Genomic DNA, 57,129 nt, shown 5'->3' with positions numbered 1-57,129 from the left:
GCGCCCGGACGGCGCGGTTTCCGCCGACGGCCAGATCCTCGCGACCTACGTGCACGGGCTGTTCGACGCGCCCGACGCGTGCGCGGCGCTGCTCGCGTGGGCCGGGCTCGACGGCGCGGACCGCATCGACTATCCGGCGCTGCGCGAGGCATCGCTGGAACGGCTGGCCGACACATTCGCCGAACATCTCGACCTCGACACGCTGTACGCCGAGTTTCGTTGAAGCGGCGCCGTGCCGCCCTCGCTTTTTCCGCCGGATCGCATACAACACAGGAGGGCGGATGTCCGTCTGGAGGAGTGCGACGATGAAGGCTCGATGGTGGTGGAGCGTGCTGCTCGCGGCGCTGCTGGGCGCATCGGCGGTTGCGCACGCGTGCGATTCATATGCACCGGGCGGCAGCCAGTCCGGTTCCGGCGATGCCACGCAAGGCAAAAGCGGTTACTGACGCAGGTATCGGGGCATGATCGGTCATGCCCTTTTTTTGGTCTTATTCGTTCCTGGTGGGAATCAGTTAAAGCGGATTGGCGTGTTTATCGGCCGAATCGCTTCGAATAGAGTGGGGTCCATTCTCATCCACTCACGAAGGAATCCGCCATGAACCCCAATCGCCTGAACGATTTCGCCGCGACGCTGCTGCGCGTCGCGCTCGGCGTGCTGTACCTCGCGCACGTCGCGCAGAAGGTGTTCGTCTTCACGCTACCCGGCGCCGCGCAGTTCTTTGCGTCGATCGGCCTGCCGGGCTGGCTCGCGTACCTGACGACGTTCGTCGAACTGGCCGGCGGCCTTGCGCTGCTTGCGGGCTTCCGCGTGCGCGTCGCCGCGCTCGCGCTGCTGCCGTTCATGCTCGGCGCAACGGCGGCGCATCTGCCGAACGGCTGGAGCTTCTCGTCGCCGAACGGCGGCTGGGAATATCCGGCGTTCTGGGCCGTCACGCTTGCCGTGCAGGCACTGCTGGGCGGCGGCGCGTTCGCGATCGGTGCACGGGAGGCCGCGGTTCAGCGCGCATGACGGGCGCATGAGCGGCACACCGTTCGGCGCAACCCGTTCCGGTGATCCCCCGTTTGCCGATATCATCGCTCCCTGTATCCGCAATCGAGCGGCGCCAGCCATGCGGCCGGCGCCGCGTGGCTTTTTCGGGGGAATTCATGACGGTGATCGTGGTGGCGAATCCGAAGGGCGGCGTGGGGAAGAGCACGTTGTCCACCAATCTTGCCGGCTATTTCGCGGCGCAGGGCGCATGGGTCGCGCTCGCCGACCTGGACCGGCAGCAGTCCGCGCACGCGTGGCTCGACCTGCGGCCGGCCGGCTTGCCGGCAATCGAGGCGTGGGATCTCGATCCGGACGCGCCGTCGAAGCCGCCGCGCGGCCTCGAATATGCGGTGATCGATACGCCGGCCGGCCTGCACGGCAACCGGCTCGGCGTCGCGCTGCAACTGGCCGACAAGGTGATCGTGCCGCTGCAGCCGTCGATGTTCGATATTCTCGCGACCCAGCAGTTTCTGGAGCGCCTCGCCGGCGAGAAGGCCATGCGCAAGGGCAACGTCGAGGTCGGGATCGTCGGGATGCGGGTCGATGCGCGCACGCGCTCGTCCGACCAGCTGCACCGCTTCGTGGAAGGGCTCGGCCTGCCGGTGCTCGGTTACGTGCGCGACACGCAGAACTACGTGCAGATCGCCGCGCACGGGCTCACGCTGTGGGACGTCGCCAAGAGCCGGGTCGACAAGGATCTCGAACAGTGGCGGCCGATCGTCGAATGGGCCGAGCGCCGCGTGCCGAAGGCCGAGAAGACGGAGAAGGTCGCCAAGGCGTCCTGATCGCGCGGCCGTCGGGCCGATGCACGACACAATGAGAAAGGGCCGGATCCCGTGCCGCACGGGATCCGGCCCTTCGACCGCAAGCGGCGCGGTCGCGCCCGCGCGCCACGGCACGCGGGCGGCCGCTCAGGTTACGTCCAGTTCTGCGTCGGCACGTGATCGCGGTGGCCCTTGATCTTGTTGCCGTCGTCGATGAACACGAGCTTCGGTTTCCAGCCGGCCTGCAGTTCGGCTTCGTCGACCATCGCGAATGCCGCGATGATCACGAGGTCGCCGAGCTGCGCACGGCGCGCGGCCGAGCCGTTCAGCGAGACCATCCCGCTGCCGCGCTCGCCCTTGATCGCGTACGTCGAGAAGCGCTCGCCGTTGTTGATGTTCCAGATGTCGATCCGTTCGTTTTCGACGATGTTCGACGCTTCGAGCAGGTCTTCGTCGATCGCGCACGAGCCTTCGTAGTGCAGCTCGCAGTGCGTGACGGCCGCGCGGTGGATCTTCGATTTGAGCATGTGGCGCTGCATGGTGTCTCCGTGATGCGTCGTGAGAGGCGCGGGCGGGCGGCCCGTCAGATTTCCAGGTTGTCGATGAGGCGCGTCGCGCCGAGCTTCGCGGCCGCGAGCACGACGAGCGGCTCGCCGGCTTCGAGTTCGGCGGCGCTCGGCGCGATCAGGTTTGCGCGGCGGCGGATCGACAGGTAGTCGGGCGCCCAGCCGCGCTCTGCCAGGTGCGTGCGCGCCACTTGCTCGAGCTTGCCGAGGTCGCGTTCGCCGCCGAGCACGCTGTCGCGCACGCGCTGCAGCGTCTTCGCGAGCTCGGGCGCTTCCTTGCGCTCGTCGGCCGTCAGGTAGCGGTTGCGCGACGACAGCGCGAGGCCGTCGTCGTCGCGCACGGTCTCGGCCGCGACGATGTCGACCGGCAGCGCGAGCTGCTGGCACATGCGGCGCACGATCATCAGCTGCTGGTAATCTTTCTTGCCGAACACGGCGACGCGCGGCTGCACGCAGGACATCAGCTTCGTGACGACCGTGCACACGCCGGCGAAGAAGCCGGGGCGGAACTCGCCCTCGAGAATCCCGCCGAGGTCGTCCGGCGGCAGCACGCGGTATTCCTGCGGTTCCGGGTACATGTCGCGCTCGGTCGGCGCGAACAGCACGTAGACGTTTTCCTTCTGCAGCTTCTCGATATCGTCCTGCAGCGTGCGCGGATACTTGTCGAAATCCTCGTTCGGGCCGAACTGCAGCCGGTTGACGAAGATGCTCGCCACGACCGGGTCGCCGTGCTGGCGCGCGAGGCGCATCAGCGACAGGTGCCCTTCGTGCAGGTTGCCCATCGTCGGCACGAACGCCGTGCGGTTCTGTCCGCGCAACTGGTCGCGCAGTTCATGGATCGAGCTGATGACTTTCATGATCGGGTAGCGGGTTCCTCGCGCATGCGCGCGTTGGCGCCGCAGCGGCGGCGTCGGGGTCGAAGCGGAGAACGCCGGCGCGCGGGCGGCGCATCGGGCGTCGGCGGATTGTAGAGGATTTGGCCGCCAAACGCATCGAAAAGAGAACGATCGTTCACTTTTTAATCGGGCGTGCCGGAAACGAACCACGACCCGGGGGCGTGGCCACCCGCCGCGGCGAAGCGGCGAGCGTCGGGACGAATCGGGAGAACGGGAAGGGCGGGCGCGGGCCCTACGCGGGCAGGTACGCGAGGCGCACGTAGATCGGCGCGAACGGCTCGGGCTGCGTGATCTCGACGAGCGATTCGCGCGCGAGCTCGAGCATCGCGATGAAATTCACGACGACGACCGGTACGCCGCGCGACGTGTCGAAGAGGTCGGCGAACTCCATGAAGCGCGCGTTCTGCAGCCGGCGCAGGATCAGGCTCATGTGTTCGCGCACCGACAGTTCCTCGCGGGAGATCTTGTGGTGCTGGACGAGCTTCGCGCGCTTGAGCACATCGGCCCACGCGGCGCGCAGGTCGTCCGAATTCACGTCGGGGAAGCGCGGCGTGATGCTTTGCTCGATGTAGACGTCGGCGCGCAGGAAGTCGCGGCCGAGCTGCGGCAACCGGTCGATACGCTGGGCAGCGAGCTTCATCTGCTCGTATTCGAGCAGGCGGCGCACGAGTTCGGCGCGCGGATCTTCCGCTTCCTCGCCGGTGTCGGCTTTCTTGACCGGCAGCAGCATCCGCGACTTGATCTCGATCAGCATCGCGGCCATCAGCAGGTATTCGGCTGCCAGCTCGAGGTTCGACGTGCGGATCTGGTCGACATAGCCCAGATATTGCGCGGTGACCTGCGCCATCGGGATGTCGAGTACGTTGAAGTTCTGCTTGCGGATCAGGTACAGCAGCAGGTCGAGCGGGCCTTCGAACGTCTCGAGGAAAATCTCGAGCGCATCGGGCGGGATGTAGAGATCCTGCGGCAGCTTGAAGAGCGGCTCGCCGTACAGGCGAGCGAACGCCGCGACACCGTCGACCGTGTCGGGCGTCGAATCGGCGCCCGCGGGCGCGGCGATCGCGTCGTCCTGCCGGGCGGCGCTGGCCTCGTCGGCGGCGCTCACGTCGTCAGAAGTTCTGGTAGTAGACGTACGACGTTTGCTTCACGCGCGATTCCTGCTGGTCGTCGCGCTCTTCGAGGTCGATCGGCTGCTTGTCCCACAGCAGCGAACGGCCTTTGCGCTGCTCTTCCTCGAGCGTCGGCTTCTGTTGCTTGAGCTGGTTCAGGAACTGCGTGACGTCGGACTGGTACGGCATGGCTGGATTTTCCGTTTCGGGCGGCGCACGATGCGCCGGATTCGCGATGGCGGGATTTTACCGCATCGCGGGAACGGCCGGCGCCAATCGCGCGTCGAATCCGCGGGCGCGCACCTGCGGCGACGCGGCCCGGGCCCGTGCGCGCGCCGTTGCGCGCAAGCGTCACAGCCTCGCGCGTGCGGGCATCGCCGCTGCCCTGTGGTCAAATACAGGGTTTCCACGAAACCGTGACAACCGAGGGCGAGGTCATATTTGGCGGGGCAGTCGAACCAGCAAGCACACACGGCGCATGACGCAGGCCCGCGCGCGGCACGCAATTTCGCCGGCACCGCGGCCCGCGCCGCACGGGCGGCCCTCGCGGGTTGCGTCGCCGCGTTCTTCGCGCTGCCGGCCCTCGCGAAGTACGACGTCGACATCGACGCGCCGCGCTCGGTCCGCAAGCTGCTCAAGTCGCACCTCGATATTGCGCGCTTCGCGAAGCGCGACGACATCAGCGAAGACCAGTTCGACTTCCTCGTGACCGCCACGCCGCAGCAGGTGCGCGACCTGACCGCGACGGCCGGTTATTTCTCGCCGGTCGTGCGCACCGACGTGCGCACGCGCAACGGCAAGCGCGACGTGCGCATCGCGGTCGATCCGGGGCCGCAGACCGTCGTGTCGACGGTCGACCTGACGTTCAAGGGCCCCGTCGACACCGAAGATCCGAAGCAGGAGGCCGCGACCCGTTTCGCGTTCTCGATGAAACCGGGCGACCCGTTCACGCAGTCCGACTGGGACGGCGCGAAGGGCGCGGCGCTCAGGCAACTGCAGTCGCGCCGTTATCTCGGCGCGAAGATCGTGTCGTCCGAGGCGCGCATCGACCCGCGCACGCAGCGCGCGACGCTCGCGGTCACGTTCGACAGCGGGCCGACGTTTACGATCGGCAAGGTCGATGTCGACGGCGTGCGTCGTTATCCGGAGAAGATCGTCACGAACGTCAATCCGCTGTCGGAAGGCGAGATCTACGACGTACAGCGGATCACTGAATTGCAGCGGCAGTTGCAGAACACGCCGTACTACGCGAGCGTCGCGATCGACGTCGGCGACGATACGACGAAGCCCGAGCGCACGCCCGTGCACGTGAAGGTTAGCGAGTTCCCGTACAACAACATCCGCGGCGGTGTCGGTTTCGCAACCGATACCGGGCCGCACGTGCAGGGCTCCTATACGTATCTCGACACGTTCGGCGCGGCGTGGCCGCTGACCGTGTCGGGCCGGCTCGACCAGATCCAGCAGTACGGGCAGGTCCAGCTGTCGATGCCGCCGGGCGAGAAAGGCTGGACCAACAGCGTGCTCGCGTCCTATACGAATACCAACGTGTCGGACACGCGCATCTACAGTGCACGGGGCGGCGTGCAGCGCACGCGCACCGGCCAGTTCATCGACTATTCGTATTCGCTGATGTACTACCAGGACCGGCTCGACCAGAACGGCGCGGGGCCGACCACGAGCCGCGCGCTTGTGCCGCAATGGGCCTGGACGCGCCGCAATGTCGACGATCCGCTGTTTCCGCGCTCGGGCAACCTGATCCACGCGGAGGCCGGCTTCGCGGTCAAGGGCGTGGCGACCGACCAGACCTTCATCCGCGGTTACGCGCGCGGCCAGCAATACCTGCCGGTCGGCAAGCGCGACCTGTTCGTGTTCCGCGCGGAGCTCGGCGGCGTGTTCACGAGCGGCAGCTCGACCGGCGTGCCGGCGTCGCTGCTGTTCCGCGCGGGCGGCTCGAACTCGGTGCGCGGTTACGGTTACCAGAGCATCGGCAACAGCGTCGACGGCTCCGTTTTGCCAACCAAGTACCTGATGACGGGCACCGCCGAATACCAGCACTGGTTCAACCGCGACTGGGGTGCCGCGACGTTCTTCGACATCGGCACCGCGACCGACGCGTGGGGCGAGAAGGTGTTTTATCCGGGCGTCGGTATCGGTGCGCGCTGGCGCAGCCCGGTCGGCCCGATCAACGTCGACGTCGCGTACGGGTTGCGCAACCACAGCGTGCGCCCGTACCTGACGCTCGGCATTGCTTTCTGAACGTACCGCTTCATCCAAGACGAACCGCATGACGAAGGACCCGAACGACACGCCGCCGCCTCACGACCCGGACTCGCCCGACGGCACGCCCGACGCGCCGCCGCGCGCGCCGCGCCGCGGACGCGCGATGCGCGTCGTCGCGTGGACGCTCGCGACGGTCGTGCTGCTCGTCGTGCTGGCGGTGGGGCTGATACTGGCCGCGGCGACGACCGAGCGCGGCACGCGGCTCTCGTGGCAGGCGGCCGTGCGCGTGCTCGGCGGGCAGCTTGCCGGCACGCTCGAGGGCGGTTCGCTCGCGACCGGCGTGCGGCTGCGCGACTTCGCGTGGACAAGCCCCGGCGGTGCAGGCACGGAAGTGCGCATCGACCGGATCGCGGGCCGCTGGGCGCTGACCCGCGCGCCGTGGCGGCTGTCCATCGCCTATCTTCGCGCGGGCACGATCGACGTGCGGATCGCGCCGGGGCCGTCGACGCCGAGCACGACGCCGCAGGACCTGAGCCTGCCGCTGCAATTGCGGATCGACGACCTGCGCGTCGATCGCCTTGCGATCCACGACGGCGGTTCGACGACGCAGCTCGACCATATCGCACTGAACGGCCGCAGCGACGGCCGTCGCCATGAACTCGCGCTCGACAGCATCGATACGCCGTACGGCGCACTGACCGCGCGCGCGAAGCTCGACGGCGTGAAGCCGTTCGCGCTGACGGGCGAAGCCACCTACGCGGGCAAGCTGTCCGACGAGCCGGTCGACGCGCGGGCGCGCGTGTCGGGCTCGCTCGAGGCGCTGGTCGCTGACGTCGACGCAAGCGGGATGAAACTGAACGGGCGCGCGCACGTCGAGGCCGCGCCATTCGACGCGGTGCCGCTCACGCGCGCGTCGCTCGCGTTCGATCACGTGAATCCGCAGGCGCTCGCACCCGGCGCACCGGCCGCCGATCTCGCGGTGCGCGCGGAACTCGCACCCGTGACCGCGCCGGCCGGCGCCGCACCGGCGAAGGGTTTCGCGGTGGCGGGCCCCGTGTCGATCGTCAACGCGAAGCCCGGCACGCTCGGCGACCACCTGCTGCCGGTGATCGACGCGCACGCGAACGTGCATCTCGACGCGCACGCGCAGCGGATCGACGATCTCGCGCTGAAGCTGATCCGCGACGGCAGCGTGACGGGCAACGGCACGCTGACGGGCGGCAAGGGCCGCTTCGACCTGAAGGTCGCGAACCTCGACCTGAACGCATTCGTCGCCGAGCTGCGGCCGATGCGCCTGGGCGGCCCGCTCGGCGTGACGCTCGCAGGCGACGTGACGACCGTCGATTTCAACCTGAACGACCCGAAGCTCGCGCTCGGCGCGCGCGCGAAGGTCGCGCTGACATCGCAGCAGACGGTGCTGACCGACGCGCGCGTGACTGTGGCCAAGGGCCGTATCGACCTGACGGGCGTGTTCCGCCACGACGCGCATTCGAGCTACGACGCGAAGGCGACGCTGACGGCGTTCGATCCGCTGCTGCTCGCCGCGATGAGTGCGCCGAAGGCCGGCGGCAAGGCGGCCGCCAACGCAGCGGCGCCGGCCAGGCGCGGCGAGACGCGCGTGTCGGGCACGCTGACCGCGTCGGGCGCGTTTGCGCCGCAGGTGTCGACGAAGGCGACCTTCAAGCTCGGCGACAGCCTGTACGACGGCGTGCCGCTGACCGGTGCCGGCGTGGTGCAGCTCGCCGGCTCGCGGATCCTGCCGAGCAATGCGAACCTGTCGATCGCAGGTAACCACGTCGATTTGCGCGGCAGCTTCGGCGCGCCCGGCGACCGGCTGCGCTTCGTCGTCGACGCGCCGCAGCTCGACCGGCTCGGCTTCGGCGTCGAGGGGTTGGTGCAGGCGCAGGGCGACCTGACGGGCAGCTTCGCGCATCCGAACGTGACGGCCACCTACAAGGCCGAGCACGTCGTCGTCGGATCGAACCGGATCGGCGCCGCGCACGGCCGTGCGGACATCCGCGACGGCGCGCACGGCGCACTCGTGTTCACGGCCGACGCGACCGACATCGCGCTCGGCTCGCTGAAGCTGAAATCGCTGCGCGCGAATCTCGACGGCACGCGCGCGAAGCACACGCTCGACGCATCGGCGCTCGGGACGGCCGGCGGCCGCGTGATCGACGTGACGCTCGCGGCGAACGGCGGCGTGGTCGAGAACCGCGACGGAATGCGCTGGGACGGCACCGTCACGCGCCTCGCGAACCGCGGCACGCCGGCCGTCGCACTGCAGGCGCCGCTCACCGTGTCGGCCGGCGCCGGCCGCGTGACGCTCGGCGCGACGCGGCTCACGCTCGAAGGCGCGGCGATCGACCTGAAGTCGTTCGTGTTCGATCACGGCCAGATGCGCTCGGCGGGTTCGGTGAGCGGCGCGTCGGTCGCACGCTTCCTCGAGGTCCGCCAGGAGCTGACGGGCCAGCGGCCGCCGCTGCGCACCGACGTCGTGCTCGACGCCGACTGGGATTTCTCGCTCGGCGCGAACGCGACGGGCTACGTGCAGGTGAAGCGCCGCGGCGGCGACGTGACGATCGAGAGCGGGCGCGGGATCGCGTCGCTCGGCCTGACCGACCTGTCCGCGCGCGCGAGCTTCGCGCCCGGCAACCGGCTCAACGTGACGGCGCTCGCGAAGGCGAACCGGATCGGCACGCTCGACGCGAACGTCGCGGTGCCGTTTGCGCTGCAGGACGGCATGTTCGGGGTCGTCAACGAGGGTGCGCTGTCGGGCCGCATCGACGCCGACATCCCGTCGCTGAAAGCGACCGGCAACCTGTTCGGGCCGAGCTACCTGCTCGGCGGGCGCGCGGCGCTGAAGCTGACGGTCGCCGGCACGCCGGCGAAGCCGAACCTGTCGGGGATGCTGACGGGCGATGATCTGTCCGCGACGCTCGTCGACCAGGGCGTGCAACTGAAGGACGGCATCGTGCGCGTGAAGCTCGCGGAAAACCTCGTCGAATTCCAGCAGGTCGAGTTCCACGGCGGCGACGGCACGCTGCGTGCGCTCGGCCGCGTGCGCCTCGACGGCGAGGCGCCCGACCTGACCGCGAGCATCGTCGCGGACAAGCTCGAACTGTTCGCGGCGCCGGACCGCAAGCTGTCGCTGTCGGGCAAGGCGACGGTCGCGAACGACGGGCCGCGCGGCGCGCTGTCGATCGACGGCAAGTTCGTCGTCGACCGTGCGCTGTTCGACCTGCCCGAGGAATCGGCGCCGCATCTGTCCGACGACGTCGTGATCGTGCAGCCGGACGGCACGGTACGCGGCGAGACGCCGACGGGCACCGCGGTCGCGAAGCCGCAGCCGGCCGCGGATAAACCGGCGCCGTCGCTCGCGCCGCGCGCGAACATCGACATCGGCCTCGGCAACAACTTCCGCTTCAAGGGCCACGGTGCGGATCTCGGGCTGCGCGGCACGATCACCGTGATGAGCGCGCCGGGCGTGCCGCTGCGCGCGGTCGGCAACGTGCGCGTGACCGAAGGGTCGACGTACACGTCGTTCGGCCGCAAGCTCGCGATCGAGAACGGCTTCTTCACGTTCAACGGGCCCGTGTCGAACCCGGGCGTCAACATCCTCGCGATGCGCCGCAACCAGGAGGTCGAGGCAGGCGTGCAGGTGACGGGCACGATCCAGTCGTCGACGGTCAAGCTCGTGTCGGAGCCGAACGTCACCGACAACGAAAAGCTGTCGTGGCTGCTGTTCGGGCACGGCACCGACCAGGGCAACAACGTCGGTCAGCAGGGGGCGATGACGGCGGCGCTCGGGCTGCTTGGCAGCGTGACCGGCAAGCGCGTCGCGCAGACCATCGGCCTCGACGAATTCTCGATCGGCCGCAGCGACGTCGGCCTGACCGATCCGCAGGTCGTGCAGGTGTCGAAGGCGATCAACGAGCGCTTCGTGCTCGGCTACGAGCAGGGGCTGCAGTCGGCGGCCAACGCGTTCAAGGCGACGATCAACCTGACGCGCTTCTGGTCGGTGTCCGCGTACGGCGGCACGTTCCAGGGCGTCGACCTGAACTACACGCGGCGCTTCGACCGCTGGTTCAGTCAACGGTGACCGGGGGCGCGTCGCGCCGCGCACGGTTGAAAAAAAGGCCCCGCACGCATTGTGCGGGGCCTTTTTCGTGCAGGCCGCGTGCTCGGCTCGGCTTACTTCACGCGCATGCCGGGCTTCGCGCCGCTGTGCGGCTCGAGGATGTAGAGGCCCGGTTCCGCCTTCTCGTCGGTTGCCGACGCCGCGAGCACCATCCCTTCGGACAGGCCGAACTTCATCTTGCGCGGCGCGAGGTTCGCGACCATCACCGTCAGCTTGCCGACGAGCTGCTCGGGCTGGTACGCGGACTTGATGCCCGAGAACACGTTGCGGGTCTTTTCCTCGCCGATGTCGAGCGTGAGCTGCAGCAGCTTGTCCGAGCCTTCGACGGCCTGGCACGCGACGATCTTCGCGATGCGCAGGTCGATCTTCGCGAAATCGTCGATCGAGATGGGCGCATCGTCGGCACCGTTCACGACGGCCGGCTTCACGTTCGCCTTGGCGTTCTTCGCATCCTTCGCGGTGTTCGCACCCGCGGCGGCCGCGCCGGTCGTCTCGGCCTGCAGCGAATCGCGGTTCGCGGCGAGCAGCGCGTCGAGCTGCTTCGGGTCGACGCGCGTCATCAGGTGCTGGTACGCCTTGATCGGCTGTTCCGACGACAGCGGCTTGGCGGCATCGGCCCACGTGAGCGGCGCGACGCCGAAGAACGCCTCGACGGATTCGGCGACGCGCGGCATCACCGGCTTCAGCGCAAGCGACAGCAGGCGGAACGCCTCGAGGCTCACGCTGCAGGTTTCATGAAGCGCGACCGCGTTGGCCGGATCCTTCGCGAGCTCCCACGGCTTCGCGCCGTCGACGTATGCGTTCACGTCGTCCGCGAGTTCCATCGTGTGGCGCAGCGCGCGGCTGTATTCGCGCGCTTCGTAGTTCGCGGCGATCGCGGGAATCGCATCGCGCAGCTTCGCGACGAGCGGATGGTTCATCGCGCTGTCCTGCACGCGGCCGTCGAAGCGCTTGATCAGGAAGCCGGCCGCGCGGCTCGCGATGTTCACGTACTTGCCGACGAGGTCGCTGTTCACGCGCGCCTGGAAGTCGTCGAGGTTCAGGTCGATGTCTTCCATCGTCGCATTCAGCTTCGCGGCGAAGTAGTAGCGCAGCCATTCGGGGTTCAGGCCCGTGTCGATGTAGCTTTGCGCGGTGATGAACGTGCCGCGCGACTTCGACATCTTCGCGCCGTCGACCGTCAGGAAGCCGTGCGCGAACACGTTGGTCGGCGTGCGGTGGCCCGAGAACTCGAGCATCGCCGGCCAGAACAGCGTGTGGAAGTACATGATGTCCTTGCCGATGAAATGGTACTGCTCGGCCTTCGTGCCCGGGCGGATCCACGCGTCGAAGTCGATGCCGTTGCGGTCGCACAGGTTCTTGAAGCTCGCGTAGTAGCCGACCGGCGCGTCGAGCCACACGTAGAAATACTTGCCGGGCGCGCCCGGGATCTCGAAGCCGAAGTACGGCGCGTCACGCGAGATGTCCCAGTCGGCGAGCTTGGCCTCGCCGGCGTCGCCGAGCCATTCGCGCATCTTGTTGGTCGCTTCGGGCTGCGCGAGGCCGCTCACCCATTCGCGCAGGAACGTCTCGCAGCGCGGGTCGGACAGGCGGAAGAAGTAGTGCTTCGACGTCTTGCGCACCGGCGTCGCGCCCGACACGACCGAATACGGGTTCAGCAATTCGGTCGGCAGGTAGGTCGAACCGCACACCTCGCAGTTGTCGCCGTACTGGTCCTTCGCGTGGCACTTCGGGCACTCGCCCTTGATGAAGCGATCCGGCAGGAACATTTCCTTGACGGGGTCGTACGCCTGCTCGATCTCGCGCTCGGCGATCAGGCCGGCTTCCCGCAGCGCGAGGTAGATCTGCTCGCTCAGCACGCGGTTCTCGTCCGAGTCGGTCGTGTAGAAGTTGTCGAACGACACGCCGAAGCTGTCGAAGTCGCGCTTGTGCTCGGTCCAGACGCGGTCGATCAACTGCTTCGGGCTCAGGCCTTCCTTCTCCGCGCGCAGCATGATCGGCGTGCCGTGCGTGTCGTCGGCGCCGATGTAGTAGACCTCATGGCCATGCATTCGCAGCGTCCGCACCCAGATGTCGGTCTGGATGTACTCGACCAGGTGGCCGATGTGGATCTGCCCGTTGGCATAGGGCAGTGCGGACGTAACGAGGATCTGGCGGTCGCCTTGCGGCGCCGCAGCCTGCACGGAAGTGAGGTCGGATGCGGACATAGGGTCTGTAGAGGAACGGCGGAAATACGACGGGAAACTGCGATTCTAGCAGGGGCGCGGGGCGGGGAGGCGGGCCGGCGCCGCAGAGCGGGCGTCGGAACGGGCAGGGCCGCGCAAACGGCGTGCCCGGTGGTGCTGCTGCGCTGCAGCACGAATTCTGCGGGCAAAAAAAACCGGGGCGGATACAGCCCCGGAGCAACAACGACAAGAGGAGAATGGTGACGCGCCGGCAACTGCCAGCCGCGTACCGTAAATACTGACCACGGCCCGCGAAGGAAGTTCGAAAATTTTTTCGATTTGTTACCGGCCCCGACGGAAGCCTTGTCCGGCGGGGTTGCGCGGGCGGCTCGCCCGCGCCTTCCCCTCGTCGTGCGCTTACTGCGCCTGCGCTGCGCGCAGGTAGATTTCGACGCGGCGGTTCTGTGCGCGGCCGGCTTCGGTCGCGTTGTCCGCGATCGGGTTCGACGGGCCCATGCCTTGCGCCGACAGGCGACCGCTGTTGACGCCGCGCTGCGCGAGCGCGTTCACGACGCTTTGCGCGCGGTTCTGCGACAGCGTCTGGTTCAGCTGCGCCGAGCCCGTGCTGTCCGTGTAGCCGACGACCGATGCCGTCACTTGCGGGTTCTGGTTCAGCGTCGTCGCCAGGTCGTTCAGCAGCGGCGTGAATGCCGGCGTGATCGCGTACTGGTTCGTCGCGAACGTCACCGAGCTCGGCACGTTCAGCTTCAGCGAGCCGTCCGGCTGCTCGGTCACCTGCGTGCCCGTCTGTGCTGCCGACGGGGCAAGCTTGTTCCTGATCGCCTGCCAGTTGTAACCCGTCACGCCGCCAACCAGTGCGCCGACGCCCGCGCCGATCGCCGCTCCCTTGCCGCCGCCGGCCAGTGCGCCGATGCCTGCGCCCAGCGCCGCACCCGTGCCGGTACCGACGGCCGTGTTGGTGCCTTGCGGCGATGCGCAGCCGGCCAGCACTGCACCAGCCAGGGCGAAGACGGACAGGCGAGTCGCGATTTTCATGTTCATCTTGGATTCCTCTCTTGGTTGAACGAGTCGACAACGACGACAACAACAGTTTTACGGCTCCCAGCGCGGGCCGTCCGAAAAAAGGAAGGCCGGCCTGCGCGCGCGGCAGCCGCCGAGGTGGCCGCATGCCCAGTCCGTCAGCGTGGCTGTTCGGACAGTGCGACGCGTCAGCCTCTACAATATAGGCGGTTACGGGTCGATTTGGCCCCATAGCATGCCGCACGCGAAGAGTGCGCCGGGTCGCGCGTTCGCGCAATGGCATGCAACAGATTCTTTCACTTTTTCCGATTTTCGCAGCGTAATTTGATATTTTTTGACGTTTGCGCGCGAGAAAAACGTTTTCACGGAGTTTCGATGAGCATTGACCGGGCACAAGTCGACGCCGCGCTGGCGGCTGTCGTCGACCCCAATACCGGCCGTCCGTATGCGGCGAGCAAGGGCGTGCGCAACGTCGCGATCGACGGCGATGTCGTGACGCTCGACGTGGTGCTCGGCTATCCCGCGCGCAGCCAGCACGACGACGTGCGCGCACGCGTCGCGGCGGCGCTCCAGGCCGTGCCGGGCGTGCGCGACGCGCGCGTCGCCGTGTCGCAGGAGATCGTCGCGCACACGGTGCAGCGCGGCGTGAAGCTGCTGCCGAACGTGAAGAACATCGTCGCGGTCGCATCGGGCAAGGGCGGTGTCGGCAAGAGCACGACGGCGGTGAACCTCGCGCTCGCGCTCGCCGCGGAAGGCGCGTCGGTCGGCATTCTCGACGCCGACATCTACGGCCCGTCGCTGCCGACGATGCTCGGCATCCACGGCCAGCGCCCCGAGTCGCCCGACAACCAGTCGATGAACCCGCTCGTCGGCCACGGGCTGCAGGCGAACTCGATCGGTTTCCTGATCGAGGAAGACAACCCGATGGTGTGGCGCGGCCCGATGGCGACCTCCGCGCTCGAGCAGCTGCTGCGCCAGACCAACTGGCGCGAGCTCGACTACCTGATCGTCGACATGCCGCCCGGCACCGGCGACATCCAGCTGACGCTCGCGCAGCGCGTGCCCGTCACGGGCGCGGTGATCGTCACGACGCCGCAGGACATCGCGCTGCTCGACGCGAAGAAAGGCCTGAAGATGTTCGAGAAGGTCGGGATTCCGATCCTCGGCATCGTCGAGAACATGAGCATCCACATCTGCTCGAACTGCGGCCACGAGGAGCACATCTTCGGCGCCGGCGGGGCCGAGCGGATGGCGAAGGACTACGATGTGACCGTGCTCGGCAGCCTGCCGCTCGACATCGCGATCCGCGAGCGGGCCGACAGCGGCACGCCGACGGTCGCGGCCGATCCGGACGGCGCGCTGGCGCGTCGCTACCGCGACATCGCGCGCGGGGTCGCGCTGGCGATTGCCGAGCGCGCGCGCGACATGACGTCGAAGTTCCCGACGATCGTTGTTCAAAATACGTAAAACCCTTGCGGGGCGGGGCCTCAGGCTGTTTACGGCGCCGCGAGGCGCGGTATCATGGCGACTTTTCCCGGGTCCCTTTACCCGCCCGGCGCGACCGTCGTGTCAAACGACCGTCAGCCGGCATGAGGATCGAATGAAACAACGACATCACGGCGTACGCGCCGGCCGCGCGCGGCGCGCGCTGCTGGCCGCCGCCGCGCTGGGCCTGCTGGCCGGCTGTACCTCCTTTTCCTCGTCGCACGAAAAACGGGCCGACGCACAACTGCAGCCGTCGGTCGGCTCGCAGGCGCGCGGCGCGGTGACGTTCGTCGAGCGTCCGGACGGCGTCCAGGTCACCTACAACCTGGTCGGCCTGCCGCCGAACAGCGATCATGCGCTGCAGGTGCACGAGCGCGGCGACTGCAACGCGGGCGACGGCTCGAGCGCCGGCCAGGTGTTCGCACCGGCCGCCGACCGCCTGCGCGCGGGCGCTCGCGTTGCCGGCGATCTCGGCAACATCCATGCGGATGCGAACGGCGTCGCGGCCGGCTTCATCGTCGCTCCCGATCTGGCCCTTGACGGTGTGCGCTCGGCGATGAACCGCGCGGCGCTGGTGCACCGCGAACCGAGCGATCCCGCGTTCCCGCACCATGGCGCGGGCCCTGCGCTGGCCTGCGGCGTGATCCGTTGACGGCCGCCGCGTGCGCGGGCCGATGATCGCGTAAAATGTGCGCCTTTCCCGGCCGCCGCCTCGCGCGAGCGGCCCTCCCTGATTGTCACGCAGCGTTTCCTGGCGCCCCGATATGAGTATCAAGTCCGACAAATGGATTCGGCGCATGGCCGAAGAGCACAATATGATCGAGCCATTCATGCCCGATCAGGTTCGCGAGTCCGCGGACGGCCGCCGGATCGTCAGCTACGGCACGTCGAGCTACGGCTACGACATCCGCTGCGCAGACGAATTCAAGATCTTCACGAACATCAACTCGACGATCGTCGATCCGAAGAACTTCGACGAGGGTTCGTTTGTCGATTTCAAGGGCGACGTGTGCATCATCCCGCCGAACTCGTTCGCGCTGGCCCGCACCGTTGAATATTTCCGCATCCCGCGCACCGTGCTGACGGTCTGCCTCGGCAAGTCGACCTATGCGCGCTGCGGGATCATCGTCAACGTGACGCCGTTCGAGCCCGAGTGGGAAGGCTACGTCACGCTGGAATTCTCGAACACCACGCCGCTGCCCGCGAAGATCTACGCGAACGAAGGCGTCGCGCAGGTGCTCTTCTTCGAGAGCGACGAAGTGTGCGACGTGTCGTACGCCGATCGCGGCGGCAAGTATCAGGGGCAGCGCGGTGTCACGCTGCCGAAAACCTGATCTGGTTGCATAACGTCTCACCAGTTTTCGGGTGACCGCTGCGCGTGACGCGCCGCGGTCGTTCTTTTTGGAGAATCGCCCATGAAGTTTCGTTTCCCCGTCGTCATCATCGACGAAGATTTCCGCTCCGAGAACATCTCGGGCTCCGGCATCCGGGCGTTGGCCGAAGCGATCGAGAAAGAGGGCGTCGAAGTCCTCGGCCTCACGAGCTACGGCGATCTGACGTCGTTCGCGCAGCAGTCGAGCCGCGCGTCGTGCTTCATCCTGTCGATCGACGACGACGAACTCATGCTCGGCGAAACCGGCCAGGACGGCGAGCTGCCCGAGCTCGCGACCGCGATCATCGAGCTGCGCGCGTTCGTCACCGAAGTGCGCCGCCGCAACGCGGACATCCCGATCTTCCTGTACGGCGAGACGCGTACGTCGCGGCATCTGCCGAACGACATCCTGCGCGAGCTGCACGGCTTCATCCACATGTTCGAGGACACGCCGGAGTTCGTCGCGCGCCACATCATCCGCGAGGCGAAGGTCTATCTGGACTCGCTCGCGCCGCCGTTCTTCAAGGAACTCGTCAAGTACGCGGACGAAGGCTCGTACTCGTGGCACTGCCCGGGCCACTCGGGCGGCGTCGCGTTCCTGAAGAACCCGCTCGGCCAGATGTTCCACCAGTTCTTCGGCGAGAACATGCTGCGCGCGGACGTCTGCAACGCAGTGGACGAACTCGGCCAGCTGCTCGATCACACGGGCCCGGTCGCGGCGTCCGAGCGCAATGCGGCGCGCATCTTCAGCGCGGATCACCTGTTCTTCGTGACCAACGGCACGTCGACGTCGAACAAGATCGTCTGGCATGCGACGGTCGCGCCGGGCGACATCGTGCTGGTCGACCGCAACTGCCACAAGTCGATCCTGCACGCGATCACGATGACGGGCGCGATCCCGGTGTTCCTGACGCCGACGCGCAACCACTTCGGCATCATCGGGCCGATCCCGCGCGACGAATTCAAGCCGGAGAACATCCGCAAGAAGATCGAGGCGAACCCGTTCGCGCGCGAGGCGCTGCGCGAGAACCCGGACATGAAGCCGCGGATCCTGACGATCACGCAGAGCACGTACGACGGCGTGGTCTACAACGTCGAGATGATCAAGGATCTCCTCGGCGACCTGCTCGACACACTGCACTTCGACGAAGCGTGGCTGCCGCACGCGACGTTCCACGATTTCTACCGCGACATGCACGCCATCGGCGACGGCCGCCCGCGCACCGGCGCGCTGGTGTTCGCGACGCACTCGACGCACAAGTTGCTCGCGGGCATCTCGCAGGCGTCGCAGATCGTCGTGCAGGATTCGGAGAACCGCACGTTCGACAAGCACCGCTTCAACGAGGCGTATCTGATGCACACGTCGACGAGCCCGCAGTACGCGATCATCGCGTCGTGCGACGTCGCGGCCGCGATGATGGAGCCGCCGGGCGGCACCGCGCTCGTCGAGGAATCGATCGCGGAAGCGATCGACTTCCGCCGCGCGATGCGCAAGGTGGACGCCGAGTACGGCGACGACTGGTTCTTCAGCGTGTGGGGCCCGGACAACCTGTCGGAAGAAGGCATCGGTTCGCGCGAAGACTGGATGCTGAAGCCGAACGACCACTGGCACGGCTTCGGCCCGCTCGCGGAAGGCTTCAACATGCTCGACCCGATCAAGGCGACGATCATCACGCCGGGGCTCGACGTCGACGGCGAGTTCGGCGAGACGGGCATTCCGGCCGCGATCGTCACGAAGTACCTGGCCGAGCACGGGATCATCGTCGAGAAGACCGGCCTGTACTCGTTCTTCATCATGTTCACGATCGGCATCACGAAGGGCCGCTGGAACTCGATGGTGACCGAGCTGCAGCAGTTCAAGGACGACTACGACAACAACCAGCCGCTGTGGCGCGTGCTGCCGGAATTCGTCGCGCAGCATCCGCGCTACGAGCGCGTCGGCCTGCGCGACCTGTGCGCGCAGATTCACGACGTGTACCGCGCGAACGACATCGCGCGCCTGACGACCGAGATGTACCTGTCGGACATGGAACCGGCGATGAAGCCGTCGGACGCGTTCGCGAAGCTCGCGCACCGCAAGATCGACCGCGTGCCGCTCGACGAGCTCGAAGGTCGCGTGACGAGCATCCTGCTCACGCCGTACCCGCCGGGCATTCCGCTGCTGATCCCGGGCGAGCGCTTCAACAAGACGATCGTGAACTACCTGCGGTTCGCGCGCGACTTCAACGAGCGTTTCCCGGGTTTCCACACCGACATCCACGGCCTCGTCGCGGAAGAGGTGAACGGCCGCGTCGAGTACTTCGTCGACTGCGTGCGCGACTGATGGCGACGCACGGACGATTCCAGGCGATGCGCGCGGCGCTGGCCGCGCTCGTCGTCTGGGCGGCAGGGTCGGCAGGGCTGGCGGGGTTCGGCGTCGCACACGCGGAAGTCGCGGCGGCCGACCCGATCGACGTCGCGATGCGGCAATGCCTCGCGCGGCGCGACCGGTCGTCGACGGCCGGCCAGATCCAGTGCATGGGCGAAGCGCAGCAGCAGTGGCAGGCGGTGATGGACGGCGCGTACCAGCGCCTGTTGAAGGATGCGCCGGCCGACGCGAAGCGCGGCTGGCAGGATAGCCAGCGCCGCTGGGCCACGTGGCGCAAGGATGAAGTCCATCTGCTGACGGCCGTGTACGACACGACGCGCGGCACCGCGTACGCGATGTCGAGCGCCGACATGCAGTTGCAGCCCGTGCGCGATCGCGCGCTGGCGCTGCGCGGCGCGGCCGACCGTTATGCGCCGCCGCCCGCCGCCGTGCCGGTAGCGGCCACGAGCGACACGCAGGGCGGCGCGAGCGCGGCCCAGGGCGCAACCGCGTCGAACGGCAAGCCGGCGGCGAATGCGCCGCGCGATCCGGCCGTGCGCCGCGTGCGGCCGTGCGAACAGGATGCCGCGTGCGAGCACGCGCTGTTCGACCTGAACCGCTATTACCAGAAGCTGCGCCGCAAGATGCCTGCGCATTCGGCCGCGACGCTGGTGCGCGCGCAGCGCGCGTGGGTCGCGTTCCGCGATGCGACGGCGCCGCTCGTCGGCGAGGACGGGCGCGTCGACCTGATCGGTGCGCGGATCGCGACGATGAAGCGGTTGTCGGAGACGGCAGGCAACAAGTAGAAGCCGTCGCGACGCCGGTCGTTCGACGGCAAAACGAAACGGGCACCCGAGGGTGCCCGTTTGCATTGGGCGGCGTGCAACGCGCCGCGTTTCGCGCGCGCGTGCCTACGCGGGCCGTTGCGGGTCGTATTGGCCGAACCACGACGGCACGAGCGCGACCGCATCGTCGAGCGATGCGAGCACGTGCAGGCTCAGCGCGACGATTTCGGGCGTCGGCGCCTTCAGGTCGGGCACGGTGACGACCGACGCGCCGGCGCCGGCGGCCGATTGCGCGCCGAAGTCGCTGTCCTCGAACGCGACGCACGCGTGCGCCGGCACGCCGAGGCGTTCGGCCGCGAGCCGGTAGACGGCCGGATCGGGCTTGCCGCGCGCGACTTCGTCGCCGCCCGCGATCGCGCGGAAGAACGGCAGCACGCCGACCGCGTCGAGCCGCGCGCGGATCACGTCGCGCGCGGACGACGACGCGACCGCGCACGGAATGCCGGCCTGCGCGAGCGCGTCGAGCAGCGCGAACGCGCCGGGCTTCAACGGGAATTTCGGATGGGGCTCGGGCGACGCGAGCTGTTCGCGTACGCGGATGCGCACGGCGTCGAACGTAGCGGGGTTGCCGATCAGCCGCGCCAGGATGACCTGGCCTTCGGCGAACGAGCGGCCGACGATCTGCAGGTAGTCGGTGGCCGTCAGCGCGACACCGTGTGCATTCGACACGTCGATCCACGTGTTCATGATGGTCCGCTCGGAATCGACGAGCAGGCCGTCCATGTCGAAGAGCGCGGCGGAAAAGGTCATCGGCGGCATCCGGGAAGCGGGGCAGGCAACGGGTGGCGCAACGGCCGCCCGAATGAAAAACGGACGCCGAAGGCGTCCGTCCGGAACAGCGGGCTTACTGGCCGAGCGCGGCGCGGGCAGCCTTGACCGCCGCGCGCACCTGATCGGGTGCGGTGCCGCCCGGATGGTTGCGGCTGGCGACCGAACCCTCGAGCGTCAGATAGCCGAACACGTCGTCGCCGATCAGGTGCGCGACGTTCGGCAGATCCTGCTTCATCTCGTCGAGCGTCAGGTCGGCGAGATCGATGCCGCGGTCGTCGCAGATCTTCACCGCGTGCGCGACGGCTTCGTGCGCATCGCGGAACGGCAGGCCGCGCTTCACGAGGTAGTCGGCGAGGTCGGTGGCGGTCGAGAAGCCCTGCAGCGCGGCTGCGCGCATCGCGTCCGGCTTCACGGTGATGCCGGCGACCATTTCGGCGAAGATCCGCAGCGTGTCGGCGACGGTGTCGACCGTGTCGAACAGCGGCTCCTTGTCTTCCTGGTTGTCCTTGTTGTACGCGAGCGGCTGGCCCTTCATCAGCGTCAGCAGCGCCATCAGGTGGCCGTTCACGCGCCCCGTCTTGCCGCGCGCGAGTTCCGGCACGTCCGGGTTCTTCTTCTGCGGCATGATCGAGCTGCCGGTGCAGAAGCGGTCGGCGATGTCGATGAAGCCGACGCGCGGGCTCATCCACAGCACGAGCTCTTCGGAGAAACGCGACACGTGCGTCATCACGAGCGCGGAGGCTGCCGTGAATTCGATCGCGAAGTCGCGGTCGGACACGGCGTCGAGCGAGTTCGCGCAGATGCCGTCGAAGCCGAGCGTCTTCGCAACCGCGTGGCGGTCGATCGGGTAGCTCGTGCCCGCGAGTGCGGCCGCGCCGAGCGGCAGGCGGTTCACGCGCGTGCGGCAGTCGCGCATGCGCTCCGCGTCGCGCGAGAACATCTCGACGTACGCGAGCAGGTGGTGGCCGAACGTGACGGGCTGCGCGACCTGCAGGTGCGTGAAGCCCGGCATGATCGTGTCGGCATTCTGTTCCGCGAGGTCGAGCAGCGCGCCGCGCAGGTCGTTCAGCAGGCCGCCGATGCGGTCGATTTCGCCGCGCAGCCACAGGCGGATGTCGGTCGCGACCTGGTCGTTGCGCGACCGGCCGGTGTGCAGGCGCTTGCCGGCATCGCCGATCAGCGCGGTCAGGCGCGCCTCGATGTTCAGGTGGACGTCCTCGAGATCGAGCTGCCATTCGAATTCGCCGCGCTCGATCTCGCCCTTGATCTGCGCCATCCCGCGTTCGATCGCGGCCAGGTCGTCGGCGCTGATGATCTTCTGCGCGGCGAGCATGTTCGCGTGCGCGAGCGAGCCGGCGATGTCGACGAGCGCGAGGCGCTTGTCGAAAAACACCGACGACGTGTAGCGCTTGACCAGCTCCGACATCGGTTCCGAGAAGCGGGCCGACCAGGCCTCGCCCTTTTTGTGCAGTTGGGACGTCATGGCGATTCTTCGAAGGGGAGTTGGGCGGCGTGCGCCGCCGAGGGAATCCCGCGATTCTAACATTCGCGGGCCCGGCGGCCGGCGCGGGCTAGCGGGGCGTGCAGGTCAGCGGGCCGATGCGCGGCAGCGTGCCGTCGTCCGGCCGCCGGTACGCGAATTCGACGCCGCAGCGGCGTCCGCCGCCGGAAATCTCCAGATGATTGTCCTCGACGAGGCCGTCGACGAACGTGAGGCCATCGTAGCCGACGATCGTGCGCTGGCCGCTTTCGACGTGCACGACGTCGAGGCCGGGCGGCAGCGGCGCGCCGTCCGGCGTGCGCAGCGCGATCGACGCCGCGCGGTAGCGCGTGACCGGGAAGCGCGCGAGCACGCCCGAGCGGGCCTGCGGCACGACGTCGAGCGTCGTGTCCGCGAGGCGCGCATCGGCCGGCAGCGTCGTGCCGTCGATCGCGACGCGATTGTGCTGGTACGCGCTCAGATCGGGCACCAGCAGGTAGCCCGTGCGGTCGGTCTCGCCGATCGGCCGGTTCTGGTGCAGCACCGGCACGCGCCCGGCATCGGTCGACACGAGCGCGAAGCCGTCGTCGATGCGGCGCGATGTCAGCAATTGGCCGTTCATCAGCACGAGCGCGCCGGTCATGTCGATCGACGCATCGCGCTGCCCGCCGAACGACTGCCCGAGCAGCGTGACCTGGCCCGCGCGGCCCAGGTATTGCAGCTGCCCCTGGCCGTAGCGCAGCGGGCCGTTCTCGCCGGCCTGCACGTTCCAGCCGAAGCCTCCGTCGTAGTCGGGCGCGCGCGACGCGCTGACCGCGCCAGTCGACTCGCCGTTCTGCCGGCCGACGCTCGCCGCGACCGACGTGTTGTCGCCGAGGCCGACGCTCAGGCTGACGAAGAAGCCGCGCGCGTTGTGCTGCCGGAAATCCTGGAAGGCGCTGACGGTCATCGACGCGCGCATCCCGAAGTTGACCGACCACGCTGCCGAGCCGATCCGCGACGCAGGCGCGCCCGGGTATTTGAGGCCGAGATAGCTGAACGACAGCGTCTGCGCGCGGAGGAGCGGGAACGACACCGTCACGCGGTCGCTGATGGTCGCGACCGGCGTGCCTTCGCGCGCGCCGAAGTCGCCGTAGCCGCCGAACGCGCGCAGCGTCTGCGCGTCGACCGAGAAGCGCGGCGTCACGTACTGGTAGCCGAGGCCGGCCTGCGCGCCGGAGAAGCGCCCGACGCTGACGGCCAGCGACGCGTTCGCGACGCCCCCGCCGCCGATCCGCGCGAGCACGCCCGCGCCGGCGTCGTACACGCCGCTCGTCGCCTCGGCGTGCGCCTCGGTCGTCAGCCGCTCGGTGACGCCGTAGCGCACCGATCCGCTCGCGGCCGGCGTGCGCGCATAGTCGAACGCATCCTGGCCGTATGCGCGGCGCAGGAAGCCCGCCTCCACCGAATAGCTGGCGAGGCCAGGTGCGAGCAGGCGCGTATCGACGTAGAGCGGGATCGACGTGGCGATCGTGCGGCCGAGCGCGTCGCGCGTGATCACCGTCGCGTTGCCGGCGCCGGTGATGCCCGGCACGCTGTTGATCACGAACGGGCCGCCCGGCACGTCGCCGCTGAACTGGCGCACGTTGTTCACGTACAGGTCGACCGCCGACGGCACGACCGCGCTGCCCGACAGCGCCGGCACCGGGAAGGTCACGAGATCGGGGCGCAGGCCGAAGTTGCTGCGCCACTGCACGCCGCCGATGCGCAACGAGCGGGTCCACGACAGCGACGACGAGATGGTGTCGCCGAATTGGGTCGTCGTGAGCGTGCGCGGGTCGGACATCGTCCACGACGTGTCGTAGCGCATGTAGCGCTGCCCGTCGCGACGGAAGTAGCCGATGCCGGTGTTGCTGAACACGCCGGCCGGATCGACGTAGCGCGCCTCGGTCCACACCGCGAGCGGCGCATGCGCGGCGGTCTGCGCGTATGCGTCGTAGTTCAGCACGATGCCCCGGCTGGACGTCGCGGGCGGCGTGGCGGCGAGCCCGCGCGCGTCGAACGTGTGCGGAATGCGCAGCGCGTCGGGCACCTGCAGGTCGATCGTCTGGCGGCCCGGATCGTAGTCGTAGCGCAGGCCGGCGAGCGCGTCGAGCGCGACCGGCGTGTTCGACAGCGGCTGCGCGCGGCCGCCGCTTGCGATGCCGAGGTCGTTCAGGTCGGCCGACGCCGCGAACAGGTGCCCGTCGGCCTGCCGGAAGCGCGCGATCCGGTGGGTCGGCTCGCCGTTGATCGACACGTCGAGGTACAGCGTGCCGGGCTCCGGGGCGGCGGAGGGCGGCAGATCGGGCGCCGGCTGCGCGCCTGTGGTGCCCGCGCGCAGTGCCAGCGTAATGACGGCGAGCCACGCGTGTCGCCGGGCAGGCGCCGTTCGATTGGCATGTCGCGTCGTCGGCACGCGCAACGGGGCGGGAGCGGGACTGGCGCCGGGTTCAGCGCGGCGTCAGCCGGGCCTCGACGGGTTGCGTGTTCACCGTCGCGCGGATTTTCACGAACGGCGACGGGCGCGCATCGAGCTTGAGCGGCCAGCGGCGCACGCTGCCGGCCAGCGCGTAGCCGAGCAGCCCGCGCGCGACTTCGTGCGCGTTGCCGTGCGCATCGACGAGCTGCACCGCGGAGAGCTGCGCGCGCCGGCCGCCGAGATTCGCGACCGACAAGCGCAGGCCCTGCGGGTCGGCTTCGACGCGCCAGTCGAGCCGCGGCGGGGCGGGCGGCGCGGCGGGCTCGACGAACACGGGCACCGAATAGCGCACGCGGATCGTGATGCCGTTCTGCGCCGGTGTGCCGGGCGCGGGCAGCTCGTCGATCAGTACGCGATAGCTTTCCTCCGTGGCCGGTGTCGTGCGCGTGGTGCGCACGAGGCGGATCAACTGCTCGGCGTTCGCGCCGATCTGCAGTAACGGCGGCGACGCGGCGAGCGAATCGGTCGGCGTCAGCACGTCCTCGCCGTTCTCCTGCGTCCAGCGGAACGTGCGCACCTGGCCGTAGATCGGCTGCACGCCCGAATTGCTGAGCGTGACGCCCGCGGCCGGGACCGACGGCGGCAGCTCGAGCGTGACCGGCGAAATCTGCAGCGTCGCGGCCGGCGCGGTTGCAGCCGACGCGGCGCACAGCGCGGCGACGAAACAGGGGCGGATCGCCACGACGCGTCAGAAGTAGACGGTCGCGGTGACGGTGGCCTGGTAGGTGTCCGGTTTCGGGGTGGCTTGCGTCTGCACCTGACCGTACACGTTGATCGTCTGGGCGGAGCCGTTGCCGGTGCCGCCAACCGTGTCGGTGCCCTGCGTGTTGCCCCAGATCGTCGTGTGGCCGTTGTCCTGGAACAGCTGGAAGCCGAGCGTCGTGCCCGTGTTGCCGCTGGTCGTGCCGGCCATCAGCCGCGCGCTGACCGTCGAGCCGGAGACGCCGCCCGCGTCGAGCCCGACGTTGTAGGGTGTCGAGTTGCTGCAGGTGATGGAGAGCGTGGTCTGCTGGTTGATCGCGGCCGTCAGCACGCCGGAGCTGCCGAACGCGAGCGCGTTGGCGCTGACCGCGCAGTTCGCCTGAATGGTCAGCGTGACGTTGAATTGCGCGGTGGCCGTGCCGTTGGAATAGACGGCGGCGGCGACAGGGCGCCAGGCCGGGGTGAGTGCGATGGCCGCCGCGATGGCGGTGGACAGCCCGTGACGCGTGATGGCGTTCATTGTGATGGTCTCCAGCCGTTCAGGGAGTGTCGCCCCGGCCCGCGGTGCCCGAACCGCGTGATGCGCCGCCGTGTCGACGGAACCGCATAATCGTCTGACTAGACTACTCTACGCATTTGGTTGCATGCAATGGTAGAAATGCTGATTGGTTCGCATTGTCTGCACATTGTGCGGGCAGGTGGCTTGATCTGGATCAACGGTTGGGGGCGGTATGCGGACCGCCACCGGAACGGACGCTTTTCTATGGGGAAAACCATGACGGAGCAGCGGGTCGTGCGGGCGTACCGGTATCTGCATCGGGTGGTGTGCTGGCTGCTGGCCGCGCTGCTGTGCGGGCCGTGGCTGTCCGCGCAGGCGGACAGCTGCACGGTGAGCGCGCAGACGACGAGCTTCGGTTCGGTCAGCCCGATCACGCAGGCCGCGTACACGACGACCAGCACGGTGGGCGTGACGTGCACGTGGGATACGTTGAGTCTCAACACGACCGCGCTGGTCTGCCTGAATCTCGGCGCCACGAGCCCGCGCGCGATGACGAACGGGGCCAACCAGATGCAGTACGACCTGTACCAGGACAACGGCTATACGCAGGTCTGGGGCGCGGTCGCCAGCGGCACGACGCCGATGTCGGTCACGCTGGCGAAGCCGGGGCTCGGCACGAGCGCGAACGCGACCCTGACCGTTTACGGCCGCATCGCTTCGAACCAGCCGACCGTGCCGAGCGTGAACAACAGCAGCACGGTGTACTCGCAGACGTTCGCCGGGAACCAGGCGTCGTACAGCTACAACTTCGCGCTGCTCGGCATTCAGCTGGTGCCGTGCACCTCGCAGGCGTCGGCGGGCACGTTCGCGTATTCGACGAACGCGACGGTCGTGAACAATTGCTTCATCAGTGCGACGAATGTTGCGTTTCCCGCAACGGGCGTGCTGGCGTCTGCGCACACGGCAACCGGCTCGATCAGCGCGCAGTGCACGAACGGCGACGCGTTCGAGATCGCGCTGAACGGCGGCAGCAGCAGCAATGTCGCCGCGCGCACGATGCAGCGCAGCGGCGGCGGGGGCGCGGTCGGCTATCAGCTCTATCGGGATGCCGGCTACACGCAACCATGGGGCGACGGCACTGGCGGCACGTCGATGGCGACCGGAACCGGCAGCGGGCTCGCGCAGGCGCTCACCGTTTACGGTCGCGTGCCCGCGCAGGCAACGCCCGCGCCCGGCGACTACAGCGACACGATCACCGCGACGATCAGTTTTTGAACCGGCTCAGTCACGCACCAGCACGACCAGCTTCAGGTCCTCGCGGTGCGCGGGCTTCAGCGTGATCTGCTGGTAGACGAGGCGGCCGTCAGCAGGATGGTCGAATTCGCGCAGGCCGCCTTCGCGCTCGAACACGTCCTGCGACGCCCAGTACTGCGCGAACGCGTCGCTGCCGGCGGTCAGCGCATCGATCAGTGCGCGGGTCGGCGCGTCGGCCAGGTGGCGGATCGAATCGGCGCGGAATTCGGCCGCGAGCCGCCGCGCGCGGGTTTCCCAGTCGACGATCAGCGTGCGCGCGGCCGGCGCCATGAACGTGAAGCGCAGCAGGTTGCGGTCGTGTTCGCCATCGAGCCAGCCGGAAAACAGCGCGGCGGCCGGCGCGTTCCACGCGAGCGCATTCCATTGCCGGTCGAGCACGTACGCGGGCGTCGCGATCGCCGCGACCGTCGCGGCGAGCGTCGGCGGCAGGTCGCCGCCTGCGACATCGGGCTCGGCCGGGTCGCGCTGCGCGGCCAGTTCGAACAGGTACGCGCGCTCGGCCTTCGACAACTGCAGCGCGACGGCGATCCGCGCGAGCGCGTCGGCCGACGCCGACACCGGGCGGCCCTGTTCGATCCACGTGTACCAGGTCGGGCTGACGCCGCACAGTTGCGCGACTTCCTCGCGTCGCAGCCCCGGCGTGCGGCGGCGCGGGCCGGGCGGCAGGCCGACGGCCTGCGGCGACAGCCGCTCGCGGTGGGCGCGGATGAATTCGCCGAGCGCGCGGGCGGGCGTGGCGTCGAGCGGCGGGACGGGGGCGGAGGACGGCTGGTTCATTCGGAAACGGCGAAGTGGAAGCGAGATTGCGGCAACGATCAGGCAGGTGTATCGAATACCAGAATAACTGCTTAACTTGTACTGGTACAAGCGCGGGCCTATTGTAGCGGCTCGCGCGCTGGCAGGCAGCGCGCGTCCCACAAAATGCGTTGCAGGGGGGCGGAGCGGGCGCTGAAGCGCCCATTCCGGCTGACCGCGCAAGGCATGGGGGCGGATGCGAAGCATGGGGCTGGAGTAAGTGCTGAAGCACTCACTCCAGCCGGCATAAGCGCTGACGCGCCCACTCCAGTCGACCGTACAAAGGAGCGAACGATGAAACACCACGACCAGGTCGCCGACGCATTCGGCACGACGGCCGCCGCCTATCTGACAAGCACGGTCCACGCGACGGGCGCCGATCTGCAGACGCTCGCCGACGCGGTGCGCGCGACGCCCGATGCCGCCGTGCTCGATCTCGGCTGCGGCGCCGGCCACGCGAGCTTCGCGGTCGCGCCGCACGTGCGCGACGTGGTCGCCTACGATCTCGCCGCGCCGATGCTCGCGACCGTCGATGCGGCCGCGCGCGAGCGCGGGCTCGCGAACATCCGCACGCAGCAGGGCCCAGCGGAACGGCTGCCGTTCGACACGGCGACGTTCGACTGGGTCGTGAGCCGGATGAGCGCGCACCACTGGCACGACATGCGCGCGGCGCTCGCCGAGGTGCGCCGTGTGCTGAAACCGGGCGGCCGCGTGCTGATGATCGACATCGCGGGCAACGATCATCCGCTCCTCGACACGTACCTGCAGGCGGCCGAAGTGCTGCGCGACGCGTCGCACGTGCGCGATTACCGCGCGGACGAATGGCTCGCGATGTTCCGCGATGCCGGTTTCGACGCGCACGTGCACAGCCGCTGGCGGCTGCCGATCGATTTCGATACATGGGTCGCACGCATCCGCACGCCGGCCGACAGCGTCGCCGGCATTCGCGCGCTGTGGGCACATGCGCCCGACGAGGTGCGCGGCTACTACGCGGTGCGGCCCGACGGTTCGTTCGAGCATGACGCGCTGCTGATCGACGCGCATTGACCGGGGCAGCCGGACGGTACGCCAGTGCCGTGCGGCTGCCCGATGAAAAAAGCCGCGATACGCACCGTGGGTACGGTGACGTATCGCGGCTTCGGCGATGCCGGGCGGCGCGGAACGGGCCCGCGCCGCATGCGGATCAGCCCGTGTTGCGCAGGCCGGCCGCGATCCCGTTGATCGTCAGGTGAATCCCGCGGCGCAGCCGCGCGTTCGTGTCGCCCGCGCGGTGACGCTTGATCAGTTCGACCTGCAGGTGATTCAGCGGATCGAGATACGGGAAGCGATTCTTGATCGAGCGCGCAAGCAGCGGGTTGGTCGCGAGGCGGCCTTCGTGCCCGGTGATTTCCGCCAGCGCCTGCGCTGTGCGCTCCCATTCCGCGACGATCCGCTCGAACACATGCTTGCGCAGCTTGCGGTCGGAGACGAGCTGCGCGTAGCGCGACGCGACCGCGAGGTCGGTCTTCGCCAGCACCATGTCCATGTTCGACATCAGGTTCGAGAAGAACGGCCAGGTCTTGTTCATCTTCTTCAGCAGCGCGACGCGCTTCGTGCGCTCGGCTTCATCCTGCCCGCCGTCGAGATACGCGCTCACCGCGCTGCCGAAGCCGTACCAGCCCGTCAGCAGCAGCCGGCACTGGCCCCACGAGAAGCCCCACGGAATTGCGCGCAGATCCTCGATCTTGCGCTGCTTCGGATCCTGCAGCTTGCGCGAAGCCGGGCGGCTGCCGATGTTCAGCTCGGCGATCTCGGTAATCGGCGTCGACGAGAAGAAGTAGTCGGTGAAGCCGGGTGTTTCATAGACGAGCGCGCGGTACGCGGCCATCGCCGAGTCGGACAGCGTTTGCATCGCGGCCTCGAACGCGGGCAGTTGCGCAGGGGCGTTCGACTGCGGCAGCAGCGACGCCTCGAGCGTCGCGGCGACGACCGTCTCGAGGTTGCGCCGGCCGATCTCGGGGTTCGCGAACTTGCTCGCGATCACCTCGCCCTGTTCGGTCAGGCGGATCTGGCCGTTCACGGTGCCCGGCGGCTGCGACAGGATCGCCTGGTAGGTCGGGCCGCCGCCGCGGCCGACCGTGCCGCCGCGGCCGTGGAACAGCCGCAGCGTGATCTTGCGGTCGCGGAACAGGTCGACGAGCGCGAGTTCCGCGCGATACAGCTCCCAGTTCGACGTGAGGAAGCCACCGTCCTTGTTGCTGTCCGAGTAGCCGAGCATCACTTCCTGCTCGGCACCCTGGTGCGCGATCAGCGCATCGACGCCCGGCAGTGCGAAGTATTCGCGCATGATGCGCGACGCGTCGCGCAGGTCGGGGATCGTCTCGAACAGCGGGATCACCATCAGGCTGTTCCTCGCATGGCCGCCCGGCACGCCGAGCGCACCTTCGAGCAGCCCCGTCTCCTTCTGCAGCAGCAGCACCTCGACGAGGTCGCTGACGGTTTCCGTATGCGAAATGATGTAGTTGCGCACCGCGCGCGCGCCGAATTGCGCACGCACTTCGCGCGCCTTCTCGAACACGCCGAGCTCGCTCTGCGCGAGCGCCGAATATTCGAAGTACGGCGAACGCAGCGGGCGCGGGTCGGCGAGCGCGGCGAGCAGCACGCGCAGCTTGTCTTCCTCGGCCAGCCCTGCATAGTCGGCCTCGACGCCCGCGCGCGCGAACAGCTCGGCGACCACCGCCTCATGGATGTCGGAGCTCTGGCGCAGGTCGATGCTCGCGAGATGGAAGCCGAACACTTCGGCCGCGCGCACGAGCGGCGCGAGGCGCGGTGCGGCGAGCGACGTGCCATGGTGTTCGTCGAGCGACGCGGTCAGCACCTTCAGGTCGGCGACGAACGCTTCGGAATCCGCATACGGGATCGCGCGCACGGGCGGCGCGCCGCGGCCCGCGCTGCGCACGGGCACCGTGCCTTCACCCAGTCGCACGCGTGCGCTCGCGGCAAGCCGCGTGTAGATGCCGATCAGCGCGCGGCGATACGGCTCGTCGACGCGGTGCGGCGACTGGTCGGGCGATGCGGCCGCGAGCGCTTTCACCGCGTCGTTCGCGCCGACGAGCAGGTTCGACACCGACAGCTCGGCGCCGAGCTTGTGCACCTGTTCCAGATAGTGCTCGAGGATCACCGCGGCCTGGCGGTTGATCGCCTCGTCGAGCGTCGCCGCCGTCACGTTCGGGTTGCCGTCGCGATCACCGCCGATCCAGCTGCCCATCTGGAAGAACGCGGGCACGCGCGCGGACAGGCCGTGCTCGGCGAGCGCAGCCTCGATGTCGCCGTACAGCGCGGGCAGTTCGTCGAGGAAGGTCGCGCGGTAGTACGACAGCGCGTTCTCGATCTCGTCGCCGACCGTCAGGCGCGCGTCGCGCAGCATGCGCGTCTGCCACAGCGCGGTCACGCGCGCGCGCAGCATCGATTCGTTGTACTGGCGCTCGCGCGCGGTCAGTTCCTGGTCGCGCTCGGCGAGCAGGCGTGCGATGTCGTGCTGCGCGTCCAGGATGCTCTTGCGCTGCACTTCGGTCGGGTGCGCGGTCAGCACCGGCACGATCAGCGCGTCGTCGAAGAAGCGCTGCAACAGGCGCTTCGATGCGTTGCCGGTCGTCTTCAGCTGATCGAGCGCGTACGCGACCGTGCCGGGCTGCGGCGCGGAGCCGGCCAGCGCGTGGATGCGGCGGCGGCGGTTGTGGTGGCGGTCTTCCGCGATGTTCGCGAGATGCGAGAAATAGCTGAACGCGCGCACGACGCTCACCGTCTGCTCCGGCGTCAGCTTGCGCAGCTTCTTCTCGAGCGTCTGCGCGGCTTCGCTGTCGTCCTCGCGGCGGAACTTGACCGCGGTCTGGCGGATCGTCTCGACGACGTCGAACACGGTGTCGCCTTCCTGCTCGCGCACGACGTCGCCGAGCAGGCGGCCGAGGAAGCGGATGTCCTCGAACAGCGGGCCGTCCTTGTCCTCGCGCGTGCGCGTGCCGGACTTCGGCGCGCCGGCCGTGCGGGCAGCGGAGCCGGCGGCTTTCGTCGTGCGTTTTGTCTGACGTATCGGGTCTTTCGGTTTCGTTGCCGTTTTCGCACGGCCGTTCGCGGCGATGGCGACGGTGTCCGTCGGGGCGTCGGAGGAGGACAGGGCAGCATTGCGGCGCGCCGTACGCGCCGATCCGGAAGACTTCACGATGGGTTTCCTTGGGAAAGCTCGAGTCAAAAGGAACTGCGGAAACTGCGGGAACTGCGGTCAAGCAACCAGCTACGTGCGGCACATCCGCGCATCGGCGCCGCGACCCGCGTGGGGGCCGGTCGGGCGCAGGCTCCAGGCCCGGGCGAGCCAGGGCGTGCGTGCTACCATTGTTCGATCTTCAATCCCGTCCTTCGATGTTCCAGCAATGAATTCCGAGACCCTTGCGGCCGGGCCGCAACAGGCACAGCCGCCCGCGACGTTGACGATTGCTTCGCGCGAGAGCCGCCTGGCGATGTGGCAAGCCGAACATGTGCGTGATGCGCTGCGCAAATTATATCCAGCTTGTGACGTGAAAATCCTCGGGATGACGACCCGCGGCGACCAGATTCTCGATCGCACGCTGTCGAAGGTCGGCGGCAAGGGCCTGTTCGTGAAGGAACTGGAGAATGCGCTCGCCGATGGCCGCGCCGATCTCGCCGTGCATTCGCTGAAGGACGTGCCGATGGCGCTGCCCGACGGCTTCTCGCTCGCCGCGATCATGGAGCGCGAGGATCCGCGCGACGCGTTCGTGTCGAACGACTACGCGTCGCTCGACGCGCTGCCGGCCGGCGCGGTCGTCGGCACGTCGAGCTTGCGCCGCGAGGCGATGCTGCGCGCACGCTATCCGCATCTCGACGTGCTGCCGCTGCGCGGCAACCTCGACACGCGCCTCGCGAAGCTCGACCGCGGCGACTACGCGGCGATCATTCTCGCGGCCGCCGGCCTGAAGCGCCTCGGCCTCGACGCGCGAATCCGCGCGCTCATCGACGTCGAAGCCAGCCCGCCCGCAGCCGGCCAGGGCGCGCTCGGCATCGAGATCGCCGCGCACCGCAACGACGTCGCCGCATGGCTCGCGCCGCTGCACGACTCGCAGACCGCGCTTGCGGTCGAGGCCGAGCGGATGGTGTCGCGCGCGCTCGGCGGCAGCTGCGAGGTGCCGCTCGCCGCGCACGCGGTGTGGCGCGCGGGCGAACTGTACCTGACAGGCCGCGTGTCGACGACCGACGGCAAGCGTGTGCTGACGGCCGAGGAGTGCGGTGCCGTCATGACCGTCGCCGATGCGCTCGCGCTCGGCCGCGCGGTGTCCGACGAGCTCGAGGCGCAAGGCGCGCTCGACATCGTCAAGGCGCTGCTCGCCGGCTCGCAGGCCGGCAAGGGCGACGCCTGATGGCGGGCGGCGCGCGCGCGTTCACCGCCGTCCTGACGCGCCCGGACGGCCTGTCGGACGCGCTGGCGTCGCAACTGGCCGATGCCGGCTGCGACGTGCTCGAATTCCCGCTGATCGATATCGCACCGGTCGACGATCCGGCGCCGCTCGACGCCGCGTTCGCGGCGCTTGCCGACTACGCGCTCGTGATTTTCGTGTCGCCGAACGCGATCGACCGCGCGCTCGCGCAGTACGGCGCGATCTGGCCGAACGCGCTGCCGGTCGGCGTGGTCGGGCCCGGCAGCGTCGCGGCGCTCGAGCGGCACGGCATCGCGGCGCCCGCGCATCGCGTGATCGCGCCGCAGGCGCCGGCCGACGGCGGCGTGCCCCATTACGATTCGGAAAGCCTGTTCGCGTGCATCGAGGCCGCGTTCGGCGGCGCGCACGCGCTGGCGGCCAAGCGCGTGCTGATCGTGCGCGGCGACGGCGGGCGCGAATGGCTCGCCGACCGGCTGCGCGAGGCCGGCGCGGACGTCACGCTGGTCGCCGCGTACCGGCGCGTCGTGCCCGAGCCGCGCGTAGGCGCATGGGAGCGCGTGCACGCGCTGCTCGATGGCGCACCGCATGCGTGGCTCGTCACGAGTTCGGAAGGCGTGCGCAACCTGCACGAACTCGCGCGGGCGCACCTGAACGACGCCGAAATCGACGCGCTGAAGCATGCGCCGCTCGTGACGCCGCACCCGCGGATCGAGCAGACCGCGCGCGCATTGGGTTTTGATAGGATTACGCTGACCGGCGCGGGCGATGAGCGCATCGTCCGCGCGTTTCGAACGATGGCCGACGAGGCCGTCCAACCGGCGACAGCCGCACCGGTGACTAAACGCATGACAGATACCAACGATTCCAAAAGTGTCGCTTCCCAGCCGGCCGCTGCTTCCGCACCGCCGTCCCGCCCCCCTTATATGGCGTCCGAACCGCCCGCGCGCCGCGGCGGCAGTGCGGTGCTGTGGTTCGTGGTCGTCGTGCTCGGCTGCGCGGCGGGTGTCGGCGGCTATGCGCTGAACCGCAAGATCGACCGGCTCGACGGCACGTTCGTCGCGCGCCAGAAGGCGCTCGACGCGCAGACGGCCGAGACGCGCATGAAGACCGAGCAGGCGCTCGCGAGCACGCACCAGGTCGACACGCAGCTCGCGCAGCTCGACGGCAAGCTCGCCGACGCGCAAAGCGCGCAGCAGGCGCTGCAGCAGCAATACCAGGACCTGTCGCGCAACCGCGATGCGTGGATGCTCGAGGAAGTCGACCAGATGCTGTCGAGCGCGAGCCAGCAGCTTCAGCTGACGGGCAACACGCAGCTCGCGCTGATCGCGCTGGAGAACGCCGACGCGCGTCTCGCGACGTCGCAGAGCGCGCAGGCCGTCACAGTGCGCAAGGCGCTCGCGCTGGACATCGAAAAACTGAAGGCCGCGCCGGCGGCCGATCTCACGGGCCTCGCGATCAAGCTCGACGACGCGATCGCCAAGATCGACGCGCTGCCGCTTTCCGGCGAGGCGATCGTGCCGCACGCGGCGCCGAAGGCCGCGCCGATCGACGCCGCATCGACGGCCGTGGCCGGCGAGCCGCGCTGGAAGGTCTGGTGGCACGACTTCTCGGCCGGTCTCGGCCAGCAGTTGAAGGGCCTCGTGCAGGTGCGCCGGATCGACAACGCGGACGCGATGCTCGCGTCGCCCGACCAGGGCTACTTCGTGCGCGAGAACGTGAAGCTGCGCCTGCTCACCGCGCGCCTGTCGCTGCTCGCGCGCAACGACAGCGCGATGAAGGCCGACCTGCACGCCGCGCAGGCGTCGCTCGGGAAGTATTTCGATCAGGCGTCGAAGGACACGCAGACCGTCGAGGATCTGCTCAAGCAGGTTGACGGCGCATCGCTGACGGTCGCGGTGCCGAACCTGAACACGAGCCTGAACGCCGTTCAGCAGTTCAAGAGCCGGGGGTAACGATGACGCTTCGAGGAATCGTCTGGCTTGCGGTCCTGTTCGCGATCGCCGCGGCGCTCGCCACCGTCGGCCGTTTCGACGCGGGGCAGGTGCTGCTCGTCTATCCGCCGTACCGGATCGACGTGTCGCTGAACCTGTTCGTGATCGCCATCGTCGTGCTGTTCATCGTCGTGTATGCGCTGCTGCGCATCGTGCGCAACATCTGGCGCATGCCGCAGCGGGTCGCCGCGTATCGTGCGCGTTCGCGTAACGAGAAGGCGCAGGCGTCGCTGCGCGATGCAATCTCGAACCTGTACGCGGGCCGCTTCTCGCGCGCGGAGAAGGCCGCGCGCGACGCGCTGTCGGTCGACGCGAACCTGGGCGCCGCGAGTCTCGTCGCGGCCACCGCCGCGCACCGGATGCACGAGTACACGCGCCGCGACGACTGGCTGTCGAAGGTCGACGCGCCCGAATGGCAGGACGCACGGCTGCTCGCCGCGGCCGACATGCGCGCGGACGCGCGCGATGCCGACGGCGCGCTCGCCGCGCTGGCCGACATGCAGGCGGGCGGCAAGCGCATCCATGCGCAGCAGGTTGCGCTGCGCGCGCAGCAGCAGCTGAAGAACTGGGCCGAGGTGCTGAAGCTCGCGAAGGCGCTCGAGAAGCGCGAGGCGCTGCATCCGGCCGCGGCCGTGCGGCTGCGCCAGCAGGCCGCGGAAAACCTGCTGCGCGAACGCCGGCACGACCCGGACGCGTTGCTCGAGGTGTGGCAGTCGCTGTCGCCGGTCGAGCGCCAGTCGCCGCGTCTTGCCGATCTCGCGGCCGACCTGCTCGTGTCGCTCGAGCGTCGCAACGAAGCGCGCCGCATCGTCGAGGAAGCGCTCGCGCACAACTGGGACGCACGCCTGTTGCGCCGCTACCCGGACACGGCCGGTGCCGACGCGCTGCCGCTGATCCAGAAGGCGGAAGGGTGGAAGAAGGATCACCCGGAGGATGCCGACCTGCTGTTCGCGCTCGGCCGCCTCTGCCAGCAGCAGCAACTGTGGGGCAAGGCGCAATCGTTCCTCGAAGCGGCGCTGAAGCTGGCCGACAACGAGGCGCTGAAGGTGCGTACGCATCGCGCGCTTGCGCGGCTGTTCGAGCGTCTCGGCGAAACCGACAAGGCTGCGAAGCACTACCGCGAAAGCGCGCTCGCGATCACCGTGGTCTGACGCAGGCTGCGGCCGCCTGCTGCGGGCGGCCCGCTACGCTGCGCAACATGCCCCGAACGCCGGATGGCCTTCGGGGCATTTTCTTGTCCGGTGCGAGCCGGCGTCGGGCGCGCTGCGCACTACGCGCCGAGCCTGCGCAGCAGGTCGTCCTCGTTCGCGACGAACCACACCGATTTCCCGCGATTGGACTCGCGAACGAGCGCGCGAAGCGCTTCGCTGCGCGCGAGCCAGCGGTCGATGTCGCCGACCACGCCGAGCCGGACGCCGTAGTTGACGAGCTTCTGCAGCACCGCGCCGGCCAGCCCGCTGTCGAGCCGGTAGAAATCGTCGTGCAGCGCGTCGGCGGGGATTGCGACCCAGTCGGCCTCATGCTCGTGCGCGAGCGCGACGAGGTCGAGCGCATCGCTTTCCCGCTGCACGAGGCCGGCGGAACGATCGCGGACCAGCACGCGGCTGCCGGCTGCCTGAACGATTCGGTGGGGCATGCGGGTTGGTTCCGTCGTCATGATCGTCATGCGCCGCGCATCACTTGTCGACGAGCCGCTTCGGCACCGACAGCGCGAGCAGCCCGCCGAGCACGAGGAACCCCGCGAGCATGTACATGCCCGCGTCGTTGGCACCCGTCGCCTGCTTGAGCCAGCCCATCAGGTAGGGGCTCAGGAAGCCCGCGAGGTTGCCGATCGAGTTGATCATCGCGATGCCGGCCGCGGCGGCCGCACCGCCGAGGAACGCGGTCGGCAGGCTCCAGAACAGCGGCAGCGTCGTCAGGATGCCGATCGTCGCGAGCGTGAGGCCGAGCATCGCGAGCGCGGTCTGGTGCGCCCAGATCACCGACAGCACGAGCCCCAGCGCGCCGATTGCGGCCGGAATCGCGAGGTGCCAGCGGCGTTCGCGGTGCTTGTCCGCGCTGCGCGCGATCAGGATCATCGCGACCACCGCAGCCGCATACGGAATCGCCGACAGCAGGCCGATCGCGAACGTGTCGGTGACGCCCGTCGCCTTGATGATCGTCGGCAGCCAGAAGCCGACGCCGTAGAGCCCCATCACGAACGAGAAGTAGATCAGCGCCATCAGCCACACGCGCGGGCTCGACATCACGGCGCCGAGCGGCAGGTCTTCCTTGGTCGCTTCCTCCGCGTCGACGTTGCGTGCGAGCAGCGCCTTTTCTTCGTCGGTCAGCCAGTTCGCCTTCGCGATCCGGTCGTCGAGCTTGAAGAACACGAGCACGCCGACCAGCACCGACGGGATGCCTTCCAGCAGGAACAGCCATTGCCAGCCGTGCCAGCCGCTCACGCCGTTGAACGCCTTCAGGATGAAGCCCGACAGCGGCCCGCCGATCACGCCGGACAGCGCGACTGCCGTCATGAAGAAGGTCGTCATCCGGCCGCGCCGGTGCGCGGGATACCAGTAGGTGAGGTACAGGATCACGCCGGGGAAAAAGCCGGCTTCGGCGAGCCCGAGCAGGAAGCGCATCACGTAGAACATCGTGGGCGTCGTGACGAACATCGTCAGGATCGAGATCACGCCCCACGTCGCCATGATGCGTGCGATCCACACGCGCGCGCCGACCTTGTGCAGGATGATGTTGCTCGGCACTTCGAAGAGGAAATAGCCGAAGAAGAAGATTCCGGCACCGAGCCCGTAGACGGTGTCGCTCAGGTTCAGGTCGCTCGCCATCTGCAGCTTCGCGAACCCGACGTTCACGCGGTCGAGATACGCGACCACGTAGCACAGCAGCAGGAGCGGCGTGAGCCGCCACGACACCTTGCGGTAGGTCGCTTCCTCGAATGCGCCGGACGAGCCCGGCAGCGATTGCGTCGATGTTGCCATGTTGTCTCCTGTCGATCCAGGTTGGCGCGTTAGCGCTTACTCGAATCCCATGCGTTGCGGTCGATCCAGGTTGGCGCGTTAGCGCTTGCCTTGATCACATGCGCTGCGGTTTTTATGATTATCCGGAGCCGGTACATCGGCGCCCGATCCGGTTTCGTGCGAAGCAATACGCGAATGCCGTGCCGGCCGGTGAATCCCGACGCGGCACGCGAACAGCCAGGCGCGGCTAGATGCAGCGCCCGCCGTCGACTTCGAGGCAGACGCCGGTGATGAATTCGGCTTCGTCGGACGCGAGGTAAAGCGCCGCGTTCGCGATGTCCTGCGGTGTCGAGAAGCGGCCGAGCGGGATCGTCGCGAGGAAGCGGCGGCGGTTCTCGGGCGTGTCCTCGCAGCCCATGAACTCGGTCATCAGGCCCGTCTCGCCAAGCACGGGATTGATGCAGTTCACGCGGATGCGATCGGCGCCGAGTTCGGCTGCGAGCGACTTGCTCGCGGTGATCATCGCGCCCTTCGTGCTGTTGTACCAGACGAGGCCCGGGCGCGGCCGCACGCCGGCCGTCGACGCGACGTTCACGAACGCGCCGCCGCCCTGTTCGCGGAAGTACGGAACGAAGGTCTGCACGCACCAGAACAGGCTCTTCATGTTGACCGCGTACACGCGGTCGAACTCGGCTTCCGACACGTCGAGCACCGGCTTGTTGCGGTGCGTGGTGCCCGCGTTGTTCACGACGATCTGCACCGAATGGAAATCGTCGAGCGCGGCCTGTTGCAGCGCGCGCCAGTCGTCCTGCTTCGACACGTCGCCCGCCACCGCGATCGCCTTGCCGCCCGCGAGCGCGATCTCGCTCGCGACGCGCTCGGCCGCTGCCCCGTTCAGGTCGTTGACGACGACGTTCGCGCCTTCGCGCGCATACGTCTTTGCGATGCCTTCGCCGAAACCCGAGCCGCCGCCGGTGACGATGGCCGTTTTGCCGCTCAACCGCATGGTGTGTCTCCTGTGCTGGTTATGAGAGTCGTCGTGCTTCGTTGCGCGATTCGGCCGGCCGCTGCCGGCCGGGTTTCGCGCGCCGCGCGTTCAGCCGTGCCGGATCGCGATCGTCTTCAGCGCGGTAAAGCCGTACAGCGCCTCGAAGCCTTTTTCGCGGCCATGGCCGGAGTGACCGACGCCGCCGAACGGCAGTTCGACGCCGCCGCCCGCACCATAGTTGTTGATGAAGACCTGGCCCGCGCGCAGGCGCCGCGCGAGGCGCATCTGGCGCGCGCCGTCGCGCGTCCAGATACCCGCGACGAGGCCGTACGGCGTGCCGTTCGCGAGCGCGACGGCTTCGTCTTCATCGACGAAACGCATCGCGGCGAGCACGGGGCCGAACACTTCCTCCTGCGCGAGCCGATGCGACGGCGGCACGTCGCGCAACAATGCGGGCGCCTGGTAGAAGCCGCTTTCGGGCGCGTCGGCGACGACCTGCCCGTGCGCGGCCATCGGAATGCCGTCGTGCTGCGCGTCGGACAGGAAATCCCACACGCGCTGCTGCTGCTTCGCGTTGATCAGCGGGCCGCAGTCGAGGTCGGCGCGACTCGGGCCGACGCGCAGCCCGTTGAACGCGGTGGCGAGGCGTTCGACGAGCGCCTCGTAGACCGTGCGCTCGATCAGCACGCGACTGCCGGCCGAGCAGGTCTGCCCGCCGTTCTGCACGATCGCCGACACGAGCACGGGCAGCGCGGCTTCGAGATCGGCATCGGCGAACACGATCTGCGGCGACTTGCCGCCGAGTTCGAGCGTGACCGGCACGTGGTTCTCGGCGGCCATCTGCGTGACCAGCTTGCCGGTGGCCGGCGAACCCGTAAACGAGATGTGGTCGATGCCCGGATGGCGCGCGAGCGCGGCGCCGGCTTCATGGCCGTAGCCGGTGACGATGTTGAGCGCACCGGCCGGCAGCCCGGCTTCGGCGGCCAGCTCGGCGACGCGCAGCACGGACAGGCACGCATCCTCGGCCGGCTTGACGACGCACGCGTTGCCGGCCGCGAGCGCCGCGCCGACGCTGCGCCCGAAGATCTGCATCGGGTAGTTCCACGGCACGATGTGGCCGGTGACGCCGTGCGGTTCGCGCACCGTCAGCACCGTGTAGCCGGCCTGATAGGGAAGGGTTTCGCCGTGCAGCTTGTCGGCGGCGCCCGCGTAGAACTCGAAGTAGCGCGCGAGCGCGGCCGCGTCGGCGCGCGCCTGCTTCAGCGGTTTGCCGGTGTCGCGTGCCTCGATCGCGGCGAGTTCCTCCAGCGAATCGGTCACGCGCGCCGACAGCCGCATCAGCACGCGGCCGCGCTCGGCGGCGCTCGCGGCGCCCCATGCGCCCGCGAATGCGTCGCGGGCCGCGGCGACCGCGCGCTCGATGTCGGGCGCGGTGCCGCGCGCGATCGTCGCGAACGGCTGGCCGTCGGACGGATCGACGACCGCGATCGTTTCCAGTTGCGCGGGCAACGTCCATTCGCCTGCGATGAAGTGCTTAGCCTCTTCCATGCCTGCTCCTGTCGACCCGAGTTAGCGCTTCAGCGCTTACTCGGGTCCCATGCTTTGCGGTCGACCCGATGTCGACCGGACTTTGCGCTTCAGCGCTTAGTCCGGTCCCACGCAAAGCTGTTAGCGCTTCAGCGCTTACTCTGGTCCCATGCTTCGCGGTCGACCGGAGCCGGCGCTGAAGCGCCGACGCCGATCCCATCAACGCCGCCTGTCGTTCGACGGCCGGACATCCGGAACCGATTATCGCGCCGATCGTCACCCGGATGCCACCGGTCGATTGGCTATAATGGCGCATTCCCTTGGGGGACGCCCGCGGCGCTGCATCGGCCGCGGCGCCCTGTCCCGAATTCCCATCGACCTACAGAGAACGCTCATGAGCTTCAATCATGTTCCGGCCGGCAAGGACCTGCCGCAAGATTTCAACGTGATCATCGAGATTCCCGCGCAAAGCGATCCGGTGAAGTACGAGGCGGACAAGGAGCTGGGCCTCCTCGTCGTCGACCGCTTCATCGGCACGGGCATGCGCTATCCGGTGAACTACGGCTACATCCCGCAGACGCTGTCGGGCGACGGCGATCCGGTCGACGTGCTGGTGATCACGCCGTTCCCGCTGCTGGCCGGCTCGATCGTGCGTTCGCGCGTGCTCGGCATGCTGCAGATGACCGACGAGTCGGGCGTCGATGCGAAGCTGGTCGCGGTGCCGCACGACAAGATCTGCCCGATGACGGCGAACCTGAAGTCGATCGACGACGTGCCCGAGTACCTGAAGGACCAGATCAAGCACTTCTTCGAGCAATACAAGGCGCTCGAGAAGGGCAAGTGGGTGAAGGTCGAAGGCTGGGCCGGCATCGAAGCCGCGCACAAGGAAATCACCGACGGCGCCGCGAACTACAAGAAGTAAGCGGCGCGCCGGCCCGACGGCCGGTTCGAGTGAAACGCAAACCGCGCGTGTCTCCTCAGGAGGCCGTGCGGTTTTGTTTTGCGCGCGCGGTTTTCTTGCTCGCGGAACGGGATGCTGGCGCGGGCGGCGTGGCGGTATTCGGTGTGTCCTTCGCGCGTTTGGCGCGGCGACGGACAACTGAGACTTCGGTGGCTTCGGCGGATTTTGCGGTCGACCTACGGCGGCGAGCCGGTGCGGGAGCGATGGCGTCGCGTCCGTTCGTGACGGGTTTGCTACGGGCTGCGGACGTTTTTCTTTTCGACGACGAGGACGCGGGCTGTTGGTTTGTTTTTGCCGGCGTGCCGCGCGACGAGGTCTTTTTTACGACCGTGTCGCTGTCGCTCTTAGCGCGCGTCGCGACCGGCGCGGCTTTTTCCGCCTTCGGGGCCTTGGCGGCTTGTCGGGGCTTCGCGGCTTTCGCAGACTTGATGGCTTTCTCGGCTTTCTCGGCTTTCTCGGCTTTCTCGGCTTTCTCGGCTTTCTCGGCTTTTCCGGTCGTCGCAGCAGGCTGCTCCATTTCAGCCATCGTCGTCGCGCTATCGACGTTCTCCGCCTTTGCCTTCACCTTCTTTCGCCCGCGCGCACCCGCCTTCAACCCGGCAACCTCACCGCTCCCGTCGACCGTCACCCCCGCCGGCAGCACCGATTCCAGCGTCCGCAACCCTGCCGCCAGCTCACGCTTCTGCGCGGGCGTGAGCCGCTTCACCCAGTATTCGGCGCGCGACGCGCTCGACCGGTCGGGCAGCGGAAACGACGCGAGCACCGCGCGCGGCTTGCGCGAGCGCGTGTAGCGCGCGCCCTTGCCGGCGGCATGCTCGTCGAAGCGCGCGGCAACGTCGGTCGTGATGCCCGTGTAGACGCTGTCGTCGGCGCATTCGATCAGATACAGAAACCAGGACATGGCAGGGCGGCGGAATACGAAGCCGCCAGTGTCTCAGAAAACGCGTGCGTCAACGCCACCGGTCGCCGTGTCCGTCGCGGAAGCGGTGCGGCATGCCGCCACTACTCGGTGCTGCGCCGGAACGGATCGTGTTCGCGCAGTTCGTCGACGTACGCGTGGATATGCTCGGTCTCGCGTTCGAGAAAGCGCGCGACCGCATCCGAGAACGCCGGATGCGCGAGCCAGTGCGCGGAGTGCGTGACGGTCGGCAGGAAGCCGCGCGCGAGCTTGTGCTCGCCTTGCGCGCCGCCTTCGAACGTGTCGAGCCCGGCCTCGATGCAGAATTCGAGCAACTGGTAGTAGGCCGTTTCGAAATGCAGGCAGGGCACGTGCTCGAGCGCGCCCCAGTAGCGGCCGTACAGCGTGCCGCCGCCATGCTCGCCGCGCCGGTAGACGGCGAGCGCACTCGCGATCGGTTTGCCGTCGGCTTCCGCGATCACGAGCAGCAGGTTCTCGGGCATCGTCGCGCCGATCGTGCGGAAGAAGTCGAGGTTCAGGTACGGGCTCGAAAAGTGTTCGCGGTAGGTCTGCCGGTAGCAGCGCGAGAAGAAGCGCCAGTCGGCGTCGGTGATCCGGTCGCCGGTGAGCCGCCGGAACGTCACGCCCGCATCGTGCACCTTGCGCCGCTCCGCGCGGATGTTCTTGCGCTTCTTCTGCTCGAGCGTGGCGAGGAAATCGTCGAAGTGGCGGTAGCCGTCGTTGATCCAGTGAAACTGCACGCCTTCGCGCAGCATCATCCCCATCGATTCGAGCAGCCGCGCTTCGTCGCCGGTCGGGAACAGCACGTGCAGCGACGACACGTCGCTCTGCTCGGCGAATGCGAGCAGCGTGGCCGCGAGCCGGCGGCGCGCGTCGTCGTCGGCTGCGAGCAGGCGCGTGCCCTGCACGGGCGTGAACGGTACCGCGCACAGCAGCTTCGGGTAGTAGGGCAGGTCGTTGCGCTGGTACGCGTCGGCCCATGCCCAGTCGAACACGTATTCGCCGTACGAATGCTGCTTCGCGTAGACGGGCGCGGCGGCAACGAGGCGGCCGGTGCCCGCATCGGTCAGCGTGACGAAGTGCGGCGACCAGCCGGTATCGTCGACCGCGCAGCGCGCGACATGCAGCGCATCGAGGAATTCGTGGCGCAGGAACGGCGTCGGCTGCGCGTCGCGCGCGAGCAGCGCGTTCCATTCGTCGGCCGGCACCTCCGCGGGGGACGACAGGATGCCCGTGCGATAATCGATGCGTTCGTGTTTCAAGAGTGAATCCGTACCGTTGGATGTTGCCGGATGCGTGCCGCCGTGGCCCGCGCCCGGTCGATTTCGTCAGCCGTTCAGGGCGCGCCGCCGGGCTGCGCCGATCTCGTCATGAAGACCCGACTCGCTCTCGCCCAGATCAACGTCACCGTCGGCGATTTCGCCGGCAACGTCGCGCGGATCATCGCGGCCGCGCGCGCCGCGCACAACGACGGTGCGCAGCTGATGGTCGCGCCCGAACTCGCGCTGTCCGGCTATCCGCCGGAAGACCTGCTGCTGCGGCCTGCGTTCTACGCGGCGGCGGCCGCCGCGCTCGACGCGCTCGCCGACGCGCTGAAGGCGTTCGACGGGCTCGCGGTGCTGGTCGGCCATCCGTTGCGCGGCGCCGGCGGCGATCCGCCGGGCGGCGCTCCGCTCGCGCCAGCCGTCGATGGTAATGCAAACCGCCCGATCGAGCGCGGCGTGCCGCCCACCGACACCTTCAACGCGGTGTCGCTGATCGTCGGCGGCGAGATCGCCGGCACCTACCGCAAGCAGGATCTGCCCAACGCCGAGGTGTTCGACGAGAAGCGCTATTTCGCGACGGACGCCGAGCCGCTCGTGTTCGAGCTGAACGGCGTGAAATACGGCGTGATCATCTGCGAGGACGCGTGGCACGCATCGGCCGCGCAGATCGCGAAGGCGGCCGGCGCGCAGGTGCTGCTGATCCCGAACGGCTCGCCGTACCACATGAACAAGGAAGCGGTGCGCATCGACATCCTGCGCGCGCGGATCCGCGAGACCGGGCTGCCGATGGTGTACGTGAACCTCGTCGGCGGCCAGGACGAGCTCGTGTTCGACGGCGGCTCGTTCGTGCTCGACGCGCAGGGCGCGCTCGTCGCGAAGATGCCGCAGTTCGACGAAGGGCACGCGATCGTCGAATTCGACGGCGCGCGGCCGCTGCCCGGCGCGATCGCGCCCGAACTGTCGACTCACGCGCAGGTGTACCGCGCGCTCGTGACCGGCGTGCGCGACTACATCGGCAAGAACGGGTTTCCCGGCGTGCTGATCGGGCTGTCGGGCGGCGTCGATTCGGCGCTGGTGCTGGCCGTCGCGTGCGATGCGCTCGGGCCCGAACGCGTGCGCGCGGTGATGTTGCCGTCGCGCTTCACGGCCGACATCTCGACCACCGACGCGGCGGAGATGGCGCGGCGCGTCGGCGTGCGCTACGACGAGATCGCGATCGCACCGATGTTCGACGCGTTCCGCGCGTCGCTCGCGGGCGAGTTCGCGGGCCGCGCGGAAGACGCGACGGAGGAGAACATCCAGGCGCGCATCCGCGGCACGCTGCTGATGGCGCTGTCGAACAAGTTCGGCTCGATCGTGCTGACGACCGGCAACAAGAGCGAGATGGCGGTCGGCTACTGCACGCTGTACGGCGACATGGCCGGCGGCTTCGCGGTGATCAAGGACATCGCGAAGACGCTCGTGTACCGGCTCTGCCGCTATCGCAACGAGACGGCCGACTACGCGCTGCGCGACGTGATTCCCGAGCGGATCCTGACGCGCGCGCCGTCGGCCGAGCTGCGCGAGAACCAGACCGACCAGGACAGCCTGCCGCCGTATGACGTGCTCGACGCGATCATGCGGATGTACATGGAGGAAGACCGGCCGCTCGCCGAGATCGTCGCGGCCGGCTATGCGCAGGCCGACGTCGAACGCGTGACGCGGCTCATCAAGATCAACGAATACAAGCGCCGCCAGGCGCCGATCGGCATCCGCGTCACGCATCGCGCATTCGGGCGCGACTGGCGCTATCCGATCACGTCGCGCTTTACCGAGCGTCTCGATTGAGCCGTGTCGCGCCGTGCGCGGCTCGCCGGCTTACAATCGGGATCGCGATTTTTCATCCAAACGAGCATTGAGGGACAACCATCATGAAACGCATCACAGCCATCATCAAGCCGTTCAAGCTGGACGAAGTCCGCGAAGCGCTCGCCGAGGTGGGTCTCACGGGCCTGACCGTGACGGAAGTGAAGGGCTTCGGCCGCCAGAAGGGGCATACCGAGCTGTATCGCGGCGCCGAATACGTCGTCGACTTCCTGCCGAAGATGAAGATCGAGGTGGTCGTCGCGGAAGCGCAGGTCGACCAGGTGATCGATGCAGTGATCGGCGCGGCGCGCACCGGCAAGATCGGCGACGGCAAGATCTTCGTGTCGGATGTCGAGCGCGTGATCCGCATCCGCACCGGTGAAGAGAACGAAGCGGCCGTCTGAGCGCCGCATTCGTCAGTGGGCCGCGTCAGGGCCCGTCATTGGCGTGAACAGGCCCAAAGCCGGCCCGCCAATAAAAAACGGTGCGATACCCGGTAGGGTACCGCACCGATACGCGCCTCTCGCAGCAGCGTGGAAAGTGTTGCCGAATCGTTCTTTGGACGGCGCCTGATCAGAACAGGTGCTGGATACCGGCGTAGACGCCGCTCTGGCTGTGGCCCGGCATCGGATTGTCGTTGAATCCGCCGGTCGAGGTCGGGCCGCCTGCGCCCGCGTCGTTCGCTTCCAGACCGAAGTTCGCATTCTTGCTGTTGCGAACCGTCGCGACCTGGATGTCCAACAGCGTGCGCTTCGAAAGGTTGTACGTGCCGCCGACCGAATAGATCGTCGCGTTGCCGCCGCCCTTGTTCGCATTCACGTGGTACACGGCTGCGATGAGCGCTGCGGCGGGCGTGGCTTGCCACGTCACGCCACCCCATTCGTGGTCGAGCGAGGTCGGAGCCGTGCCGGACACGCTTGCAGCGTGGGACGTACGGATCGCCTGATAGGCGGCCGAAATCTTGAATGCGCCGAGGAACACGTTGGCGGCCGCCGTGTATTCGCGCGACGCCGAGAACGGGCTGGTGAACTGGCCGTTGCCCGAGTTGCGGATTTCGTCGTAGATGCCGCGCACCTGGAACAGCGAATTCGTGTACGTGAGCTGCAGGCCCGCCTCGCGGCCCTGCGGCGTCGTGCCGTTGCCGTTCCAGCTCGTTGCGTTCGACAGCGCGTACTGGCCGTAGACGTCGAAGCCGTTGAAGCTCGGCGACTGATACGAAATGTTATTGCTCGATTGCGGCCAGTTCCGGCCGCGTACCAGCGATGCAGACGACCAGTTTGACTGGCCGAACGGATCGAAGTCCCACACGCCGTTCGAGATGAAGAGCATGCGACCGAGAAGCAGCGTACCGTAGCGGTCGTTCGACAGGCCGACCGTCGCCCAGCGATTGAACAGCCCGCCGCCGCCCGGGCCCGCGCCGGTCATCGTGTTGAAGCTGCCCTCGAGTTTGAACAGCACCTTGTTGCCGCTACCGATATCCTCGGTACCTTTCATGCCCCAGAGGCTCGTGCCCCAGTCGCCGCTTTCGGCGCGGAAGCGGCTCGTCGAGCCGCCGGTGCCGTTCGCGAGGCCGCTCATGTACTCAAGACCGGCATCCAGGCGGCCATACAGCGTGACGCTGCTCTGCGCGTGCGCCGTCACCACCCCAGCAGCCATCAGCGCGGCCGCGACCAAAGCTTTCTTCATCATCTCCTCCATACCCTGTCAAAAAGTCAACCCAGACTGCACGAGATGCCCGGAGCGCGAGCGCCGGGCAAAAGCGGGATAACCAGGGAGACCTCGTGCAGGGCCGGTAAGCGCAGCACGCGGGCAAGCGGACGGAAAACCGTTGAGCGGTCCCGCGCAGCCGGGTCGGCCTGCGGGGTCTCCTTGTAGTGTCGTGAAGCTAAACTACATTTCACGTACTTCGTTTTGCTACTTTGGTTACTAATTTAGCAAAAATACAATTTTGTGGCGATGGAAATCGTTGTTTGACTAACACGTGTCGCCAATTTGCCATGCAACACCGTGCGCAACAGGGGCCATAAGGGTTCGCAATTACCGGAAAACCCTTGTCGCACAAGGGAGACACGCATTCCGCGGACATGGGTCAAGGATTGCCACTATTGACGTTGCCGGGGCGTGGGCGTAGGCGCGAAAAAGGCGAAATTGGTAAGTATTTCGTAATGAATCGGCAGCCGCCGGATGCCGCTGTCCAGTGCCTGTAACGCCCGTCGCGCAAGGCGCGGGGCCGCTGCGCGTGGCGTTCAGCCGGGGCCCGGCCGTGCATCGAGCAGTTGCGCGCGAATCCAGCGGTGCGCATCGGTGCGCGCATGCTTCGCGTGCGAGTAGACCTTCACCGTGTAGCGCGGGATCTCGAACGGCGCAGGGAAGATGCGAATCGGCGCCGCGTGCCGCAGCGCCTGCGCGGCGCGGTTCGGCACGGTCATCAGGAGTGCGGATTCCGCGATCACGAACGGCGCGGCGAGCACGGTCGGCAACTGCACGGCGACCTGCCGCGCGAGGCCGAGCCGGTCGAGCACGTGGTCGACGACGCCGCGCGATTCGTTCCACGGCGTGACGACCACGTGGCGTGCCGCCAGGTACTGGTCGAGCGTCAGCCGCCGGCGGATGTCCGGATGCGCGGCGCTCGCGATCACGACATAGTCGTCGGAGAACCAGTCGAAATCCTCGATGCCCGGCGTGTCGGCCGCCGATTCCTCGTGATAGCCGAGCGCGAAATCGATGCGGCCGGCCGCCAGCTCGTCGACGGAAATCTTCCGGTCGGAATGCACGACACGGATCCGCAACCGCGGCGCGACGTGCTGGATGCGCGCGAGGAACGCCGGCAGCACCGCGAACGCCGTGTAGTCCGTCGCGGCGAACACGAACGTGCGGTCGCTTTGCGCGGGATCGAAGCGGCGCGCGCGGGCGAGCCCCTTCGACATCGTGTCGAGCGCGTCGCCGGCCCACGTGGCGATGTCGTCGGCGCGCACGGTCGGCTGCATCTCGTTGCCGAGGCGCACGAACAGCGCGTCGCCGATCGCGTCGCGCAGCCGCGCGAGCGCGTGGCTCAGCGCGGACGGGCTCATCGCAAGCTCGTGCGCGGCCGCGGCGACCGACCGGTGGCGGTACAGCGCGTCGAACGCGAGCAGCAGGTTCAGGTCGAGACGGCGCAGGTCGGGATGCATGATGTTCAGGTCGAGATGAAGAAACTGCACTTCCTGCAGGCGTGGCGTGAACGTAGCATGACGGTCTGATCGGCGCCAGCGCGGTTGTGCGGCGCCGCTTTCCGTTTCAATTCCGGGCCGGAGGAGGGCTCAACCCGTGCAAATCGACATCCGTACCGCCACCGTCGCCGACGTGCCGCTGATCCTGCGTTTCATCACGGAGCTGGCCGTCTACGAGAAAGCGGAGCACGAAGTGATCGCGACGCCCGCGTCGCTCGAGCGCAGCCTGTTCGGCGAAGGGGCGCCGGCGCGCGCGCTGGTGTGCGAGGTCGACGGCGAGCCGGCCGGCTTCGCCGTGTATTTCTTCTCGTATTCGACGTGGCTTGCCCGACAGGGGCTCTATCTCGAGGATCTGTACGTGTCGCCGCGCTTTCGCGGCGTGGGCGCCGGGCTGCGGCTGCTGAAGGCGCTCGCGCGGATCGCGGTCGAATCGGGCTGCGGGCGATTCGAATGGAGCGTGCTCGACTGGAACGAGCCGGCGATCCGCTTCTACGAGAGCGTCGGCGCCGCGCCGCAGAGCGAGTGGGTGCGTTACCGGCTCGCGGGCGACGAACTGCGGGCGTTCGCCGACAGCGAACCGGTGAGCGCCGCGTAAACGAAATACGGGCGCCGCGCGGCGCCCGTTTGCACGTCGTGCGTGTCGTGCGTTACTTGAGGCTGCCCGACAGGAACCCGCGCAGGCGTTCGCTCTTCGGGTTGGCAAACACCTCGGCCGGCACGCCTTCTTCCTCGACGCGGCCCTGATGCAGGAACATCACGTGGTTCGACACGTTGCGCGCGAAACCCATCTCGTGCGTGACGACGATCATCGTGCGGCCTTCCTCGGCAAGCTTCTGCATCACCTTCAGCACTTCGCCGACCAGCTCCGGGTCGAGCGCCGACGTCGGCTCGTCGAACAGCATCACGTCCGGATGCATTGCGAGCGCACGCGCGATCGCGACGCGCTGCTGCTGGCCGCCCGACAGGTGCGACGGATACTGCTTCTCGACGCGCGGCGCGAGGCCGACCTTCTCCAGGTATTCGCGCGCACGCTCCTCGGCTTCCTTCTTCGGGATGCCGAGCACGTTCACGGGCGCTTCCATCACGTTCTCGATCACGTTCATGTGCGACCAGAGATTGAAGTGCTGGAACACCATCGACAGCTTGGTGCGCACGCGCTGCAACTGCTTCGGATCGGCCGCGCGCAGCGCGCCCGCCTTGTCGAGGGCGGTGCGCACTTCCTCGCCGTCGACGAAGATGCGGCCCGCATTCGGCTGCTCGAGGAAGTTGATGCAGCGGAGCATCGTGCTCTTGCCGGAGCCGGACGAGCCGATCACGCTGATCACGTCGCCCGAGTTCGCCTTCAGCGACACGCCCTTGAGCACCTCGTTGTCGCCGTACCGCTTGTGCAGATCGTCGACGAAAAGCTTCTGAGTCTGGGAGTTCATCAATAGTCCTGCGAAAACTTACTTGCCTTGCGGGCGCAGATACGCGAGCCAGCGGCGCTCTGCCTGGCGGAACAGCCACACGAGCGCAAACGAGATCACGAGGTAGAGCAGGGCGGCGATGCCGAACGCATGGAACGACATGTAGGTCGCCGAGTTCACGTCGCGGGCGATCTTCAGGATGTCCGGCACGGTCGCGGTAAATGCCACGGTAGTCGCGTGCAGCATCAGGATCACTTCGTTGCTGTACAGCGGCAGCGCGCGGCGCAGCGCCGACGGCAGGATCACGCGGCGATACATCGTGAACGGCGTCATCCCGTACGCGCGCGCGGCTTCGATCTCGCCGTACGACGTCGCCTTGATCGCACCCGCGAAGATTTCGGTGGTGTATGCGCAGGTGTTCAGCGTGAACGCGAGCAGCGTGCAGTGCATCCCGTCGCGGAAGAACGCGTCGAGCATCGGCGTGCCGCGCACGGCCTGCAGGCTGTAGAGGCCCGTGTAGCAGAGCAGCAGCTGCACGTAGAGCGGCGTGCCGCGGAACACGTACGTGTAGAGCCACACGGCGCTCGACAGCCACTTCCTCTTCGACACGCGCGCAACCGCGAGCGGCACCGACAGGCAGAAGCCGATGCCGATCGACACGACGAGCAGCCACAGCGTGATCGCGACACCGGTGATGCGATAGCCGTCGGTGTAGAGATAGTTGCGCCAGTATTCTTGGATGAGTTCGATCATAGGTCAGCCTTGCGGACACCGGTCGAGTAGCGCTTTTCGAGCCATATCAGCACGAAGTTCGAGATCGTCGTGATGGCGAGGTAGACCGCTCCCGCGATCAGCGTGAAGAAGAAGAACCGCAGCGTGCCCTTGCCGGCGTCCTGCGACGCCTTCACGACGTCGGCCAGGCCGATGATCGACACGAGCGCGGTCGACTTCACGAGCACTTGCCAGTTGTTGCCGATGCCCGGCAGCGCGAAGCGCATCATCTGCGGGAACATGATCCGCGTGAACACCTGCCAGTTCGTCATCCCGTACGCGCTGCCGGCCTCGAGCTGGCCGCGCGGCACCGACAGGAACGCGCCGCGGAACGTCTCGGTGAAGTACGCGCCGTAGATGAAGCCGAGCACGAGCACGCCGGCGAGGAACGGATCGATGTCGATCTGGTCCCAGCCGAGCGCGTCGGTCGCCATGTTCAGCCAGATCTGCAGGCTGTAGAACAGCAGCAGCATCAGCACGAGGTCGGGTACGCCGCGGATCAGCGTCGTGTAGACGGTGCCGACGCCGTTCGTCACGCGGTTGCGCGACAGCTTCGCACCCGCGCCGAGCAGACCCAGCAGGAACGACAGCGCAAGCGAAAGCACCGCCAGTTTGACGGTTTGCCAGGTGCCTGCGAGGATCAGCGGGCCGTAACCTTGTAGAAACATATGTGGTCCTCGACGGCGCACGCAGTGCGCCGCGAAAGACGCGTCCGCCAAGCTGCGCGGAACGCCCCGTGCGTATCATGACCGTCCGCCCCGGCAACGGTGCCGGGCCAGCCCGTCGCGCGAGCGGCGGGCAAGGGGGCGGGCGGCGCGTGGTTGACTGCCTGTACTGCCCGGACGCGGGGCCGCCCCCGCATCCGTTGCTTCTTCTTGTCGGCGCTCAGCGGGCCGCAGCCGAATAGACGCTGAACGAGAAGTACTTGTGCGACAGCCGGTCGTACGTGCCGTCCTTGTGCATGTCGGCCAGCGCCTGGTTGATCTTGAGCTTCAGGTTCGTATCTTCCTTGCGCAGGCCGATCGCGGTGCCGTCGCCGATCGTCTTCGGATCCTTCACTTCCGGCCCGGCGAACGCGAAGCCCTTGCCGCGCGGCGTGCGCAGGAAGCCGTAGTCGGCCTGCAGTTCGTCCTGCAGCGTCGCGTCGAGGCGGCCCGAGCCGAGATCGGCATAGACCTGGTCCTGGTTCTGGTAAGGAATGATCGTCACGCCCTGCGGTTCCCAGTACGCCTTCGCGTAGGTTTCCTGCGTCGAGCCCTGCTCGACGCCGACGCGCTTGCCCTTCAACGACGCCACCGTCGGCAGCAGCGGGGAGCCGGTTTTCGCGATCATCCGCGCCGGTGCGTCGTACACCTTGTCGGAGAAGTCGATCTGCTCGCGGCGCTTGTCCGTGACGGTCAGCGACGACACGATGACGTCGTACTTCTTCGCCTTCAGCGCCGGGATGATCCCGTCGAGGTCCTGCGCCACCCACACGCATTTCACGTTGATCCGCTTGCAGATCTCCTTGGTGAGATCGACGTCGAAACCGACGATCTCGCCGCTCGGCGCGGTCGACTCGAACGGCGGGTAGCTGGCATCGACGCCGATCCGCACGGTCTTCCACTCCTTCGCGAAGGCGCTGCCCGCCACGAGGGCGAGGGCGGCGCACAGGGCGGCCTTCTTCATTTCCATCCTTCTGTTGCTGACTTTCCGGGGGCGCTCGCGGCCGGTCGGACCGGGCGCCGCGGCGTATTCTAGACGGCCAAAATTCGCCGATCGGCGTTCTGGCGATGGCGGCCGCCGGACGGGCGAACGCCAAAAGGGCGGTATTTTACCCGAACGCGATACCCGGAAAACGGCAATCCGGCGCGATCGATCGATTCTTCGATTCGGCTGTTGCGGTAATCACAGTATTCGCAACGGGCATTGCGTCAATTGCAGCCGCGGATGCAACGATCCGGTGCGCGGTCGACGGATTGTGGCGTGGTCGACGCAACCCTACAGTTGGGGTACGCCAGAAATAGTGCGTCTCACGGAGTGCCACCCCATGTTCCAGATCCGTCGCGCCGCCGATCGCGACCAGCGCAGCCACGGCTGGCACGAATCCCACCACAGCTTTCCCCGCGCCGACGGTCGTGGCGGCGCGCCGGCGTTCGGCGTGCTGCGCGAACTGAACGAGGAGTGCATCGCACCGACCCGCGGCTTCGGCATGCGTCCGTACCGCGACGCGGAAATCGTCACCTACGTGCTCGACGGCGCGCTTGCGTACCGCGACAGCCTCGGCAGCGGCGCGATCGTCCGCTCGGGCGGCGTGCAGCGCACGAGCGCGGGCACGGGCATCATGCTGAGCGAAACCAACGCGTCGCGCGACCAGCCGCTGCGCCTGCTGCGGATCTGGCTCGCGCCGGCCGGGCCGGGCGGCAGGCCCGGCTACGCGCACACGCGCTTCGCCGACGACGACCGGCGCGGCCGGCTGCGGCTCGTCGCGTCGCCGGACGGCGACGACGGCTCGCTGCCGGTGCACGCGGATGCACGAATCTTCGCGGGATGGATCGACGGCGGCGAGCGGGCGGCGTTCGACGTGCCGGCCGGCCGCCGCGTTTACGCGCATGTGGCGCGTGGCGAGGTGGAGATCAACGGCCGTGCGCTGGCGGCGGGCGATGGCGCGGGCATCGGCGGCGTGGACGCGGTCACGTTCGCGCGCGGCCGGGCGGCCGAGGTGCTGTTGTTCGACGTCGCCTGAACGAAAAAAGGGGACGCGGGCATCGGCCAGCGTCCCCTTCGGCGCCGCTCCGGGGAGCGGCTCGCCGGCTTACTGCGCCGGCGCCGACGCGCCCTTGGCCGCGCGATGCTGCTCCCAGCGTTCCTTCATCTTCTCGTGGCGCTGCTGCATCTGCGCGAACTGCTGCTTGAGCGCCGTGCTGACCGTGGTCTTCTGCTGGTCGTTCAGCCCGTTGTAGAACGCGAGCCATGCGGCGGACGTCTGCTCGCGCAGTTGCGCGTTCTGCTGCTCGGCCTGCTGGCGCGCGGCGTGCAGCGCGCTCAGGTCGAGGATCGGCTGGTTCTGCTGTACCTTGAACTGCTCGCGCATCTGCTCGTGGCTCTTGCGCATCGCATCACGGTTCTGCTTCATCGTGTTGACGGCCGTCTGCCATTGCTGTTCCTGCGACGCGTTGAGCTTCAGCTGGTCGTGCAGTTTCATGATCGCGCCGAACGGGCCGCCGTCGTGCCCGTGCATCTGGTTCATGCCGGGGCCGCCCGGCGGCGGCATGTCGTTGGGCTGCGCGGCATGCGCGGTGCCGAATGCGAGGGCGAGCACAGTGGCGGCCGCGATGGCCACGCGGGAAGTCTTCTTATACATTTCAGAAACTCCTTGTATCCAAAGGGTCCGGCGATGCAGTCCGGGGGGAAGCCGCGTACCGCATCCGGTAAGACGCAGGTTAGCGATGCGGGCCCCGGCCGGTGTTACGTGGGGCGGTGGCACGGTTACCGCGCATTACAGTTCCCTTGCGCGGTAACCCGCAGTAACCCTTTCGTCCCTTTGTTTCGTTCTTCGACTCCGCCCTAGCGCGGTAAACTTCGAGCCATGACTACCCAGATCCTCATCGTCGACGACGACCAAGAACTCCGAGACCTGCTGCGCGACTATCTCGTGCGTCAGGGGATGGAAGTGTCCGTGCTGCACGACGCGGCGACGCTCGAGAAGCGTCTCGAGCGGGAGCGGCCCGACCTGATCGTGCTGGACCTGATGATGCCGGGCGTCGACGGCCTGACCGCGCTGCGCCAGTTGCGCGCGGCCGGCGACGACATCCCCGTGATCATGCTGACCGCGCGTGCAGACGACGTCGACCGCATCGTCGGGCTCGAACTCGGCGCGGACGACTACCTCGGCAAGCCGTTCAACCCGCGCGAACTGCTCGCGCGCGTGCAGGCCGTGCTGCGCCGCCGCCGCGCGACGCCGTCGGCGGCCGCGCCCGAACAGCGCGAGCCGTTCGCATTCGGCCGCTTCGTGCTCGACTTCCAGGGGCGCACGCTGTCGGTCGACGGCAAGCCGGCCACGCTGTCGAGCAGTGAATTCGCGCTGCTGAAGATCTTCGTCAACCATGCGCTGCGCACGCTGACGCGCGAGCGGCTGCTCGAGCTGCTGCACGGGCCCGAGTACGACGGCACCGACCGCGGCATCGACGTCCAGGTGTGGCGCCTGCGCCGCATCCTCGAAACGGATCCGTCGACGCCGCGCTTCATCCAGACGGTCCGCGGGCGCGGCTACGTGTTCGTGCCCGACGGCGAGGCCCATGCGCAAACCCATTGATTCGCTGTTCGGGCGGCTCGCGCTGCTCGTCGTTGGCGTCCTGCTCCTGTCGCACTTCGCGTGGTTCTTCGCGATGCGGCTCGAGCGCAACCAGATGCAGACGCGTTACGCGGTCGAGGAGGCCGCATTCCTGGTCGACGCGGTGCGCCAGCACGTCGAGCGCACGCCCGACCAGCCGTTGCCGTCGCGCGTGCGGCTCGTGACGCCGGACAGCGCCGACGTGCCGAACGCCGATCCGTCGAGCCTGCCGGCGGCGCTCAAGCGGTTCCGCGACGACGTGAGCGAGCGGATGCCGCCCGGCACGCGCGTCGAGATCGGCGCGCCGGGCCATCCACCGGTGCTGTGGGTCAAGGAGCCGGCCGACCGCAACTGGATCGTGGTGCCCGTGCAGCCGCTGCGTCCGCCGCGCTCGCTCGACCGGATGCTGTTGTGGCTCGGCACGATCTTCTCGGCCGGCGTGATCGCCGCGTTGTTCGCGGCCTGGCAATTGCAGCAGCCGCTGCGCTCGCTGGCGCGCGCGGTCGCGCGCTTCGGCCGCGGGCAGCCGGTGCCGCCGCTGCGCGAGCGCGGCCCGCGCGAGTTGCGCCAGCTCACGCATGGCTTCAACCAGATGGTGGAACAGGTGTCGCAGGCCGACAGCGATCGCGCGGTGATGCTGGCGGGCGTTGCGCACGACCTGCGCACGCCGCTTGCGCGGATGCGCCTGCGTGCGGAAATGATGGACGACGCGCGCTTGCGCGACGGCGTCGTGCGCGACGTCGACTCGATGTCGCACATCGTCGACCAGTTTCTGGTGTTTGCACACGGCGGGTCCGACCGCAGCGAGCCGGTGCCGGTCGATCAGGCCTGCGAGCGGATCGCACGCAGCTATCGTGCGGTCGCGCCGAACGCGCCGGCGGTCCAGACGCGGCTCGACGCCGATCCGGGCTTCCGGCTGCCGACGGCGACGCTCGACCGGATCCTGTCGAACCTGCTGGACAACGCGCATGCGTACGGCGCGCCGCCCGTGCTCGTCGAGACGGCGCGCACGCCGACCGGCTACGTGCTGTCGGTCAGCGACAACGGCGGCGGGATCGCGCCGCGCGACCTCGCGGCCGCGACGCGGCCGTTCGTGCGGCTCGACCCCGCGCGCGGCGGGAACGGCCACAGCGGGCTCGGGCTCGCGATCGTCGAGCGGCTCGTGCTCAGGCTGGGCGGGGCGTGCGACATCGGCAACCGCCCCGAAGGCGGCCTGCGCGTCGCGATGACGTTTCCGTTCGAGGTCGTGCCGAAGGACGAGCCCCACGCTCAGGCCGCGTAAGCGGCTGCGGCGCCTGCCCGGGCCGGCAAGCGCCGCGCGGCATCATTCGAACAGCGTGCCGAGCGTCTCGGCTGCGTTGCTGTCGATCGTGTTGTAGGTCACGGTGGTGGCCTCGAAGATGTAGACGGTCGTATAGCGGCCGAGGCGCTCCAGGATTTCCTCCTGCAGCGATTCCGGCACGACGTTCATGTTCAGGTACCACGCCGTCGACGACAGCCGAGTCTG

The 57,129-nt window shown here is 68.2% G+C and carries 50 protein-coding genes (2 of these 50 cut by a window edge); 23 read left to right on the top strand and 27 right to left on the bottom strand.

Going from position 1 to position 57,129, the window contains the following annotated elements; translation table 11 throughout:
* From R9B84_RS12795 to R9B84_RS12780, 4 genes are all read left to right on the top strand, one after another.
* Positions 1-223, top strand: the end of a protein-coding gene (locus R9B84_RS12795; protein WP_423758218.1) for a cobyric acid synthase. 1,280 nt of this gene lie to the left of the window's left edge; 223 of the gene's 1,503 nt are visible here — the last part of the coding sequence; its start codon lies off the left edge, out of view; it ends in the stop codon at positions 221-223.
* Positions 224-305: 82 nt separating this feature from the next.
* Entirely contained in the window at positions 306-446 is a 141-nt protein-coding gene (locus R9B84_RS12790) for a hypothetical protein (RefSeq protein WP_167316019.1), read from the top strand.
* Between the two features lie 149 nt (positions 447-595).
* A complete protein-coding gene (locus R9B84_RS12785) occupies positions 596-1,009 on the top strand; it encodes a DoxX family protein (protein ID WP_065499421.1) in 414 nt (137 codons plus the stop codon).
* Between the two features lie 137 nt (positions 1,010-1,146).
* Positions 1,147-1,815 (top strand): ParA family protein, encoded by a 669-nt coding sequence (locus R9B84_RS12780; RefSeq protein ID WP_047901042.1) that lies wholly within the window; start codon positions 1,147-1,149, stop codon positions 1,813-1,815.
* Between the two features lie 131 nt (positions 1,816-1,946).
* Here the strand turns inward: R9B84_RS12780 and panD are convergent, their stop codons facing one another.
* The 4 genes from panD to R9B84_RS12760 form a co-directional block, all read right to left on the bottom strand.
* Positions 1,947-2,333 (bottom strand): aspartate 1-decarboxylase, encoded by a 387-nt coding sequence (gene panD / locus R9B84_RS12775; protein WP_423758217.1) that lies wholly within the window; start codon positions 2,331-2,333, stop codon positions 1,947-1,949.
* A gap of 44 nt (positions 2,334-2,377) precedes the next feature.
* On the bottom strand, positions 2,378-3,217 hold the full coding sequence (gene panC / locus R9B84_RS12770; RefSeq protein ID WP_423758216.1) for a pantoate--beta-alanine ligase: 840 nt from the start codon (positions 3,215-3,217) through the stop codon (positions 2,378-2,380).
* A 271-nt stretch (positions 3,218-3,488) separates the two neighbouring features.
* Positions 3,489-4,361, bottom strand: a complete 873-nt coding sequence (locus tag R9B84_RS12765; RefSeq protein WP_096471519.1) for a segregation and condensation protein A — start codon at positions 4,359-4,361, stop codon at positions 3,489-3,491.
* A 4-nt stretch (positions 4,362-4,365) separates the two neighbouring features.
* Positions 4,366-4,554: a DUF3460 family protein gene (locus R9B84_RS12760; protein ID WP_321790515.1), complete on the bottom strand. Its 189-nt coding sequence runs from the start codon at positions 4,552-4,554 to the stop codon at positions 4,366-4,368.
* 252 nt (positions 4,555-4,806) lie between these two features.
* Here R9B84_RS12760 and R9B84_RS12755 point away from each other — a divergent pair, with 252 nt between their 5' ends.
* Together R9B84_RS12755 and R9B84_RS12750 are read left to right on the top strand one after the other, a co-directional pair.
* Positions 4,807-6,621, top strand: a complete 1,815-nt coding sequence (locus R9B84_RS12755) for an autotransporter assembly complex protein TamA (protein ID WP_423758215.1) — start codon at positions 4,807-4,809, stop codon at positions 6,619-6,621.
* A 28-nt stretch (positions 6,622-6,649) separates the two neighbouring features.
* Positions 6,650-10,687, top strand: coding sequence for a translocation/assembly module TamB domain-containing protein (locus tag R9B84_RS12750; RefSeq protein ID WP_423758214.1), 4,038 nt, complete (start codon positions 6,650-6,652; stop codon positions 10,685-10,687).
* Positions 10,688-10,779: 92 nt separating this feature from the next.
* Here R9B84_RS12750 and metG read toward each other — a convergent pair whose 3' ends face one another.
* On the bottom strand, positions 10,780-12,933 hold the full coding sequence (gene metG / locus R9B84_RS12745) for a methionine--tRNA ligase (protein ID WP_423758213.1): 2,154 nt from the start codon (positions 12,931-12,933) through the stop codon (positions 10,780-10,782).
* A 375-nt stretch (positions 12,934-13,308) separates the two neighbouring features.
* Positions 13,309-13,953 carry an OmpA family protein gene (locus R9B84_RS12740; protein WP_047898762.1) on the bottom strand — a complete coding sequence of 215 codons (645 nt, stop codon included), beginning with the start codon at positions 13,951-13,953 and terminating at the stop codon, positions 13,309-13,311.
* 354 nt (positions 13,954-14,307) lie between these two features.
* Between R9B84_RS12740 and apbC the strand changes: the two genes are divergently transcribed.
* From apbC to R9B84_RS12715, 5 genes are all read left to right on the top strand, one after another.
* The gene (apbC, locus tag R9B84_RS12735) at positions 14,308-15,399 is read left to right on the top strand and encodes an iron-sulfur cluster carrier protein ApbC (protein WP_423758212.1); all 1,092 of its coding nucleotides are present in this window, start codon (positions 14,308-14,310) and stop codon (positions 15,397-15,399) included.
* A gap of 133 nt (positions 15,400-15,532) precedes the next feature.
* Entirely contained in the window at positions 15,533-16,069 is a 537-nt protein-coding gene (sodC, locus tag R9B84_RS12730) for a superoxide dismutase [Cu-Zn] (protein ID WP_423758211.1), read from the top strand.
* A gap of 112 nt (positions 16,070-16,181) precedes the next feature.
* On the top strand, positions 16,182-16,751 hold the full coding sequence (gene dcd, locus R9B84_RS12725) for a dCTP deaminase (protein WP_423758210.1): 570 nt from the start codon (positions 16,182-16,184) through the stop codon (positions 16,749-16,751).
* A gap of 81 nt (positions 16,752-16,832) precedes the next feature.
* On the top strand, positions 16,833-19,112 hold the full coding sequence (locus tag R9B84_RS12720) for an arginine/lysine/ornithine decarboxylase (RefSeq protein WP_047898758.1): 2,280 nt from the start codon (positions 16,833-16,835) through the stop codon (positions 19,110-19,112).
* Positions 19,112-19,942: a lysozyme inhibitor LprI family protein gene (locus tag R9B84_RS12715; RefSeq protein ID WP_423758209.1), complete on the top strand. Its 831-nt coding sequence runs from the start codon at positions 19,112-19,114 to the stop codon at positions 19,940-19,942. The genes R9B84_RS12720 and R9B84_RS12715 overlap by 1 nt, the downstream gene beginning before the upstream one ends.
* Before the next feature lie 105 nt (positions 19,943-20,047).
* Here R9B84_RS12715 and R9B84_RS12710 read toward each other — a convergent pair whose 3' ends face one another.
* The 5 genes from R9B84_RS12710 to R9B84_RS12690 form a co-directional block, all read right to left on the bottom strand.
* Positions 20,048-20,731 carry an HAD family hydrolase gene (locus tag R9B84_RS12710; protein WP_423758208.1) on the bottom strand — a complete coding sequence of 228 codons (684 nt, stop codon included), beginning with the start codon at positions 20,729-20,731 and terminating at the stop codon, positions 20,048-20,050.
* Positions 20,732-20,825: 94 nt separating this feature from the next.
* Positions 20,826-22,235 (bottom strand): argininosuccinate lyase, encoded by a 1,410-nt coding sequence (gene argH / locus R9B84_RS12705; protein ID WP_048250379.1) that lies wholly within the window; start codon positions 22,233-22,235, stop codon positions 20,826-20,828.
* An 88-nt stretch (positions 22,236-22,323) separates the two neighbouring features.
* On the bottom strand, positions 22,324-24,675 hold the full coding sequence (locus tag R9B84_RS12700; protein ID WP_423758207.1) for a fimbria/pilus outer membrane usher protein: 2,352 nt from the start codon (positions 24,673-24,675) through the stop codon (positions 22,324-22,326).
* A gap of 28 nt (positions 24,676-24,703) precedes the next feature.
* On the bottom strand, positions 24,704-25,414 hold the full coding sequence (locus tag R9B84_RS12695; protein ID WP_423758206.1) for a fimbrial biogenesis chaperone: 711 nt from the start codon (positions 25,412-25,414) through the stop codon (positions 24,704-24,706).
* A 6-nt stretch (positions 25,415-25,420) separates the two neighbouring features.
* Entirely contained in the window at positions 25,421-25,954 is a 534-nt protein-coding gene (locus tag R9B84_RS12690) for a Csu type fimbrial protein (protein ID WP_423758205.1), read from the bottom strand.
* A 255-nt stretch (positions 25,955-26,209) separates the two neighbouring features.
* Here R9B84_RS12690 and R9B84_RS12685 point away from each other — a divergent pair, with 255 nt between their 5' ends.
* Positions 26,210-27,208 (top strand): Csu type fimbrial protein, encoded by a 999-nt coding sequence (locus R9B84_RS12685; RefSeq protein ID WP_423758204.1) that lies wholly within the window; start codon positions 26,210-26,212, stop codon positions 27,206-27,208.
* A gap of 6 nt (positions 27,209-27,214) precedes the next feature.
* Here the strand turns inward: R9B84_RS12685 and R9B84_RS12680 are convergent, their stop codons facing one another.
* Positions 27,215-28,024 (bottom strand): helix-turn-helix transcriptional regulator, encoded by an 810-nt coding sequence (locus R9B84_RS12680; protein ID WP_423758203.1) that lies wholly within the window; start codon positions 28,022-28,024, stop codon positions 27,215-27,217.
* A gap of 312 nt (positions 28,025-28,336) precedes the next feature.
* Between R9B84_RS12680 and R9B84_RS12675 the strand changes: the two genes are divergently transcribed.
* Complete coding sequence (locus tag R9B84_RS12675; protein ID WP_105392938.1) at positions 28,337-29,089, top strand: class I SAM-dependent methyltransferase; 753 nt, start codon at positions 28,337-28,339, stop codon at positions 29,087-29,089.
* Between the two features lie 136 nt (positions 29,090-29,225).
* On the opposite strand, the gene ppc is transcribed toward R9B84_RS12675, so the two are convergent.
* On the bottom strand, positions 29,226-32,240 hold the full coding sequence (gene ppc / locus R9B84_RS12670; RefSeq protein ID WP_423758202.1) for a phosphoenolpyruvate carboxylase: 3,015 nt from the start codon (positions 32,238-32,240) through the stop codon (positions 29,226-29,228).
* Between the two features lie 208 nt (positions 32,241-32,448).
* Here ppc and hemC point away from each other — a divergent pair, with 208 nt between their 5' ends.
* Genes hemC through R9B84_RS12655 form a run of 3 tightly spaced genes read left to right on the top strand, consistent with a single transcriptional unit; the run spans position 32,449 to position 36,610 of the window.
* Positions 32,449-33,450: a hydroxymethylbilane synthase gene (hemC, locus tag R9B84_RS12665; RefSeq protein ID WP_423758201.1), complete on the top strand. Its 1,002-nt coding sequence runs from the start codon at positions 32,449-32,451 to the stop codon at positions 33,448-33,450.
* Positions 33,450-35,420: a fused uroporphyrinogen-III synthase HemD/membrane protein HemX gene (hemDX, locus tag R9B84_RS12660; RefSeq protein ID WP_423758200.1), complete on the top strand. Its 1,971-nt coding sequence runs from the start codon at positions 33,450-33,452 to the stop codon at positions 35,418-35,420. Before hemC ends, hemDX begins: the two co-directional genes overlap by 1 nt.
* Before the next feature lie 2 nt (positions 35,421-35,422).
* A complete protein-coding gene (locus tag R9B84_RS12655; protein WP_423758199.1) occupies positions 35,423-36,610 on the top strand; it encodes a heme biosynthesis protein HemY in 1,188 nt (395 codons plus the stop codon).
* A 119-nt stretch (positions 36,611-36,729) separates the two neighbouring features.
* Here R9B84_RS12655 and R9B84_RS12650 read toward each other — a convergent pair whose 3' ends face one another.
* From R9B84_RS12650 to R9B84_RS12635, 4 genes are all read right to left on the bottom strand, one after another.
* Positions 36,730-37,095, bottom strand: coding sequence for a DUF4180 domain-containing protein (locus tag R9B84_RS12650; RefSeq protein ID WP_423758198.1), 366 nt, complete (start codon positions 37,093-37,095; stop codon positions 36,730-36,732).
* Between the two features lie 40 nt (positions 37,096-37,135).
* The gene (locus R9B84_RS12645) at positions 37,136-38,440 is read right to left on the bottom strand and encodes an MFS transporter (RefSeq protein WP_423758197.1); all 1,305 of its coding nucleotides are present in this window, start codon (positions 38,438-38,440) and stop codon (positions 37,136-37,138) included.
* A 226-nt stretch (positions 38,441-38,666) separates the two neighbouring features.
* On the bottom strand, positions 38,667-39,425 hold the full coding sequence (locus R9B84_RS12640; RefSeq protein ID WP_423758196.1) for an SDR family oxidoreductase: 759 nt from the start codon (positions 39,423-39,425) through the stop codon (positions 38,667-38,669).
* A gap of 90 nt (positions 39,426-39,515) precedes the next feature.
* Positions 39,516-40,955, bottom strand: a complete 1,440-nt coding sequence (locus R9B84_RS12635) for an aldehyde dehydrogenase family protein (RefSeq protein ID WP_423758195.1) — start codon at positions 40,953-40,955, stop codon at positions 39,516-39,518.
* Positions 40,956-41,328: 373 nt separating this feature from the next.
* Here R9B84_RS12635 and ppa point away from each other — a divergent pair, with 373 nt between their 5' ends.
* Positions 41,329-41,856, top strand: coding sequence for an inorganic diphosphatase (gene ppa, locus R9B84_RS12630; protein ID WP_034178734.1), 528 nt, complete (start codon positions 41,329-41,331; stop codon positions 41,854-41,856).
* Positions 41,857-41,911: 55 nt separating this feature from the next.
* On the opposite strand, the gene R9B84_RS12625 is transcribed toward ppa, so the two are convergent.
* Both R9B84_RS12625 and R9B84_RS12620 read right to left on the bottom strand, forming a co-directional pair.
* Positions 41,912-42,796: a GIY-YIG nuclease family protein gene (locus R9B84_RS12625; RefSeq protein ID WP_423758194.1), complete on the bottom strand. Its 885-nt coding sequence runs from the start codon at positions 42,794-42,796 to the stop codon at positions 41,912-41,914.
* Positions 42,797-42,897: 101 nt separating this feature from the next.
* Positions 42,898-44,076, bottom strand: coding sequence for a GNAT family N-acetyltransferase (locus R9B84_RS12620; protein WP_423758193.1), 1,179 nt, complete (start codon positions 44,074-44,076; stop codon positions 42,898-42,900).
* A 108-nt stretch (positions 44,077-44,184) separates the two neighbouring features.
* Between R9B84_RS12620 and R9B84_RS12615 the strand changes: the two genes are divergently transcribed.
* Together R9B84_RS12615 and R9B84_RS12610 are read left to right on the top strand one after the other, a co-directional pair.
* The gene (locus tag R9B84_RS12615) at positions 44,185-45,906 is read left to right on the top strand and encodes an NAD+ synthase (RefSeq protein ID WP_423758192.1); all 1,722 of its coding nucleotides are present in this window, start codon (positions 44,185-44,187) and stop codon (positions 45,904-45,906) included.
* A gap of 83 nt (positions 45,907-45,989) precedes the next feature.
* Positions 45,990-46,328: a P-II family nitrogen regulator gene (locus R9B84_RS12610; protein WP_006398637.1), complete on the top strand. Its 339-nt coding sequence runs from the start codon at positions 45,990-45,992 to the stop codon at positions 46,326-46,328.
* Positions 46,329-46,497: 169 nt separating this feature from the next.
* On the opposite strand, the gene R9B84_RS12605 is transcribed toward R9B84_RS12610, so the two are convergent.
* Together R9B84_RS12605 and R9B84_RS12600 are read right to left on the bottom strand one after the other, a co-directional pair.
* Positions 46,498-47,610 (bottom strand): porin, encoded by a 1,113-nt coding sequence (locus tag R9B84_RS12605; protein WP_423758191.1) that lies wholly within the window; start codon positions 47,608-47,610, stop codon positions 46,498-46,500.
* Between the two features lie 560 nt (positions 47,611-48,170).
* Positions 48,171-49,097 carry a LysR family transcriptional regulator gene (locus R9B84_RS12600; RefSeq protein ID WP_423759998.1) on the bottom strand — a complete coding sequence of 309 codons (927 nt, stop codon included), beginning with the start codon at positions 49,095-49,097 and terminating at the stop codon, positions 48,171-48,173.
* 133 nt (positions 49,098-49,230) lie between these two features.
* Between R9B84_RS12600 and R9B84_RS12595 the strand changes: the two genes are divergently transcribed.
* Complete coding sequence (locus tag R9B84_RS12595) at positions 49,231-49,728, top strand: GNAT family N-acetyltransferase (protein ID WP_423758190.1); 498 nt, start codon at positions 49,231-49,233, stop codon at positions 49,726-49,728.
* Between the two features lie 52 nt (positions 49,729-49,780).
* Here R9B84_RS12595 and R9B84_RS12590 read toward each other — a convergent pair whose 3' ends face one another.
* The 4 genes from R9B84_RS12590 to R9B84_RS12575 form a co-directional block, all read right to left on the bottom strand.
* Positions 49,781-50,560 (bottom strand): ABC transporter ATP-binding protein, encoded by a 780-nt coding sequence (locus R9B84_RS12590; protein ID WP_423758189.1) that lies wholly within the window; start codon positions 50,558-50,560, stop codon positions 49,781-49,783.
* Between the two features lie 18 nt (positions 50,561-50,578).
* Complete coding sequence (locus tag R9B84_RS12585; RefSeq protein WP_423758188.1) at positions 50,579-51,292, bottom strand: ABC transporter permease; 714 nt, start codon at positions 51,290-51,292, stop codon at positions 50,579-50,581.
* Complete coding sequence (locus tag R9B84_RS12580) at positions 51,289-51,978, bottom strand: ABC transporter permease (RefSeq protein ID WP_423758187.1); 690 nt, start codon at positions 51,976-51,978, stop codon at positions 51,289-51,291. The genes R9B84_RS12585 and R9B84_RS12580 overlap by 4 nt, the downstream gene beginning before the upstream one ends.
* A gap of 217 nt (positions 51,979-52,195) precedes the next feature.
* Positions 52,196-52,978 (bottom strand): ABC transporter substrate-binding protein, encoded by a 783-nt coding sequence (locus tag R9B84_RS12575; RefSeq protein ID WP_423758186.1) that lies wholly within the window; start codon positions 52,976-52,978, stop codon positions 52,196-52,198.
* A gap of 361 nt (positions 52,979-53,339) precedes the next feature.
* Here R9B84_RS12575 and R9B84_RS12570 point away from each other — a divergent pair, with 361 nt between their 5' ends.
* A complete protein-coding gene (locus R9B84_RS12570) occupies positions 53,340-54,035 on the top strand; it encodes a pirin family protein (protein WP_423758185.1) in 696 nt (231 codons plus the stop codon).
* Positions 54,036-54,104: 69 nt separating this feature from the next.
* Here R9B84_RS12570 and R9B84_RS12565 read toward each other — a convergent pair whose 3' ends face one another.
* A complete protein-coding gene (locus tag R9B84_RS12565) occupies positions 54,105-54,653 on the bottom strand; it encodes a periplasmic heavy metal sensor (RefSeq protein ID WP_423758184.1) in 549 nt (182 codons plus the stop codon).
* A 225-nt stretch (positions 54,654-54,878) separates the two neighbouring features.
* On the opposite strand from R9B84_RS12565, the gene R9B84_RS12560 reads away from it, so the two are divergent.
* On the top strand, positions 54,879-55,604 hold the full coding sequence (locus R9B84_RS12560; RefSeq protein ID WP_047898732.1) for a response regulator: 726 nt from the start codon (positions 54,879-54,881) through the stop codon (positions 55,602-55,604).
* On the top strand, positions 55,588-56,904 hold the full coding sequence (locus tag R9B84_RS12555; RefSeq protein WP_423758183.1) for an ATP-binding protein: 1,317 nt from the start codon (positions 55,588-55,590) through the stop codon (positions 56,902-56,904). Before R9B84_RS12560 ends, R9B84_RS12555 begins: the two co-directional genes overlap by 17 nt.
* 42 nt (positions 56,905-56,946) lie before the next feature.
* On the opposite strand, the gene R9B84_RS12550 is transcribed toward R9B84_RS12555, so the two are convergent.
* A protein-coding gene (locus R9B84_RS12550; protein WP_011352846.1) for a hypothetical protein crosses the window boundary here: on the bottom strand, positions 56,947-57,129 show its 3' portion. Its footprint extends 81 nt past the window's final position; 183 of the gene's 264 nt are visible here — the last part of the coding sequence; its start codon lies off the right edge, out of view — the gene reads right to left on this strand; it ends in the stop codon at positions 56,947-56,949.

It is taken from the genome of Burkholderia sp. NLJ2 (assembly GCF_049487195.1).
Taxonomy (GTDB): Bacteria; Pseudomonadota; Gammaproteobacteria; order Burkholderiales; family Burkholderiaceae; genus Burkholderia; species Burkholderia pyrrocinia.
The sequence above is the reverse complement of the archived record's forward strand: the minus strand, read 5'-3'. Positions and strand labels throughout refer to the sequence as shown.

Coding starts and splice junctions, on each gene's coding strand:
- R9B84_RS12685 (WP_423758204.1), top strand. CDS start 26,210: ATGACGGAGCAGCGGGTCGTGCGGGCGTACCGGTATCTGCATCGGGTG.
- R9B84_RS12580 (WP_423758187.1), bottom strand. CDS start 51,978: ATGTTTCTACAAGGTTACGGCCCGCTGATCCTCGCAGGCACCTGGCAA.
- R9B84_RS12715 (WP_423758209.1), top strand. CDS start 19,112: ATGGCGACGCACGGACGATTCCAGGCGATGCGCGCGGCGCTGGCCGCG.
- dcd (WP_423758210.1), top strand. CDS start 16,182: ATGAGTATCAAGTCCGACAAATGGATTCGGCGCATGGCCGAAGAGCAC.
- R9B84_RS12635 (WP_423758195.1), bottom strand. CDS start 40,955: ATGGAAGAGGCTAAGCACTTCATCGCAGGCGAATGGACGTTGCCCGCG.
- R9B84_RS12680 (WP_423758203.1), bottom strand. CDS start 28,024: ATGAACCAGCCGTCCTCCGCCCCCGTCCCGCCGCTCGACGCCACGCCC.
- R9B84_RS12710 (WP_423758208.1), bottom strand. CDS start 20,731: ATGACCTTTTCCGCCGCGCTCTTCGACATGGACGGCCTGCTCGTCGAT.
- R9B84_RS12790 (WP_167316019.1), top strand. CDS start 306: ATGAAGGCTCGATGGTGGTGGAGCGTGCTGCTCGCGGCGCTGCTGGGC.
- metG (WP_423758213.1), bottom strand. CDS start 12,933: ATGTCCGCATCCGACCTCACTTCCGTGCAGGCTGCGGCGCCGCAAGGC.
- argH (WP_048250379.1), bottom strand. CDS start 22,235: ATGACGTCCCAACTGCACAAAAAGGGCGAGGCCTGGTCGGCCCGCTTC.
- R9B84_RS12640 (WP_423758196.1), bottom strand. CDS start 39,425: ATGCGGTTGAGCGGCAAAACGGCCATCGTCACCGGCGGCGGCTCGGGT.
- R9B84_RS12750 (WP_423758214.1), top strand. CDS start 6,650: ATGACGAAGGACCCGAACGACACGCCGCCGCCTCACGACCCGGACTCG.
- R9B84_RS12570 (WP_423758185.1), top strand. CDS start 53,340: ATGTTCCAGATCCGTCGCGCCGCCGATCGCGACCAGCGCAGCCACGGC.
- R9B84_RS12690 (WP_423758205.1), bottom strand. CDS start 25,954: ATGAACGCCATCACGCGTCACGGGCTGTCCACCGCCATCGCGGCGGCC.
- R9B84_RS12605 (WP_423758191.1), bottom strand. CDS start 47,610: ATGAAGAAAGCTTTGGTCGCGGCCGCGCTGATGGCTGCTGGGGTGGTG.
- R9B84_RS12625 (WP_423758194.1), bottom strand. CDS start 42,796: ATGTCCTGGTTTCTGTATCTGATCGAATGCGCCGACGACAGCGTCTAC.
- R9B84_RS12760 (WP_321790515.1), bottom strand. CDS start 4,554: ATGCCGTACCAGTCCGACGTCACGCAGTTCCTGAACCAGCTCAAGCAA.
- R9B84_RS12785 (WP_065499421.1), top strand. CDS start 596: ATGAACCCCAATCGCCTGAACGATTTCGCCGCGACGCTGCTGCGCGTC.
- ppa (WP_034178734.1), top strand. CDS start 41,329: ATGAGCTTCAATCATGTTCCGGCCGGCAAGGACCTGCCGCAAGATTTC.
- panD (WP_423758217.1), bottom strand. CDS start 2,333: ATGCAGCGCCACATGCTCAAATCGAAGATCCACCGCGCGGCCGTCACG.
- R9B84_RS12565 (WP_423758184.1), bottom strand. CDS start 54,653: ATGTATAAGAAGACTTCCCGCGTGGCCATCGCGGCCGCCACTGTGCTC.
- R9B84_RS12675 (WP_105392938.1), top strand. CDS start 28,337: ATGAAACACCACGACCAGGTCGCCGACGCATTCGGCACGACGGCCGCC.
- R9B84_RS12720 (WP_047898758.1), top strand. CDS start 16,833: ATGAAGTTTCGTTTCCCCGTCGTCATCATCGACGAAGATTTCCGCTCC.
- R9B84_RS12655 (WP_423758199.1), top strand. CDS start 35,423: ATGACGCTTCGAGGAATCGTCTGGCTTGCGGTCCTGTTCGCGATCGCC.
- R9B84_RS12650 (WP_423758198.1), bottom strand. CDS start 37,095: ATGCCCCACCGAATCGTTCAGGCAGCCGGCAGCCGCGTGCTGGTCCGC.
- R9B84_RS12555 (WP_423758183.1), top strand. CDS start 55,588: ATGCGCAAACCCATTGATTCGCTGTTCGGGCGGCTCGCGCTGCTCGTC.
- R9B84_RS12610 (WP_006398637.1), top strand. CDS start 45,990: ATGAAACGCATCACAGCCATCATCAAGCCGTTCAAGCTGGACGAAGTC.
- sodC (WP_423758211.1), top strand. CDS start 15,533: ATGAAACAACGACATCACGGCGTACGCGCCGGCCGCGCGCGGCGCGCG.
- R9B84_RS12590 (WP_423758189.1), bottom strand. CDS start 50,560: ATGAACTCCCAGACTCAGAAGCTTTTCGTCGACGATCTGCACAAGCGG.
- R9B84_RS12645 (WP_423758197.1), bottom strand. CDS start 38,440: ATGGCAACATCGACGCAATCGCTGCCGGGCTCGTCCGGCGCATTCGAG.
- R9B84_RS12615 (WP_423758192.1), top strand. CDS start 44,185: ATGAAGACCCGACTCGCTCTCGCCCAGATCAACGTCACCGTCGGCGAT.
- R9B84_RS12560 (WP_047898732.1), top strand. CDS start 54,879: ATGACTACCCAGATCCTCATCGTCGACGACGACCAAGAACTCCGAGAC.
- hemC (WP_423758201.1), top strand. CDS start 32,449: ATGAATTCCGAGACCCTTGCGGCCGGGCCGCAACAGGCACAGCCGCCC.
- R9B84_RS12740 (WP_047898762.1), bottom strand. CDS start 13,953: ATGAACATGAAAATCGCGACTCGCCTGTCCGTCTTCGCCCTGGCTGGT.
- R9B84_RS12585 (WP_423758188.1), bottom strand. CDS start 51,292: ATGATCGAACTCATCCAAGAATACTGGCGCAACTATCTCTACACCGAC.
- hemDX (WP_423758200.1), top strand. CDS start 33,450: ATGGCGGGCGGCGCGCGCGCGTTCACCGCCGTCCTGACGCGCCCGGAC.
- panC (WP_423758216.1), bottom strand. CDS start 3,217: ATGAAAGTCATCAGCTCGATCCATGAACTGCGCGACCAGTTGCGCGGA.
- R9B84_RS12780 (WP_047901042.1), top strand. CDS start 1,147: ATGACGGTGATCGTGGTGGCGAATCCGAAGGGCGGCGTGGGGAAGAGC.
- R9B84_RS12575 (WP_423758186.1), bottom strand. CDS start 52,978: ATGAAGAAGGCCGCCCTGTGCGCCGCCCTCGCCCTCGTGGCGGGCAGC.
- apbC (WP_423758212.1), top strand. CDS start 14,308: ATGAGCATTGACCGGGCACAAGTCGACGCCGCGCTGGCGGCTGTCGTC.